The sequence below is a fragment of the Pseudomonas izuensis genome, from assembly GCF_002356535.2.
GTDB classification, from domain to species: Bacteria; Pseudomonadota; Gammaproteobacteria; order Pseudomonadales; family Pseudomonadaceae; genus Aquipseudomonas; species Aquipseudomonas izuensis.
On record NZ_AP017423.2, the window covers coordinates 344237 to 401907 of the forward strand.

52 protein-coding genes and 3 pseudogenes (2 of these 55 running past the window's edge) are annotated in these 57671 nt (G+C 60.7%); 31 read left to right on the top strand and 24 right to left on the bottom strand.

All coding sequences use genetic code 11. The features are described 5' to 3' along the window. Positions 1 to 370 carry the final stretch of a class 1 fructose-bisphosphatase gene (locus LAB08_RS01575; RefSeq protein ID WP_096513844.1) on the top strand. 641 nt of this gene lie to the left of the window's left edge, so the window shows 370 of its 1011 coding nt (coding positions 642-1011); its start codon lies off the left edge, out of view; its stop codon occupies positions 368 to 370. A gap of 3 nt (positions 371 to 373) precedes the next feature. Beyond that, positions 374 to 976: a DUF924 family protein gene (locus tag LAB08_RS01580; protein ID WP_096513843.1), complete on the top strand. Its 603-nt coding sequence runs from the start codon at positions 374 to 376 to the stop codon at positions 974 to 976. 133 nt (positions 977 to 1109) lie between these two features. Here LAB08_RS01580 and LAB08_RS30665 read toward each other — a convergent pair whose 3' ends face one another. Together LAB08_RS30665 and LAB08_RS30670 are read right to left on the bottom strand one after the other, a co-directional pair. Next, positions 1110 to 1874, bottom strand: coding sequence for a methyl-accepting chemotaxis protein (locus LAB08_RS30665; RefSeq protein ID WP_372237735.1), 765 nt, complete (start codon positions 1872 to 1874; stop codon positions 1110 to 1112). A gap of 93 nt (positions 1875 to 1967) precedes the next feature. Beyond that, positions 1968 to 3002: pseudogene (locus LAB08_RS30670) on the bottom strand (HAMP domain-containing protein); the annotation flags it as partial. 282 nt (positions 3003 to 3284) lie between these two features. Here LAB08_RS30670 and LAB08_RS01590 point away from each other — a divergent pair. Continuing rightward, positions 3285 to 3539, top strand: a complete 255-nt coding sequence (locus tag LAB08_RS01590; protein WP_096513841.1) for an outer membrane protein assembly factor BamE — start codon at positions 3285 to 3287, stop codon at positions 3537 to 3539. Between the two features lie 31 nt (positions 3540 to 3570). Next, positions 3571 to 4140, top strand: a complete 570-nt coding sequence (locus LAB08_RS01595) for a lipocalin family protein (protein ID WP_096513840.1) — start codon at positions 3571 to 3573, stop codon at positions 4138 to 4140. 107 nt (positions 4141 to 4247) lie between these two features. Here the strand turns inward: LAB08_RS01595 and LAB08_RS01600 are convergent, their stop codons facing one another. Next, entirely contained in the window at positions 4248 to 5612 is a 1365-nt protein-coding gene (locus LAB08_RS01600; RefSeq protein ID WP_096513839.1) for a formimidoylglutamate deiminase, read from the bottom strand. 146 nt (positions 5613 to 5758) lie between these two features. Between LAB08_RS01600 and hutC the strand changes: the two genes are divergently transcribed. The 21 genes and pseudogenes from hutC (at position 5759) to LAB08_RS01705 (ending at position 31752) form a co-directional block, all read left to right on the top strand. Further along, the gene (hutC, locus tag LAB08_RS01605) at positions 5759 to 6469 is read left to right on the top strand and encodes a histidine utilization transcriptional repressor HutC (protein WP_170948611.1); all 711 of its coding nucleotides are present in this window, start codon (positions 5759 to 5761) and stop codon (positions 6467 to 6469) included. Continuing rightward, on the top strand, positions 6466 to 7035 hold the full coding sequence (locus tag LAB08_RS01610) for a HutD/Ves family protein (protein ID WP_096513838.1): 570 nt from the start codon (positions 6466 to 6468) through the stop codon (positions 7033 to 7035). The genes hutC and LAB08_RS01610 overlap by 4 nt, the downstream gene beginning before the upstream one ends. A 448-nt stretch (positions 7036 to 7483) precedes the next feature. Continuing rightward, on the top strand, positions 7484 to 9166 hold the full coding sequence (gene hutU, locus LAB08_RS01615) for a urocanate hydratase (protein ID WP_096513837.1): 1683 nt from the start codon (positions 7484 to 7486) through the stop codon (positions 9164 to 9166). 86 nt (positions 9167 to 9252) lie between these two features. Beyond that, positions 9253 to 10722 carry a purine-cytosine permease family protein gene (locus LAB08_RS01620; protein ID WP_096513836.1) on the top strand — a complete coding sequence of 490 codons (1470 nt, stop codon included), beginning with the start codon at positions 9253 to 9255 and terminating at the stop codon, positions 10720 to 10722. A gap of 69 nt (positions 10723 to 10791) precedes the next feature. Next, positions 10792 to 11760 carry an ABC transporter substrate-binding protein gene (locus tag LAB08_RS01625; protein ID WP_096513835.1) on the top strand — a complete coding sequence of 323 codons (969 nt, stop codon included), beginning with the start codon at positions 10792 to 10794 and terminating at the stop codon, positions 11758 to 11760. Between the two features lie 70 nt (positions 11761 to 11830). Then, positions 11831 to 12682, top strand: coding sequence for an ABC transporter permease (locus tag LAB08_RS01630; RefSeq protein ID WP_096513834.1), 852 nt, complete (start codon positions 11831 to 11833; stop codon positions 12680 to 12682). Then, positions 12679 to 13509 (top strand): quaternary amine ABC transporter ATP-binding protein, encoded by an 831-nt coding sequence (locus LAB08_RS01635; RefSeq protein WP_096513833.1) that lies wholly within the window; start codon positions 12679 to 12681, stop codon positions 13507 to 13509. The genes LAB08_RS01630 and LAB08_RS01635 overlap by 4 nt, the downstream gene beginning before the upstream one ends. Before the next feature lie 169 nt (positions 13510 to 13678). Next, positions 13679 to 15202 carry a histidine ammonia-lyase gene (gene hutH, locus LAB08_RS01640; RefSeq protein ID WP_096513832.1) on the top strand — a complete coding sequence of 508 codons (1524 nt, stop codon included), beginning with the start codon at positions 13679 to 13681 and terminating at the stop codon, positions 15200 to 15202. A gap of 119 nt (positions 15203 to 15321) precedes the next feature. Then, positions 15322 to 16854: a histidine ammonia-lyase gene (gene hutH / locus LAB08_RS01645; protein WP_096513831.1), complete on the top strand. Its 1533-nt coding sequence runs from the start codon at positions 15322 to 15324 to the stop codon at positions 16852 to 16854. Positions 16855 to 16973: 119 nt separating this feature from the next. Then, positions 16974 to 18383, top strand: coding sequence for an amino acid permease (locus LAB08_RS01650; RefSeq protein ID WP_096513830.1), 1410 nt, complete (start codon positions 16974 to 16976; stop codon positions 18381 to 18383). 17 nt (positions 18384 to 18400) lie between these two features. Beyond that, a complete protein-coding gene (hutI, locus tag LAB08_RS01655) occupies positions 18401 to 19606 on the top strand; it encodes an imidazolonepropionase (RefSeq protein WP_096513829.1) in 1206 nt (401 codons plus the stop codon). Between the two features lie 10 nt (positions 19607 to 19616). Then, entirely contained in the window at positions 19617 to 20420 is an 804-nt protein-coding gene (gene hutG, locus LAB08_RS01660) for an N-formylglutamate deformylase (RefSeq protein ID WP_096513828.1), read from the top strand. 282 nt (positions 20421 to 20702) lie between these two features. After that, the gene (locus LAB08_RS01665; RefSeq protein ID WP_096515593.1) at positions 20703 to 21650 is read left to right on the top strand and encodes a choline ABC transporter substrate-binding protein; all 948 of its coding nucleotides are present in this window, start codon (positions 20703 to 20705) and stop codon (positions 21648 to 21650) included. Between the two features lie 148 nt (positions 21651 to 21798). Further along, positions 21799 to 22728 (top strand): alpha/beta hydrolase, encoded by a 930-nt coding sequence (locus LAB08_RS01670; protein WP_096513827.1) that lies wholly within the window; start codon positions 21799 to 21801, stop codon positions 22726 to 22728. 104 nt (positions 22729 to 22832) lie between these two features. Next, a complete protein-coding gene (gene pip / locus LAB08_RS01675; RefSeq protein ID WP_096513826.1) occupies positions 22833 to 23804 on the top strand; it encodes a prolyl aminopeptidase in 972 nt (323 codons plus the stop codon). Continuing rightward, on the top strand, positions 23801 to 24238 hold the full coding sequence (gene dtd, locus LAB08_RS01680) for a D-aminoacyl-tRNA deacylase (protein WP_034148582.1): 438 nt from the start codon (positions 23801 to 23803) through the stop codon (positions 24236 to 24238). Before pip ends, dtd begins: the two co-directional genes overlap by 4 nt. A gap of 321 nt (positions 24239 to 24559) precedes the next feature. Beyond that, positions 24560 to 26374: a glucan biosynthesis protein G gene (locus LAB08_RS01685; protein ID WP_096515591.1), complete on the top strand. Its 1815-nt coding sequence runs from the start codon at positions 24560 to 24562 to the stop codon at positions 26372 to 26374. Beyond that, positions 26367 to 29011 (top strand): annotated as a pseudogene (gene mdoH, locus LAB08_RS01690) (glucans biosynthesis glucosyltransferase MdoH). The gene LAB08_RS01685 and the pseudogene mdoH overlap by 8 nt, the downstream one beginning before the upstream one ends. A gap of 119 nt (positions 29012 to 29130) precedes the next feature. After that, positions 29131 to 29928, top strand: a complete 798-nt coding sequence (locus LAB08_RS01695; RefSeq protein ID WP_096513824.1) for a transporter substrate-binding domain-containing protein — start codon at positions 29131 to 29133, stop codon at positions 29926 to 29928. A 137-nt stretch (positions 29929 to 30065) separates the two neighbouring features. Beyond that, complete coding sequence (locus LAB08_RS01700) at positions 30066 to 31025, top strand: amino acid ABC transporter permease (RefSeq protein ID WP_096513823.1); 960 nt, start codon at positions 30066 to 30068, stop codon at positions 31023 to 31025. Then, complete coding sequence (locus LAB08_RS01705) at positions 31018 to 31752, top strand: amino acid ABC transporter ATP-binding protein (RefSeq protein ID WP_096513822.1); 735 nt, start codon at positions 31018 to 31020, stop codon at positions 31750 to 31752. Before LAB08_RS01700 ends, LAB08_RS01705 begins: the two co-directional genes overlap by 8 nt. Positions 31753 to 31889: 137 nt before the next feature. Here LAB08_RS01705 and LAB08_RS30675 read toward each other — a convergent pair whose 3' ends face one another. The 11 genes and pseudogenes from LAB08_RS30675 to ubiE all read right to left on the bottom strand — a co-directional run bounded on the left by LAB08_RS30675 (position 31890) and on the right by ubiE (position 40065). Continuing rightward, positions 31890 to 32753, bottom strand: coding sequence for a methyl-accepting chemotaxis protein (locus LAB08_RS30675; RefSeq protein ID WP_436799350.1), 864 nt, complete (start codon positions 32751 to 32753; stop codon positions 31890 to 31892). Further along, positions 32745 to 33806, bottom strand: a pseudogene (locus tag LAB08_RS30680) (methyl-accepting chemotaxis protein); the annotation flags it as partial. The pseudogene LAB08_RS30680 and the gene LAB08_RS30675, both read right to left, overlap by 9 nt. 213 nt (positions 33807 to 34019) lie before the next feature. Next, a complete protein-coding gene (locus tag LAB08_RS01715; protein WP_096513820.1) occupies positions 34020 to 34727 on the bottom strand; it encodes a 16S rRNA (uracil(1498)-N(3))-methyltransferase in 708 nt (235 codons plus the stop codon). Continuing rightward, positions 34724 to 35518, bottom strand: a complete 795-nt coding sequence (tatC, locus tag LAB08_RS01720) for a twin-arginine translocase subunit TatC (RefSeq protein ID WP_096513819.1) — start codon at positions 35516 to 35518, stop codon at positions 34724 to 34726. The genes LAB08_RS01715 and tatC overlap by 4 nt, the downstream gene beginning before the upstream one ends. Next, positions 35515 to 35943 (bottom strand): Sec-independent protein translocase protein TatB, encoded by a 429-nt coding sequence (tatB, locus tag LAB08_RS01725; protein WP_096513818.1) that lies wholly within the window; start codon positions 35941 to 35943, stop codon positions 35515 to 35517. The genes tatC and tatB overlap by 4 nt, the downstream gene beginning before the upstream one ends. A 10-nt stretch (positions 35944 to 35953) precedes the next feature. After that, positions 35954 to 36226 carry a twin-arginine translocase TatA/TatE family subunit gene (locus tag LAB08_RS01730; RefSeq protein WP_096513817.1) on the bottom strand — a complete coding sequence of 91 codons (273 nt, stop codon included), beginning with the start codon at positions 36224 to 36226 and terminating at the stop codon, positions 35954 to 35956. Between the two features lie 25 nt (positions 36227 to 36251). Then, entirely contained in the window at positions 36252 to 36584 is a 333-nt protein-coding gene (locus LAB08_RS01735; protein WP_046816939.1) for a phosphoribosyl-ATP diphosphatase, read from the bottom strand. After that, positions 36577 to 37002 (bottom strand): phosphoribosyl-AMP cyclohydrolase, encoded by a 426-nt coding sequence (gene hisI, locus LAB08_RS01740; RefSeq protein WP_495675370.1) that lies wholly within the window; start codon positions 37000 to 37002, stop codon positions 36577 to 36579. Before hisI ends, LAB08_RS01735 begins: the two co-directional genes overlap by 8 nt. A gap of 68 nt (positions 37003 to 37070) precedes the next feature. Then, positions 37071 to 38675 carry a ubiquinone biosynthesis regulatory protein kinase UbiB gene (gene ubiB, locus LAB08_RS01745; RefSeq protein ID WP_096513816.1) on the bottom strand — a complete coding sequence of 535 codons (1605 nt, stop codon included), beginning with the start codon at positions 38673 to 38675 and terminating at the stop codon, positions 37071 to 37073. Beyond that, positions 38672 to 39295, bottom strand: coding sequence for a ubiquinone biosynthesis accessory factor UbiJ (locus LAB08_RS01750; RefSeq protein WP_096513815.1), 624 nt, complete (start codon positions 39293 to 39295; stop codon positions 38672 to 38674). The genes ubiB and LAB08_RS01750 overlap by 4 nt, the downstream gene beginning before the upstream one ends. Then, complete coding sequence (gene ubiE, locus LAB08_RS01755) at positions 39295 to 40065, bottom strand: bifunctional demethylmenaquinone methyltransferase/2-methoxy-6-polyprenyl-1,4-benzoquinol methylase UbiE (RefSeq protein WP_007989286.1); 771 nt, start codon at positions 40063 to 40065, stop codon at positions 39295 to 39297. The genes LAB08_RS01750 and ubiE overlap by 1 nt, the downstream gene beginning before the upstream one ends. A gap of 167 nt (positions 40066 to 40232) precedes the next feature. On the opposite strand from ubiE, the gene LAB08_RS01760 reads away from it, so the two are divergent. The 3 genes from LAB08_RS01760 (at position 40233) to LAB08_RS01770 (ending at position 41968) form a co-directional block, all read left to right on the top strand. Further along, a complete protein-coding gene (locus tag LAB08_RS01760; protein ID WP_096513814.1) occupies positions 40233 to 40508 on the top strand; it encodes a polyhydroxyalkanoic acid system family protein in 276 nt (91 codons plus the stop codon). A 226-nt stretch (positions 40509 to 40734) separates the two neighbouring features. Beyond that, on the top strand, positions 40735 to 41157 hold the full coding sequence (locus LAB08_RS01765; RefSeq protein ID WP_096513813.1) for a phasin family protein: 423 nt from the start codon (positions 40735 to 40737) through the stop codon (positions 41155 to 41157). Positions 41158 to 41167: 10 nt separating this feature from the next. Then, positions 41168 to 41968 (top strand): phasin family protein, encoded by an 801-nt coding sequence (locus tag LAB08_RS01770; protein WP_096513812.1) that lies wholly within the window; start codon positions 41168 to 41170, stop codon positions 41966 to 41968. A gap of 193 nt (positions 41969 to 42161) precedes the next feature. On the opposite strand, the gene LAB08_RS01775 is transcribed toward LAB08_RS01770, so the two are convergent. The 10 genes from LAB08_RS01775 to LAB08_RS01820 form a co-directional block, all read right to left on the bottom strand. Beyond that, entirely contained in the window at positions 42162 to 42782 is a 621-nt protein-coding gene (locus LAB08_RS01775; protein ID WP_096513811.1) for a TetR/AcrR family transcriptional regulator, read from the bottom strand. Positions 42783 to 42952: 170 nt separating this feature from the next. Beyond that, positions 42953 to 44635 (bottom strand): class II poly(R)-hydroxyalkanoic acid synthase, encoded by a 1683-nt coding sequence (gene phaC, locus LAB08_RS01780; protein ID WP_096513809.1) that lies wholly within the window; start codon positions 44633 to 44635, stop codon positions 42953 to 42955. 127 nt (positions 44636 to 44762) lie between these two features. Beyond that, positions 44763 to 45617 (bottom strand): poly(3-hydroxyalkanoate) depolymerase, encoded by an 855-nt coding sequence (phaZ, locus tag LAB08_RS01785; protein ID WP_096513808.1) that lies wholly within the window; start codon positions 45615 to 45617, stop codon positions 44763 to 44765. Between the two features lie 148 nt (positions 45618 to 45765). Then, positions 45766 to 47445, bottom strand: coding sequence for a class II poly(R)-hydroxyalkanoic acid synthase (phaC, locus tag LAB08_RS01790; protein WP_096513807.1), 1680 nt, complete (start codon positions 47443 to 47445; stop codon positions 45766 to 45768). Between the two features lie 260 nt (positions 47446 to 47705). Further along, positions 47706 to 48083 (bottom strand): gamma-butyrobetaine hydroxylase family protein, encoded by a 378-nt coding sequence (locus LAB08_RS01795; RefSeq protein ID WP_096513806.1) that lies wholly within the window; start codon positions 48081 to 48083, stop codon positions 47706 to 47708. 135 nt (positions 48084 to 48218) lie between these two features. After that, positions 48219 to 49556 (bottom strand): ATP-dependent protease ATPase subunit HslU, encoded by a 1338-nt coding sequence (hslU, locus tag LAB08_RS01800; RefSeq protein WP_096513805.1) that lies wholly within the window; start codon positions 49554 to 49556, stop codon positions 48219 to 48221. Between the two features lie 57 nt (positions 49557 to 49613). Next, on the bottom strand, positions 49614 to 50144 hold the full coding sequence (gene hslV / locus LAB08_RS01805) for an ATP-dependent protease subunit HslV (RefSeq protein WP_096513804.1): 531 nt from the start codon (positions 50142 to 50144) through the stop codon (positions 49614 to 49616). 232 nt (positions 50145 to 50376) lie between these two features. Further along, positions 50377 to 51087 carry an SPOR domain-containing protein gene (locus tag LAB08_RS01810; RefSeq protein ID WP_096513803.1) on the bottom strand — a complete coding sequence of 237 codons (711 nt, stop codon included), beginning with the start codon at positions 51085 to 51087 and terminating at the stop codon, positions 50377 to 50379. Position 51088: 1 nt separating this feature from the next. Further along, positions 51089 to 52825 (bottom strand): arginine--tRNA ligase, encoded by a 1737-nt coding sequence (gene argS, locus LAB08_RS01815; protein ID WP_096513802.1) that lies wholly within the window; start codon positions 52823 to 52825, stop codon positions 51089 to 51091. Between the two features lie 237 nt (positions 52826 to 53062). Then, entirely contained in the window at positions 53063 to 55282 is a 2220-nt protein-coding gene (locus tag LAB08_RS01820; protein WP_096513801.1) for a primosomal protein N', read from the bottom strand. A gap of 277 nt (positions 55283 to 55559) precedes the next feature. Between LAB08_RS01820 and rpmE the strand changes: the two genes are divergently transcribed. From rpmE to LAB08_RS01835, 3 genes are all read left to right on the top strand, one after another. Then, positions 55560 to 55778, top strand: a complete 219-nt coding sequence (gene rpmE, locus LAB08_RS01825) for a 50S ribosomal protein L31 (protein WP_008047849.1) — start codon at positions 55560 to 55562, stop codon at positions 55776 to 55778. 35 nt (positions 55779 to 55813) lie between these two features. After that, complete coding sequence (locus LAB08_RS01830; protein ID WP_096513800.1) at positions 55814 to 56602, top strand: thermonuclease family protein; 789 nt, start codon at positions 55814 to 55816, stop codon at positions 56600 to 56602. 182 nt (positions 56603 to 56784) lie between these two features. Next, on the top strand, positions 56785 to 57671 hold the 5' portion of the coding sequence (locus LAB08_RS01835; protein ID WP_096513799.1) for a malic enzyme-like NAD(P)-binding protein. 382 nt of this gene lie beyond the right edge of the window; the window shows 887 of its 1269 coding nt (coding positions 1-887); its start codon is at positions 56785 to 56787; its stop codon lies off the right edge, out of view.

Genomic DNA, 57671 nt, shown 5'->3' on the forward strand with positions numbered 1-57671 from the left:
CCAGCGTCACTGGGAGGCACCGGTACAGCGTTACGTCAGCGAACTGCTGGCAGGCGACGCAGGCCCGCTGAAAAAGAACTACAACATGCGCTGGGTTGCGGCGATGGTCGCGGACGTGCACCGCATCCTGACCCGTGGTGGCCTGTTCATGTACCCACGCGACAGCCGCGAGCCGTCCAAGCCGGGCAAGCTGCGCCTGATGTACGAAGCCAACCCGATGTCGTTCCTCGTCGAACAAGCGGGCGGCGCGTCCACCGACGGCCACCAGCGCATCCTCGACATCCAGCCTGAAGGTCTGCACCAGCGCGTAGCGGTGTTCCTCGGCTCGAAAGAAGAAGTTGCACGCGTCACGGCTTACCACAAGGAGTAAACCATGAACCCGCCCTGGCAGCCGTTGCTCGAATGGTGGTTCGGAAATGCCGAATCAGCAAAAGAAGTGGCGGCGCAGAAGGGCAGGTTATGGTTCGGCAAGCGTGACAGCCAGGACCTCGAAGCGCGTGAGCGCTTCGGGGGCCAGGTCGAGCAAGCACTGGCCGGCGGTTTGACCGAGTGGGCGCAATGTCCCGAAGGTTGGCTGGCCCTGGTGCTGTTACTCGATCAACTGCCGCGCATGCTCTTTCGCGATACCCCCAAAGCCTTTTCCGGTGACACCAGGGCCCAGGCACTGGTTGCTCAAGGCATTGCCGCGGATTTCGATCGGCAACTGCAGCCGATCGAGCGGGTGTTCATCCTGCTGGTGTTCGAGCACTGCGAAAACCTCGAAGTGCAAAACGAATGCATCTCTCGCTACATCGAACTGCTGGAGCAGCAGCCGGAAAGTGACAGGGCGCTGTTTGCCGATTATCTGGACTATGCCGAGAAGCATCAGAAGGTGATCGCGCAGTTTGGGCGGTTTCCGCATCGCAATGCGGTGTTGGGGCGGGAGAGTACGGCGCAGGAGCTGGAGTTTCTTTCGAAGCCAGGGTCTCGCTTCTAGTTTTTTGTTCTTGCTGATGTCGCCTTCGCGGGCAAGCCCGCTCCCACAGTGATTGTTGTCGTACACGGATTCTATGTATGACTAAAAACCCTGTGGGAGCTGGCTTGCCAGCGAAGAGGCCGGCGACCGCGCTCTAGATTCGGAAACTACCCACCAGATGCTTCAACCGCGCCGCCTGCTGCTCAAGGTCGGCACACGCGCGCAAGGTTGATTGCAGGTTCTCCACGCCTTCCTGGTTCAGGGTGTTGATCTCGGTAATGTCGACGTTGATCGATTCCACCACGGCCGTCTGTTCTTCCGTCGCCGTCGCCACGGATTGGTTCATGCCGTCGATTTCGCTGATGCGCTGGGTCACGCTGCCCAGGCGTTCACCGGCCTGGTTGGCGATACCGACGCTGCTTTCACTGTGACGCTGGCTCTCGGTCATGGTGCCCACGGCTTCGCGGGCGCCGATTTGCAGCTCCTCAATCATCTTCTGCACTTGCTGCGCCGAATCCTGGGTGCGGTGAGCGAGGTTGCGCACTTCATCGGCAACCACCGCAAACCCGCGCCCGGCTTCACCTGCACGCGCGGCTTCGATGGCGGCGTTGAGGGCCAGCAGGTTGGTCTGCTGGGAGATGCTGGTGATCACTTCCAGAATCTGCCCGATGTTGACGGTGTTGCTGTTGAGCGTTTCGATATTGCCGCACGAGTCGCTGATCTTCGCCGATAGCTGGTGCATCGCCGAGATGGTGTTATCCACCACCTGTTGACCCTCTTCGGCCAGGGCGCGGGCATCGCTCGAATGCTGGGAGGCGAGGGCGGCGTTCTGGGCGATTTCCTGGGCGGCGGCACCGAGCTGGTTGATGGCCGCGGCGACGCTACTGGTGCGTGAGGCTTGCTGGTCGGAGTTGAACATCGACGAGTTGGACGCCGCCACTACACGCAGCGCCACTTCGTTGACCTGACCGGTGGCCGAGGACACCTCGCGAATCGAGGTGTGAATGCGTTCTACGAAACGGTTGAATGACAGCCCCAGTGCACCGAATTCGTCGTGACCGTGAATGGTCAGGCGTTTGGTCAGGTCGCCTTCGCCTTCGGCAATGTCGTGCATGGCACGACCCATGGTCAGCAATGGCTGCATCAGGAAACTGATCAGCATGCCCAGCAGGGCGATGATGATCACCACCGCAATGACCATGGCAATGATCGCCGAGGTGCGGAATTCGCTGAGCATCGAGAAGGCGGTGTCCTGGTCCAGCACCAGTGCCACATACCAATCCGCCGACGGCACGCCATTGACGTGGGTGAAGGAAATGAACTGGCGTTTGCCGTCGATCTCGACTTCCTTCATGCCCGGGCTGACTTTGGGTGCACCGTTGGGGTAGGCGTCGGTCAGGTTCTTGAGCACCAGTTTGCTGTCGGGGTGGATCAGGATCTTGCCATCGGCGCCTACAATGAAGGCATGGCCGTGACCACCGAAATTCAGCGAGTTGATGATCGCGCTGACGCTGGACAGGTCAATGTCGGCGCCGGAAACGCCGATCATCTGGCCCTGTTGCTTCACTGGCGTGGCGACAGTGATCACCAGTTTGCCGGAGGAAGCAGCGATGTACGGTTCCGTGACGATGGTCTGCTGCGCGCTGTTGGCCGCCTTGTACCAGCCACGGGCGCGCGGGTCATAGTCCGCCGCGCGGTTGCCCGCCGGGACCGAAAACATCACGCCATCGGTGCCGCCGAAGTAGCTCAGCTGGAAGTTGCCGGTATAGGCGGGCAGGTCGATGGCGCGTTTCAGGCTGGCCGGGGCGCTGCCATCCACAGCGATCTGCTGGGACAGTGATTGCAGCAACTGGATGCGGCTTTCCAGCCAGGTCTGAATGTTGCTGGTGGTCAGGCTGCCCAGTTCCTGCATCGAGGCTTCGGTGCTGCTACGCAACGTCTCGCGCTGGCGATAGTCGTTGAACAGGATGAAACAAGCGAATGCGACAACCACCACGAGGGCGGCAGCCAACAGGATTTTGTGGCTGAACTTCATGTTTCTGGTCATTAAGTGAGCTACCGCGAAAAGGCGTGTCGACAAAAGGGGGGCAATGCCACGGAATAGAGCATTGCGCTGCCTTTTATTTCGACTGAATGGCGCCAAAGATTAGGCGTTTTTGACGAAACCCGACGAAATGTCCAATAGCCTTACAAAGTGGTTGATTATTAGCGGGAAGGCAGACGAGCGGCCCTATAAATACCCTGCCATCCAGGGAACCAGAAACGGGTTTGCTCTTCTAAGGTTCTGCTTGGCAGCCATGCCAATCCCCTTCGCCCCTGGAGTTACACCATGTCGCTGCGATCCATCGCCTTGCTTTCGTTCTGCGTGTTGTTGGCTGCGTGCAGCAAGATCAATCAGGAAAACTACTCGAAACTCTCTTCCGGCATGACCAAGACCGAGGTTGAAACCTTGCTGGGCAAACCGGCCGACTGTTCGGGTGCGCTCGGCATGTCCAGTTGCACCTGGGGCGACAAGAACAGCTTTATCAGCGTGCAGTATGCCGGTGACAAAGTGCTGATGTTTTCCGGCCAAGGCCTGAAGTAAACCGGGGCCACGCGCCCACGGGAGAAAAACAATGAAGCGGTTATTGATGATGCTTTTTGCCAGCCTGGTATTGGCTGGCTGTGCCACTTCTGGCCAGGATCCGTTGGCGCCCAAAACCGTCAACAGCGTCAACCTCAAGCGCTACCAGGGTACCTGGTACGAGTTGGCCCGTATGCCAATGTACTTCCAGCGCGATTGCGCGCAATCCGAAGCTCATTACACACTCAAGCCCGATGGCAACGTGGCGGTATTGAACCGTTGCCTGACGCCGCAGTGGGAGTGGGAAGAGGTCAAGGGCACGGCTTATCCACAGGTGCCGGGTAAGTCCGATAAGTTGTGGGTGGAGTTCGACACCTGGTTCTCCCGGCTGATTCCGGGTACGGCGAAAGGCGAATACTGGGTGTTGTACGTCAGCGATGACTACAAGACTGCTATCGTCGGCGACCCGAGCCGTCGGTACCTGTGGTTGCTGTCACGCACCCCGACCGTCAACGGTGTCGTGCGTGAAGAATTGCTGAGCAAGGCGCGTCAGCAGGGCTATGACACCACGCGGCTGATCTGGCGGGCGTCGGATACGCAGATGGCCAAGACCTCGAATTGATTGCAAAAATCCCTGTAGGAGCGAGCCTGCTCGCGATGGTGTGTCAGACACATTTATGTCACTGATACTCCATCGCGAGCAGGCTCGCTCCTACAGTTGTTTTTGTGTCAGCCTAAAAGTTCGCGCAGGACCTGGGTGAAAGCCCGGTTGCTTTCTTCCTCGCCAGCATGCCGTCCGTCACGCACGACCCACTGGCCATTGACCAGAACATCGCGCACCTGACGATCACCACCGGCAAACAACCACCGGTTCAGGATCCCGTCACCGCTCGCCGTCGCCAGATACGGATCATTGCCATCCAGCACCAGCCAGTCCGCACGCTTGCCAACCTCCAGCGCACCAATCGGCTGACCCAGCGCCTGGGCTCCGCCATCCAGCGCCGCGTCGAACAAGGTACGGCCGACCATTGGCTGATCCGCACCATACAAGCGATTGCGCCGTTGATCGCGCAGACGTTGGCCGTACTCCAGCCAACGCAGTTCCTCCACCACGCTCAATGACACATGGCTGTCGGAACCGATGCCCATGCGTCCACCCTGGGCCAGGAAGTCCACCGCCGGGAAAATCCCGTCGCCGAGGTTGGCCTCGGTGGTCAGGCACAGGCCGGCGATGGCGCGACTCTTGGCCATCAGCGTGACTTCTTCCGGGTTGGCGTGGGTGGCGTGGACCAGGCACCAGCGCTGGTCGACCTCGGTGTTTTCATACAGCCATTGCAGCGGGCGGCGGCCGCTCCAGGTCAGGCAGTCGTCGACTTCCTTCTGTTGTTCGGCGATGTGAATGTGCACGGGGCATTGCTTGTCGCTGGCCGCCAGCACTTCGCTGATCTGCTGCGGTGTTACCGCGCGCAGCGAGTGGAAGCACAGGCCCAGCGACTGGGCCTTCTGCTGAGCGAGCAGGGGTTGCAGGCGCGATTGCAGCTTCAGGTAGTTCTCGGTGCTGTTGATAAAGCGACGTTGACCGTCGTTCGGGGTCTGGCCGCCGAAACCGGAGTGGCTGTAGAGCACTGGCAGCAGGGTCAGGCCGATACCAGCGGCGCTGGCGGCCTGGCTGATGCGCAAGGCCAGTTCGGCCGGGTCGGCGTAGGGTTGGCCATTACTGTCGTGGTGTACGTAATGAAATTCCGCCACCGAGGTGTAACCGGCCTTGAGCATTTCGATGTACAGCTGACGGGCGATGACGCCCAGTTGTTCCGGGCTGATTTTTCCGACGAGGCGATACATCAAGTCGCGCCAGGTCCAGAAACTGTCGTTCGGATTGCCCGCCACTTCTGCCAGCCCGGCCATGGCCCGCTGGAAGGCGTGGGAGTGCAGATTCGGCATGCCCGGCAGTAGCGGGCCGCTCAACCGCTCGGCGCCATCTGCATGGGAATCGGCCTGGATATGGGTCAATACGCCATCGGCGCTGACCTCAAGACGTACATTGTTGGCCCATCCACTAGGCAGCAGCGCGCGTTCGGCAAAGAAGGCGGACATGGTTCAGCACCCCATCGTGTGTTATTTGTATATACATATACAGACGTTTGCCTGCCCGGTAAACTCCGGCAAGCTAGCAACATCACCTAAACGACCAAGGATTAACCGTGCCGACTCCGCCTCCAGTCTCTCCGTTGGCCGCGAACATGGGCGACAGTCCGGCGCCCTTGTACGCCCGCGTCAAACAAATGATCACCCAGCAAATCGACAGTGGAAACTGGCCGCCGCACTACCGCGTTCCGTCGGAAAGCGAGCTGGTCAGCCAGTTGGGTTTCAGCCGCATGACCATCAACCGCGCCCTGCGCGAGATGACCGCCGATGGTCTGTTGGTGCGCATGCAGGGCGTCGGCACCTTCGTCGCCGAGCCGAAAAGCCAGTCAGCGCTGTTTGAAGTGCACAACATCGCCGACGAAATCGCCTCCCGTGGTCATCGCCACACGTGCAAGGTCATCACCCTCGAAGAAGAGGCCGCGGGCTCCGAGCGCGCCCTGGCCCTGGACATGCGTGAAGGACAGAAGGTGTTCCACTCGCTGATCGTGCATTTCGAAAACGATATTCCGGTGCAAATCGAAGACCGTTTCGTCAACGCCCTGGTGGCGCCGGAATACCTCAAGCAGGATTTCACCCTGCAAACCCCTTACGCCTATCTGAACCAGGTCGCGCCGTTGACCGAAGGCGAGCACGTGGTTGAGGCCATCCTGGCCGAGCCCTCCGAATGCAAGTTGCTGCAGATTGAAAAGGGCGAGCCGTGCCTGCTGATTCGCCGGCGTACCTGGTCCGGTCGCCAGCCCGTGACCGCCGCCCGTTTGATCCATCCCGGTTCCCGTCATCGTCTGGAAGGTCGGTTTCATAAATGATTGATACAAAGGTTTTACGCGCAGTTGATTACCCGCGCATGCCGTGGAAGAACGGCGGCGGCAGCACTGAAGAAATCACCCGTGACTCCGGTACCGGCCTGGATGGTTTCGGCTGGCGTCTGTCGATTGCCGACATCGGTGAGTCGGGTGGCTTTTCCACCTTCGCCGGTTACGAGCGGATCATCACCGTGCTGCAGGGCGATGGCATGACCTTGTCCGTGGATGGACAGGTTACGCGGCCATTGTTACCCATCGATCCGTTTGCCTTCAGCGGTGAAAGCCAGGTGTCCTGCACCTTGCTGGGTGGGCCGATCCGCGATTTCAACCTGATCTACGCGCCACAGCGTTACAGCGCACGGCTGCAATGGTTGAGCGGTGAGCAGCGGTTTTTCAGCGAGGCCGGGACTGTGCTGGTGTTCAGTGTCAGCGATGCGCTTGAGGTGAAGGTCGGTAACAGTGCTTCACAACTGGGTCGCCATGATTGCCTGCAACTTGTCGGTAACACTGGCCTGCTGGAAGTCACCAGCAATGCCGCCTGCTGCGTGATCGAACTGACTGCACACTGATCCAAAACTCAAACGACATTATCGCGGGCAAGCCCGCTCCCACAGGTCCTATGAAGATCCTGTGGGAGCGGGCTTGCCCGCGATGCTTTTTGTCACTGCAAATCCGTTTCCCTCCGCGCACCACTTTGTTACCGAACGCCCCAGTGTGGCGCAAAACTACGCTCAAGTAACAACCCGCCCATCCTCCAAAAAATCCCCTCGAAATAATTCATCTACGCTGGAACCCTTGATTCAGGCGCTCTGCAGCCCTTCAACGATTTTTCTTGAATGCCCATCCAACAAGTTGGCCGCTTGATTGCATATGCTTGTATGTACAAGTAAAGACGTATGCGTATGAGTCACGAGGACTCAACCATCGTCCACTGATTCGCCGGTGTGCACTGATGCCCATTGGCTTGCTCGCCCACTGCCTGGGTTGGTTTGGATTGATTGCTGAGGAGTTCTTTTCGTGACTGACAATAAACCTACTAAGTTTCGTGACGTTGAAATCCGTGCTGCCCGCGGTAACAAGCTGACCGCCAAGAGCTGGCTGACCGAAGCGCCGCTGCGCATGCTGATGAACAACCTCGACCCTGAAGTCGCCGAGAACCCAAAGGAGCTGGTGGTTTACGGTGGTATCGGTCGTGCGGCACGTAACTGGGAATGCTACGACAAGATCGTTGAAAGCCTGACCAACCTGAACGACGACGAGACCCTGCTGGTGCAATCCGGCAAGCCGGTCGGCGTGTTCAAGACCCACGCCAACGCCCCGCGCGTGCTGATCGCCAACTCCAACCTGGTACCACACTGGGCAAGCTGGGAACACTTCAACGAACTCGACGCCAAAGGCCTGGCCATGTACGGCCAGATGACCGCGGGCAGCTGGATCTACATCGGCAGCCAGGGCATCGTCCAGGGCACCTACGAAACCTTCGTCGAAGCCGGTCGCCAACACTACAACGATGACCTGAAAGGCAAGTGGGTACTGACCGCTGGCCTGGGCGGCATGGGTGGCGCCCAGCCTCTGGCTGCAACCCTGGCCGGCGCTTGCTCGCTGAACATCGAATGCCAGCAGGTCAGCATCGATTTCCGCCTGAAAAGCCGCTATGTCGATGAGCAGGCCAAAGACCTCGACGACGCTCTGGCTCGCATCGCCAAGTACACCAAAGAAGGCAAAGCGATCTCCATCGCGCTGCTGGGCAACGCGGCTGAAATCCTGCCGGAACTGGTCAAGCGCGGCGTACGCCCGGACATGGTTACCGACCAGACCAGCGCCCACGACCCGCTCAACGGCTACCTGCCTGCTGGCTGGACCTGGGACCAGTACCGCGCTCGCGCCAAGACCGAACCTGCCGCTGTAATCAAGGCCGCCAAGCAATCGATGGCCGTGCACGTTAAAGCGATGTTGGACTTCCAGAAAATGGGCGTGCCGACCTTCGACTACGGCAACAACATCCGTCAGATGGCGCAAGAAGAAGGCGTGGAAAACGCATTCGACTTCCCAGGCTTCGTACCGGCTTACATCCGTCCACTGTTCTGCCGTGGCATCGGCCCGTTCCGTTGGGCTGCACTGTCGGGTAACGCAGAAGACATCTACAAGACCGACGCCAAGGTCAAGGAACTGATCCCGGACGACGCTCACCTGCACAACTGGCTGGACATGGCGCGCGAGCGCATCAGCTTCCAGGGTCTGCCGGCACGTATCTGCTGGGTTGGCCTGGGTCTGCGCGCCAAGCTGGGCCTGGCGTTCAACGAAATGGTCCGTAGCGGCGAGCTGTCTGCACCTATCGTGATCGGTCGCGACCACCTGGACTCCGGTTCGGTATCGAGCCCGAACCGCGAAACCGAATCGATGCAGGACGGTTCCGATGCCGTGTCCGACTGGCCACTGCTCAACGCCCTGCTCAATACCGCGAGCGGCGCGACCTGGGTCTCCCTGCACCACGGCGGCGGCGTCGGCATGGGCTTCTCCCAGCACTCGGGCATGGTGATTGTCTGCGACGGTACTGACGAAGCGGCCGAGCGTATCGCTCGCGTGCTGCACAACGACCCGGCGACCGGCGTTATGCGTCACGCCGATGCGGGTTACCAGATCGCGATCGACTGCGCCAAGGAACAAGGGCTGAACCTGCCGATGATTACCGGCAAATAAAAAAACCTGTGGGAGCTGGCAAGCCCGCTCCCACAGGGACCGAGTGACCCGATAGAACAATTAAAACAATCCACAGAGGTTGAACCATGGCTGCTGACAGCGAGCGTGCAGGCAACAAACCGTTGATCGAGAAACGCTCGATCGACTACATCCCGGAAGCGGAAAGACACGGTCGTCTGTTTAGCCAGTTCACCCTGTGGATGGGTGCCAACCTGCAAATCACCGCGATTGTCACCGGGGCTTTGGCCGTGGTGCTGGGCGGTGACGTGTTCTGGTCGTTGATCGGCCTGTTGATCGGTCAACTGCTCGGCGGCGGCGTCATGGCGTTGCATGCCGCGCAAGGACCCAAACTCGGCCTGCCGCAGATGATCTCCAGCCGGGTCCAGTTCGGCGTCTATGGTGCGGCCATCCCGATCGTGCTGGTCTGCCTGATGTACCTGGGCTTCACCGCAACGGGTACCGTGCTGTCCGGCCAGGCGCTGGGCCAGTTGTTTGGCGTCAGCGACACCGTCGGCATCCTCCTTTTCGCCAGTGTCATCGTGCTGGTCACGGTGCTTGGTTATCGGGTGATCCATTGGATCGGTCGTGTTGCCAGTGTCATTGGCGTGATTGCCTTTGTTTATCTGTTCAGCCGTCTGATGAGCCAAGTTGACGTTGGCGCACTCCTGCAAATCCGTCACTTCAGCTGGAGCAGCTTCCTGCTCGCGGTGTCGCTCGCGGCATCCTGGCAGATCGCCTTCGGCCCTTATGTGGCTGACTATTCGCGTTACCTGCCGAGCAAGACGTCCTCGGTGAAAACCTTTTTCGCCGCTGGCGCGGGTTCGGTCATTGGCGCCCAGGTGGCGATGATCCTCGGCGTGTTTGCCGCCGCTTCGGCCAACGGGCAATTCGCCGGTCACGAAGTGGCCTACATCGTGGGTCTGGGCGGTACGGGTGCCACCGCGGCGCTGCTGTACTTCAGCATCGCGTTCGGCAAGGTCACCATCTCCACACTGAACTCCTACGGCAGCTTCATGTGCATTGCGACCATCATCAGCGGTTTCCGTGGTGAACTGAAGGTCACGCGCTTGCAGCGTCTGGTCTTCGTGCTGGTCATCGTCGGTGCTGCGACCCTGATGGCTTTGCTTGGCCAGCACTCGTTCCTCGGTGCGTTCAAGTCCTTCATCCTGTTCCTGCTGGCGTTCTTTACGCCATGGAGCGCGATCAACCTGGTGGACTACTACTGCATCACTCGCGAGCGTTATGACGTGCCGGCGCTGGCCGATCCGAACGGTCGCTACGGCCGCTGGAACATCCTCGGTATCAGCGTCTATGTGTTCGGTGTGCTGGTGCAGCTGCCGTTCATTTCCACCAAGTTCTATACCGGTCCGCTGGTGGCCGCTCTGGGTGATGTGGATATTTCCTGGATCATCGGCCTGGTGATTCCCGCAGCGCTTTATTACGTGTGTGCGAAAAAATGGCACGGCACAGTGCCCGATCAACTGATCCTGCCGGTCGAGCAGGACGTGGTCACCGAACAAAAGCTAAGTGTCGGTCGCGCTGCGGCGCAGGCCTGATTGGACGTGGACAGGGCAGGATGCCTCTTGACTGCCGTAAGCCAATTCATGATTAGGAGCGTCACAATAATGAAATCGAACAAGACCCTGCTGACCACATTGCTTTCCATGGGCCTGCTGGCCAGCGCCGGCGCCACTCAGGCGGCGGGTTGGTGCGAGTCGGGTAAACCGGTGAAGTTCGCCGGCCTGAACTGGGAAAGCGCCATGCTGCTGACCGACGTGCTGCAAGTCGTGTTGGAGAAAGGCTACGACTGCAAGACCGACAGCCTGCCAGGCAACTCCATCACCATGGAGAACGCCCTGAGCAGCAACGACATCCAGGTGTTTGCCGAAGAGTGGGTCGGCCGCAGCGAGGTCTGGAACAAGGCTGAGAAGGCCGGCAAGGTCGTTGGTGTCGGCGCTCCGGTGGTCGGTGCCGTCGAAGGCTGGTACGTGCCGCGCTACGTGATCGAAGGCGACGCCAAGCGTAAGCTGGAACCCAAGGCGCCTGACCTGAAAAACATTGCTGACCTGGGCAAGTACTCGGCGATTTTCAAGGACGCCGAAGAGCCTTCCAAGGGCCGTTTCTACAACTGCCCGGCGGGTTGGACCTGTGAGCTCGATAATAGCGAAATGCTGAAGAGCTACGGCCTGGAAAGCACCTACACCAACTTCCGTCCGGGCACCGGTCCGGCACTGGATGCCGCCGTCCTCTCGAGCTACAAGCGTGGCGAGCCGATCCTGTTCTACTACTGGTCGCCAACACCGCTGATGGGTCAGGTCGACGTGGTGAAACTCGAAGAGAAACCAGGCGTGGATAAGACCGTGACCATCAAGGTCGGCCTGTCCAAGACTTTCCACGAAGAGGCCCCGGAGCTGGTGGCCGTGCTGGAAAAGGTCAACCTGCCGATCGACCTGCTGAACCAGAACCTGGGCCGGATGACCAAAGAGCGGATCGAGTCGCCAAAACTGGCCAAGATCTTCCTGAAGGAACATCCTGAAGTCTGGCACGCATGGGTGAGCGACGACGCAGCCAAGAAAATCGACGCGGCCTTGTAGGTTGGGCCTCTCCGGCTGCCGGTGGCGGCAGTCGGATGCTTGATCGCAACCCCTTGATTGAGAGTCTCTTATGTTTCCCGAAAGCTTTACCTTTTCCATCGCCGACTGGGTCAACAGTTGGGTCGATTCGCTGGTCACCAACTACGGCGACGTGTTCCGGCACATCTCCGACACCCTGTTGTGGGCCATCGTCAATCTTGAAGGGCTGCTGCGCGCGGCGCCCTGGTGGCTGATGCTGGCCATCGTGGCCGGCGTGGCCTGGCACGCGACACGTAAAGTGGTGACCACGGCGGTCATCGTCGGTTTGCTGTTCCTGGTGGGTGCGGTCGGCCTCTGGGACAAGCTGATGCAGACCCTGGCGCTGATGATGGTGGCGACAGTCATCTCGGTGCTGATCGGCATTCCGCTGGGCATTCTCTCGGCGCGCAGCAATCGCTTGCGTTCGGTGCTGATGCCGCTGCTGGACATCATGCAGACCATGCCGAGCTTCGTGTACCTGATCCCGGTGCTGATGCTGTTCGGCCTGGGCAAGGTCCCGGCGATTTTCGCCACCGTGATCTACGCCGCGCCACCGCTGATCCGCCTGACCGACCTGGGTATTCGCCAGGTTGACGGTGAAGTGATGGAAGCGATCAACGCCTTCGGTGCCAACCGCTGGCAGCAACTGTTCGGCGTGCAACTGCCGCTGGCCCTGCCGAGCATCATGGCCGGGATCAACCAGACCACCATGATGGCCCTGTCGATGGTAGTGATTGCCTCGATGATCGGTGCCCGTGGCCTGGGTGAAGACGTGTTGGTGGGGATTCAGACCCTCAACGTCGGACGCGGCCTGGAAGCCGGTCTGGCGATCGTGATTCTGGCAGTGGTGATCGACCGCATTACACAAGCGTACGGTCGCGCACGGCATGAGGTGAGCAAATGAGCAACCAAGCCATCAGCAAAATCGAAGTCAAAAACGTCTTCAAGATTTTCGGTAGCCGTTCCAAAGACGCGCTGGAAATGATTCGCCAGAAAAAGACCAAGGACCAGGTGCTGGCCGAAACCGGCTGCGTGGTCGGCGTCAACGACCTGTCGTTGAGCATTGGGAGCGGTGAGATCTTCGTGATCATGGGTCTGTCGGGTTCCGGCAAGTCGACTCTGGTGCGTCACTTCAATCGCCTGATCGATCCGACCAGCGGCGCGATCCTGGTGGACGGCGTGGACATCCTGCAATACGACATGGAAGCCCTGCGCGAATTTCGTCGGCGCAAGATCAGCATGGTGTTCCAGAGCTTCGGCCTGCTGCCCCACAAGACCGTGGTGGATAACGTCGCCTACGGCTTGAAAGTGCGCGGCGAGAGCAAGCAGATGTGCACCGAGCGTGCGCTGCACTGGATCAACACCGTGGGCCTCAAGGGCTACGAAAATAAATACCCGCACCAGCTCTCCGGCGGCATGCGTCAACGTGTGGGCCTGGCCCGTGCCTTGGCGGCGGACACCGACATCATCCTGATGGACGAAGCGTTCAGTGCCCTCGACCCGCTGATCCGCGCCGAGATGCAGGACCAGTTGCTGGAGCTGCAAAAGACCCTGCACAAGACCATCGTCTTCATCACCCACGACCTCGACGAGGCCGTGCGCATCGGCAACCGCATCGCGATCCTCAAGGATGGCCGCCTGATCCAGGTCGGCACGCCGAAAGAGATCCTGCACTCGCCGGCGGATGAGTATGTCGACCGGTTCGTGCAGCGGCGGGCGGCGGTGGTTTAAGCGATTTGCGGCGTTTGTGCCGGCCCTATCGCGGGCAAGCCCGCTCCCACAGGGATTAGCGTTGTTACACAAATTGTGTGCACACCCAAAGACCACTGTGGGAGCTGGCTTGCCAGCGAAGGCGGCGGTGAAGCCGCATCAATATTCAGGATGTACGTTGAGGTTGAAGATGTCCCAGGCTGAAAAAATCGTTATCGCCGATGCCCCGTTGCGTTGGCAGGATGTGGTTGCGGTCGCCCGCCATGGCGCACAGCTGGAGCTGTCGGCGCAGACCTGGGCACGCATCGAAAATGCCCAGGCGATTGTCCAGCGCATCGTCATCAGCGGCGAACGCGCCTATGGCGTCAACACCGGCCTGGGCGGTTTGTCCAACGTCTCACTCAAAGACGAACAACTCAGCCAACTGTCGCGCAATACCCTGCTCAGTCACGCCTGCGGCGTCGGCCCGGTGTTGGCCGATGAACAGACCCGCGCCATCATGTGTGCGGCTATCCGCAATTACAGCCATGGCAAATCCGGCATTCATCGCCAAGTGGTCGACGCCTTGCTGGCGCTGCTTAACCGTGGCATCACCCCGCAAGTGCCGTCCCAGGGGTCGGTCGGTTACCTGACCCACATGGCCCACATCGGTATCGCGCTGCTGGGTGTCGGCAATGTCAGCTATCGCGGGCAGATCGTCTCGGCACAACAGGCATTGGCCGAAGAAGGCCTGCAACCGGTTCAACTCGGCGCCAAGGACGGTCTGTGCCTGGTCAACGGTACGCCGTGCATGTCCGGCCTCAGCTGCCTGGCGATTGCCGATGCCACGCGCCTGCTGCAATGGGCCGACGTGATCAGCGCCATGAGCTTCGAGGCCCAGCGTGGCCAGATCGCCGCGTTCGACGCCGAGATCATCGCGCTCAAGCCGCATCCGGGCATGCAACAGGTCGGGATCAACCTGCGGGCGCTGCTCGATGGCAGTGAAGTGATCGCGCAGAGCAAAGGCATTCGTACTCAGGATGCGCTGAGTATCCGTTCGATTCCCCAGGTGCACGGCGCGGCTCGCGATCAGCTCGATCATGCGATCAAGCAGATTGAAACCGAACTCAACGGCTGCACCGACAACCCGCTGCTGCTGGGCACGCCGGACAACTTCCGCGTCATGTCCCAGGCCAATCCGCACGGTCAGTCGGTAGCACTGGCGGCGGACCTGCTGGCCATCGCCATGGCGGAAATCGGCTCCATCGCCGAACGACGCCTGGACCGATTGATCAACCCGCACGTCAGCGGTCTGCCGGCGTTCCTGGTGGCCAACCCCGGGGTGAACTCCGGGATGATGATCGTGCAGTACGTCGCCGCTTCGTTGTGTGCGGAAAACCGCCAGTTGGCGCAACCGGCGGTGCTCGATAACTACGTCACCTCGGGTCTGCAGGAAGACCACCTGAGCATGGGCACCAACGCCGCGTTGAAGCTGCATCGCGCGCTGGAAAACTGCACGCAGATCCTCGCTATCGAGTACCTGTTGGCGGCCCAGGCGTTTGAATTCTTGAAAGAGCAGCGCTTCGGCGCCGGCACGGATGCCGCCTGGCGTCTGCTGCGTGAACGTGTACCGGCCTACGATCAGGATCGCTGGCTGGCACCGGACATCGCCGCGGCCGCGGGCGTTTTGAAAGACCGGGCCTTGCTGCAAAAAACCTTACCGAATCTGAACTGATTTCCATACAAAACCAGCGTGCCAAGGCGCCAGCCCTTTCAACAGAGAGGGAAGCGACGGACAACGGATATTTCCGGAGCGTCTGGTAGTTACCAACACACTCTCAAAAGGAGCATGAAATGACTGCGCTTAACCTGATTCCCGGCCAACTGACCCTTGCCCAACTGCGTGATGTCTATCAGCAGCCGGTGAAACTGACCCTCGACCACAGTGCTTCGGCCCAGATCGAAGCCAGCGTCGCGTGCGTAGAACAGATTCTCGTCGAAAACCGCACTGCTTATGGCATCAACACCGGTTTCGGTCTGCTGGCCTCGACCCGCATCGCCAGCGAAGACCTGGAAAACCTGCAGCGCTCGCTGGTGCTGTCCCACGCCGCCGGTGTCGGCCAGCCGATCAGCGACGAGCTGGTGCGGTTGATCATGGTGCTCAAGGTCAACAGCCTGAGCCGTGGTTTCTCCGGTATTCGCCGCGTAGTGATCGACGCGCTGATCGCCCTGATCAATGCCGAGGTTTACCCGCACATTCCACTGAAAGGCTCGGTGGGTGCTTCCGGTGACCTGGCGCCTTTGGCGCACATGTCGCTGGTGCTGCTGGGCGAAGGCAAGGCTCGCTACAAAGGCGAGTGGATGGAAGCCACCGAAGCGCTGAAAGTCGCTGGCCTGAAGCCGTTGACCCTGGCCGCGAAAGAAGGCCTGGCACTGCTCAACGGCACACAGGTGTCTACCGCTTTCGCCCTGCGCGGTCTGTTCGAAGGTGAAGACCTGTTCGCCGGCGCCCTGGCCCTGGGTGGCCTGACCGTTGAAGCCGTGCTGGGCTCGCGCTCGCCGTTCGACGCCCGTATCCACGCGGCTCGTGGCCAGAAAGGCCAGATCGACGCCGCCGCCGCTTACCGCGATCTGCTGGGTGAGCGCAGTGAAGTCTCCGACTCCCACGAGAACTGCGAAAAGGTCCAGGACCCGTACTCCCTGCGCTGCCAGCCGCAAGTCATGGGCGCCTGCCTGACCCAGTTCCGCCAGGCTGCCGAAGTGCTGGCCATCGAAGCCAACGCCGTCTCCGACAACCCGCTGGTATTCGCCGCTGAAGGCGACGTGATTTCCGGCGGCAACTTCCACGCTGAACCCGTGGCCATGGCGGCTGACAACATGGCGCTGGCCATCGCTGAAATCGGCTCCCTGAGCGAGCGCCGCATCTCGCTGATGATGGACAAGCACATGTCGCAACTGCCGCCGTTCCTGGTGGCCAACGGTGGCGTGAACTCCGGTTTCATGATCGCCCAGGTGACCGCGGCCGCTCTGGCCAGCGAAAACAAGGCGCTGTCTCATCCGCATTCGGTGGACAGTCTGCCAACGTCGGCGAACCAGGAAGACCACGTGTCCATGGCGCCGGCTGCCGGCAAGCGTCTGTGGGAAATGGCCGAGAACACCCGTGGCATTCTCGCGGTGGAATGGCTGGCGGCGGCCCAGGGCCTGGATCTGCGTGACGGTCTGAAGACCTCGCCGAAGCTGGAAAAGGCTCGGGCGATCCTGCGTAACGAAGTGCCTTTCTATGAGAAAGACCGTTTCTTTGCGCCGGACATCAACGCAGCGAGCGAGTTGTTGGCTTCGCGTTGCCTGAATGAGCTGGTGACGGCGAAGTTGCTGCCTAGCCTGTAAGGGCCCCTTCGCGAGCAGGCTCGCTCCCACATTGGATCTTCAGTATTCATCCAATCCCTGTGGGAGCGAGCCTGCTCGCGAATCGATTTCGCGTCGATAAGAATAATTAAGGACGAGCAATGCAAGCGCAAACAAAAGGGCTCAAACGCGGGCTTTCTGCCCGACATATTCGCTTCATGGCACTGGGGTCGGCGATCGGCACCGGGCTGTTTTACGGTTCTGCCTCGGCCATTCAAATGGCCGGTCCTGCGGTCCTGCTCGCTTACCTGATCGGCGGTGCAGCGGTGTTCATGGTCATGCGCGCCCTCGGCGAGATGGCTGTGCATAACCCGGTGGCCGGCTCATTCGGCCAATACGCCAGCACTTATCTGGGACCGATGGCAGGCTTTATCCTCGGCTGGACCTATGCGTTTGAAATGGTCATCGTCGGTATGGCCGATGTGACCGCGTTCGGCATTTACATGGGCTTCTGGTTTCCGGAGGTCTCCCGCTGGATCTGGGTGCTGGGCATCGTTTCCGTGGTGGGTGGCTTGAACCTGTGCAACGTCAAGGTTTTCGGTGAAATGGAGTTCTGGTTGTCGCTGCTCAAGGTCGGGGCCATCGTGGCGATGATTCTTGGCGGCTTCGGCATCATGTTGTTTGGTATCAGCACCGCCCCCGGCGCCCAGGCCACCGATATCAGCAACCTCTGGTCCCAGGGCGGCTTCATGCCCAATGGCGTGGGCGGCTTGATCGCTTCGTTTGCGGTGGTGATGTTCGCCTTTGGCGGCATTGAAATCATCGGCGTTACGGCCGGTGAAGCCAAGGATCCGCAGCATGTGCTGCCCCGGGCGATCAACGCCGTACCGATGCGTATCCTGCTGTTCTACGTGCTGACGATGCTGGTGCTGATGTCGATCTTCCCGTGGCAGCAGATCGGCAGCCAAGGCAGCCCGTTCGTGCAGATTTTTGACAATCTGGGGATCAGTTCGGCGGCAACCATCCTCAATATCGTGGTGATCTCGGCGGCAGTGTCGGCCATCAACAGTGACATCTTCGGCGCGGGCCGCATGATGTATGGCCTGGCTCAGCAGGGACACGCACCCAAAGGCTTCGCCCGCTTGTCGCGCAACGGCGTGCCGTGGCTGACCGTCGTGGTGATGAGCGGTGCACTGCTGCTGGGCGTGTTGCTCAACTACCTGATTCCGGAAAACGTCTTTTTGCTGATCGCCTCCATCGCAACCTTCGCCACGGTGTGGGTCTGGCTGATGATTCTGGTGACCCAGGTGGCCATGCGTCGCTCCATGAGTGCCGAGCAGGTCAAACAATTGAAATTCCCGGTGCCGTTCTGGCCCTATGCGCCGATGGCGGCGATTGCCTTCATGCTGTTCATCTTCGGCGTGCTGGGTTATTTCCCGGACACCCAGGCGGCTCTGATCGTTGGCGTGGTCTGGATTGCATTGCTGGTGCTGGCCTACCTGACGTGGGTGAAACCGGCGGCAGGCAAGGCGGTGCCGGTAGAGCAGGAACCTTCTTTTTCTCATCGATAACCTAACGGAGGCCACGGATGAAAACGCTCTGGCAACACTGTCACGTCGCAACCATGGCGCAAGGCGTCTACTCGGTCATCGAGGATGCGGCCATCGTGACGTCCGGTGCGCACATTGAGTGGGTCGGCCCGCGCAGTGAGCTGCCGTCCGGCGAATACCCGGCAGTCAATGATTTGAACGGGGCCTGGGTCACACCGGGCCTGATCGACTGCCACACCCACACAGTGTTTGGCGGCAACCGCAGCGGTGAGTTCGAGCAGCGCCTGCAAGGTGTCAGCTACGCCGAAATTGCCGCCAGCGGCGGCGGCATTGCCAGTACCGTGCGCGCCACCCGCTCCGCGACCGAAGACGAATTGTTCGCCAGCGCCGCCAAGCGTCTGAAAAGCCTGATGCGTGACGGTGTCACCAGCATCGAAATCAAGTCCGGCTACGGTCTCGACCTGGCCAACGAACGCAAGATGCTGCGGGTTGCCCGTCGCCTCGGCGCGGAACTGCCGATCAGCGTGCGCAGCACCTGCCTGGCCGCTCATGCCCTGCCGCCGGAATACAAGGATCGCGCCGACGACTACATCGATCACATCTGCGCCGAAATGCTTCCGGCCCTGGCCGCCGAGGGGCTGGTGGATGCGGTTGATGCGTTCTGCGAATACCTGGCGTTTTCCCCGGCGCAAGTCGAGCGAGTGTTTATCACCGCACAGAAACTTGGCTTGCCGGTGAAGCTGCACGCCGAGCAGTTGTCGTCCCTGCACGGTTCCAGCCTCGCGGCGCGTTACCATGCGCTGTCCGCCGATCATCTGGAATTCATGACCGAAGAAGACGCCATTGCCATGGCCGCGTCCGGCACCGTCGCCGTGTTGCTGCCTGGCGCCTTTTATTTCCTGCGTGAAACCCAATTGCCGCCGATGGAAGCCCTGCGCAAGCACGGCGTGAAAATCGCCATCGCCAGCGACCTCAACCCCGGCACCTCGCCGGGGCTGTCGCTGCGCCTGATGCTGAACATGGCCTGCACCTGTTTCCGCATGACCCCGGAAGAAGCCCTGGCGGGCGCGACGATTCATGCGGCTACGGCGCTGGGCATGGCCGACACCCACGGTTCGATCGAGGCAGGCAAGGTCGCGGATTTCGTCGCCTGGCAAATCGATCGTCCGGCCGACCTGTCGTACTGGCTGGGCGGTGATCTGGAAAAACGCGTCGTGCGTCACGGCGTTGAAACGAGCCTGTAGGAGAGCAGTTGTGGATAAGGTTCTGAACTTCAAACAAGGCCGCGTGCCGCTGCTGATCAGCATGCCCCACGCCGGTGTGCGCCTGACCCCGGCGGTCGAAGCCGGATTGATCCCCCAGGCGAAGAGCCTGCCGGATACCGACTGGCACATCCCGCAGCTTTACGACTTCGCCGCCGAGCTGGGGGCCAGCACCCTGGCCGCCGAGTATTCGCGGTTCGTCATTGACCTGAACCGTCCGTCTGACGACAAACCTTTGTACGTGGGCGCCACCACGGGCCTGTATCCGGCGACGCTGTTCGACGGCGTGCCGTTGTTCCGCGAAGGGCTGGAGCCTTCGAAAGAAGAACGCGCGACGTATCTGGAGCAGATCTGGACGCCGTACCACAGCACCCTGCAGCAGGAACTGGCGCGACTCAAGGCCGAGTTCGGCTATGCGCTGCTGTTCGACGCGCATTCGATTCGCTCGCTGATCCCGCACCTGTTCGACGGCAAACTGCCGGACTTCAACCTCGGCACCTTCAACGGTGCCAGTTGCGATCCGCAGCTGGCTTCGCAGCTGGAAGCGATCTGCGCCGGGCACCCGGACTACAGCCATGTGCTGAACGGGCGCTTCAAGGGCGGGCACATCACCCGTCATTACGGCAATCCGGCGCAAAACATTCATGCGGTGCAACTGGAGCTGGGCCAGTGCACGTACATGGAAGAGTTCGAGCCGTTCCGCTATCGGGCGGATCTGGCGGAGCCGACGCGGGTGGTCTTGAAGGAGCTGCTGCAAGGCTTGCTGGCCTGGGGCAAAAAGCACTACAACCGCTAGAACCTGGCGAATAACCCTGTGGGAGCGAGCCTGCTCGCGAAAGCTATGTATCGGTCAACATCTCAGTTGGCTGATATTGCGCCTTCGCGAGCAGGCTCGCTCCGACAGGTATTTTGTCTCGCCACAGATTCGTGTGCGTGCTGACAGTCGCCACCGTGCAAAACACGGTCGCCACAGGTCGCTTTTACCGCTCGTCTGCTGCGTAATGTTGCGCTCACGGTGCACAAAGACACCGGTCCGACAATAATCCGCTGCCGCACGAGAATGCTCCCTATGACAAGCATCAAAGGTTTGTTCATCCGCTGTCTCTCAATCCTCTGCGGTTCTGCTCTTCTGAGCACCAGTGTCCTGGCCGCTGACGACCCCTCCTGTAAAACCGTGCGCATGGGCGTGGTCAACTGGACCGACGTGATCGCCACCAGTGGCATGGCCGACGTACTGCTCAATGGCCTCGGTTACCAAAGCAAGCAAACCAGCGCCGTGCAGCAAATCATTTTCGCCGGCATTCGCGACAAGCGCCTGGACATCTTCCTCGGTTACTGGAAACCGGCGATGGACAAGAACATCGCACCGTTCCTGGCGGCCAATCAGGTCAAGGTCATGGACCAGCCAAGCCTGGCCGATGCCCAGGCGACCCTGGCGGTGCCTGATTACGTGGCGGCTGCCGGCCTGAAAACCTTCGCCGACATCGCCAGATTCAAGGATCAGCTCGGCGGCAAAATCTACGGCATCGAACCGGGCAGCGGCGCCAACACCACGATCAAGACCATGATCGAAACCAATCACTTCGGCCTGAAGGACTTCAAGCTGATCGAGTCCGGCGAGGCCGGCATGCTGGCGGCGGTGCAACGGGCCGTGAACCGCAAGGAGTTCGTGGTGTTCGTCGGCTGGACCCCGCACCCGATGAACATCAACATGAACATCGCCTACCTGACCGGCAGTGAAGACGTCTACGGGCCGAACGAAGGGGCGGCAACCGTTTCCTCCGTGACCGCGCCCGATTACGCCGAACGTTGCCCGAACGTTTATCGCCTGCTGGAAAACCTGACGTTCACCGCCGCCCAGGAAAGCCAGTTGATGGTGCCGATCATGGAGCGCCAGACGCCTCAGGATGTCGCCAGGAAATGGCTGCGCGAGCATCCGCAGGACTTGCAACGCTGGCTGGCGGGCGTGAGCAGTGTTGACGGCAAGGATGGCGTGGCCACGGTTCAGGCCAGTCTGAAAAACTGATGGCAACCGCAATACCTGTGGGAGCGAGCCTGCTCGCGAAGACGGTGTGTCAGGCAATATCAATCTTGGCTGATACGCCCTTTTCGCGAGCAGGCTCGCTCCCACAGGGTTAGGCCCAATATATCTTCCCTAAACGGGCACCAGGCTCATGGCTCCTTACCCTCTGTCTGTACAGATGCAGGCTTTTGTCGAGAAAACCGTCAGCTTCAACAGCACCGAAAGCAGCCTGGACGGATTGCGCCAGGCTTACAGCGAGATGTGCCGGGCATTTACCCCGCCACGACCCGTAGGGCTGTACGTGGTCGATTTCGAGTTGGCGGGGGTCCCCGTTCGCTCGTACCAGCCACCGGTTTTGCCCTCTGCCACAGGTGTGCCGTGCATCGTTTATATGCACGGCGGTGGTTGGGTGGTGGGAAACCTGGACTCGCACGACTTCATTTGCGCCGAACTGGCTTCGACACTCGGAGTGTTGGTGGTCGCGGTCGATTACCGCCTGGCGCCGGAGCATCCGTTTCCGGCCGCGCTCGATGACTGCCTGACTGTCTGGAGGGCATTGCGCACCGGACCGTTTCGGTTGGACCCCGAGCGCACGCTGGTGGTCGGTGACAGCGCCGGCGGCAATCTTGCCGCCGCCTTATGTCTGGCGCTGCGCGATTCCGGTGAGCCGGTGCCTGGCGCGCAGGTTCTGATTTATCCGGGGCTTGGTGGGGATCACCGGTTACCGTCGCGCAGCGAATGCGCTGACGCCCCGTTGCTCAGCAGCAGTGACCTGGACTGTTATCAGGCGTTGTATTTGCGCGCGACGGCAAAACCGGGCGCTTATGCGATGCCGTTGCTGGCCGGGAATTTCCGCGGATTGCCGCCGGCATGGATTGCCGTGGCGCAGTTCGACCCGCTGCGCGATGACGGCGTGCAGTATGCCGAGCGACTCAACGCCGCTGGCGTGGCATCGACACTGTATTACGGCGAAGGCTTGGTTCACGGTTGTTTACGGGCGCGGGGGCAGGCTGTCGAGGTCGATGCACTGTATGAAACCCTGCTCGGCTATCTGGCTGAAAAACTGGCGGCAAAACTCTGACTCTGCAAGGGCATGCTCATTCGCGTAATTCGGGTTTATGATGCCGGACGGCAGAATAATAGAAGTCCCCCCAGGGATGACCTCGACCCCTTACGGAGCGCGCAATGCAGACTTTGTACCCGCAGATCAAACCCCACGCCCGGCACGATCTGGCCGTCGACGAGACCCACACGCTGTATGTCGACGAAAGCGGTTCACCGGAAGGATTGCCGGTGGTGTTCATTCACGGCGGTCCCGGCGCCGGGTGCGATGCGGCGAGTCGCTGCTATTTCGATCCAAATCTGTACCGCATCGTGACCTTCGACCAGCGTGGTTGCGGTCGCTCCACCCCCCACGCCAGCCTGGAAAACAACACCACCTGGGATCTGGTCGCCGACCTCGAGCGAATCCGTGAGCACCTGGGCATCGACAAGTGGGTGTTGTTCGGTGGCTCCTGGGGCTCGACCCTGGCGCTCGCCTACGCGCAAACCCACCCCGAACGTGTGCACGGTCTGATCCTGCGTGGCATATTTCTCTGCCGCCCGCAGGAAATCGAGTGGTTCTACCAGGCCGGTGCCAGCCGTCTGTTTCCCGATTACTGGCAGGACTACATCGCGCCGATCCCGCAGGACGAGCGTGGCGATTTGCTCAGCGCATTCCACAAACGCCTGACCGGCAACGATCAGATCGCCCAGATGCACGCGGCCAAGGCCTGGTCCACCTGGGAAGGCCGGACCGCAACCCTGCGTCCGAACCCGCTGGTGGTCGATCGTTTCTCCGAGCCTCAGCGCGCGCTGTCCATCGCTCGCATCGAATGCCACTACTTCACCAACAACGCCTTCCTTGAACCTGACCAGTTGATCCGCGACATGGGCAAAATCGCCCATTTGCCCGGCGTGATCATCCATGGTCGCTATGACGTGATCTGCCCGCTGGATAACGCCTGGGAACTGCACCAGGCCTGGCCGAACAGCGAACTGCAAATAATCCGTGACGCGGGTCATGCCGCCGCCGAACCCGGGATTACCGATGCGTTGGTGCGTGCTGCCGATCGGATGGCACGACGTCTGCTCGACCTGGCCCCCGAAGAAGCATGAAGGGCCTGCTGCAACGGGTGCGTGGCGCGCGAGTCGAGGTAGCGGGGGAGGTCGTTGGCGCGGTCGACCAGGGGTTGCTGGTGCTGGTTGCCGTCGAGCCCGAGGACACTCGTGCCAGTGCCGACAAACTTCTCAATAAGCTGCTTAACTATCGAGTGTTCAGCGACGCTGAGGGCAAGATGAATTTGTCCCTGGCGGATGTGGGCGGCGGGTTGCTGCTGGTCTCGCAGTTCACCCTGGCCGCCGACACCAAGAGCGGGTTGCGCCCGAGTTTCTCGACCGCGGCCCCTCCGGCCCTGGGCGAAGAGCTTTTCGACTATCTATTAGGCAAAGCGAAACAGGTGCATGGCACTGTGGCATCAGGTAGATTCGGCGCGGATATGCAGGTGCACCTGGTCAATGATGGCCCGGTAACCTTCCTGTTACAGACCTGAAAGCGCTTGAAACATCTTTTTAAGCGCTTTTCGACTGAAAACAGGCGTTTTTCCCGATAAATACTTTGTTACCCCTGATGCGTTGTAACGCGGCCTACTAGATAATCGCGCGCTACGGGGATCAGCGTTCGTTGGTCCATTTTGACTTAGGTAGAGACTTGTCCTGGACCGTTTGGGGAATCATTTAGCCCCATCGGAGTCGGAACAATGCTCGCCAACTTGGCAAGAGTGGTCTGCAAGGCCGGTTTTTTCGCACCGGATACCGTACAGACCCTTCAACTGGCCGTTGGTTTTTTGATCTGTTTTCGGCGAGGGTTGCTCGTGATTGTTAGTCCCTGTAACGCACCAAAATTGTCTGCCAAACGGTTACGTAGCGCTCTTGTAGCGGGTTCGGCACTGCTCTGCCTGCTCAGCGCCGGCCAGCTTTGGGCATTCAATCTGGATGATGTATCGGCCAAGGCAAAAGAGCTGGCCGGTCAGAAGTACGAAGCGCCGCGCAGTAACCTGCCGACTGAATTCCGCGAAATGAAATTCGCCGACTATCAGAAAATTCGTTTCCTGACGGAAAAAGCCGAATGGGCGGACCAGAAGACCCCATTCAAGCTGTCGTTCTATCACCAGGGCATGCACTTCGATACGCCGGTGAAAATCAACGAAATCACCGCGAACACCGTCGAAGAGATCAAATACGACCCGAGTCGTTTCGATTTCGGCGACGTCAAGTTCGACCCGAAGGCCACTGAGCAACTGGGCTACGCCGGTTTCCGCGTGCTGTACCCGGTCAACAAGGCCGACAAGCAAGACGAAATCATGACCATGCTCGGCGCGAGCTACTTCCGCGTTGTCGGCAAGGGCCATGTCTACGGCTTGTCCGCTCGCGGCATGGCGATCGATACCGCCTTGCCGTCCGGCGAAGAATTCCCGCGTTTTCGCGAGTTCTGGATTCAACAGCCGAAACCGGGCGACAAGCACCTGGTGATCTTCGCGCTGCTGGATTCGCCACGGGCGACCGGTGCCTATCGCCTGACCCTGCGTCCGGGCAGCGATACCATTGTCGACGTCAAGGCGCAGATGTTCCTGCGTGACAAGGTCGGCAAACTGGGCATCGCGCCACTGACCAGCATGTACCTGTTCGGCGCCAACCAGCCGTCGAAAGTCCTCAACTACCGTCGTGAGCTGCACGATTCCAGCGGCCTGGCGATCCATGCCGGCAACGGCGAGTGGATCTGGCGTCCGCTGAACAACCCGAAACACCTGGCGGTGAGCAACTTCTCGGTCGAGAACCCGCGTGGCTTCGGCTTGCTGCAGCGTGGCCGCGACTTCAGCCACTACGAAGACCTCGACGACCGCTACGACAAGCGTCCAAGCGCCTGGATCGAACCGAAAGGCGACTGGGGCAAGGGCACCGTCGATCTGGTCGAGATTCCGACCGCCGACGAAACCAACGACAATATCGTGGCTTTCTGGAGCCCGGAAAAGATGCCGGAGCCGGGCCAGCCGCTGGACTTTGCCTATCGCATGCACTGGACCATGGACGAGGCGGCGCTGCACGCGCCGGACAGCGCCTGGGTCAGTCAGACCCTGAAATCCACCGGTGACGTCAAACAGTCCAACCTGATTCGTCAGCCGGACGGAAGCGTCGCCTATCTGGTGGACTTCGAAGGCCCATCCCTGGCGGCACTGCCACCGGAAGCGGACGTGCGCAGTCAGGTCAGCGTCGGCGAAAACGCCGAACTGGTCGAGAACAGCGTGCGCTACAACCCTGAAACCAAGGGCTGGCGCCTGACCCTGCGCATGAAGATCAAGGACGCGAGCAAGTCCACCGAGATGCGTGCTGCACTGGTGCAGAACATCGTGCCTGCCGATCTGGCCAAGACTTCGATCCCGGCGTCCACTTCTTCCGTTGCCAAGGCTGACAAGGTTGCCGCCAAGCAAGCCGAGAAAGCGGACAAGGAAGCGAAAGCCGCTGAAGCCAAGCAGGCTGAAGCCAAGCCAGTCGCAGATGCCAAGGACAAGGCGAACAACGACGCCAAGCAGCCTGCCGCTGCCAACGCCGCCCCAGCCACACCAGAATCGGCACCGACTGAAGAAGTCCTGACCGAGACCTGGAGCTATCAGTTGCCTGCCGATGAGTAATTCTCAAGTACAGCCAGAGACGCTTTCCGAGTATCTGGCACATCTGCCGATGACCGACCAGCAGCGCGCGGAACTCGCGGGCTGCAAGTCCTTCAGCGAATTGCATGAGCGTCTGTCGTCGAAGGCGTTCGACGCACCGACCGAAGCCGCCCAGGCTTCGGTCGGCAAGCGCCTGACCCTGAGCACCGCCGAAGAACTGCAGGACGCCGAAATGCTGGTGCTCGACGCCAGCGGTCGGGTCTGCCTGAAGGCGACCCCACCGATTCGTCGGACCAAAGTCGTGCCTGAACCGTGGCGCACCAACATCCTGGTGCGTGGCTGGCGGCGTCTGACCGGTCGCACCAATCCGCCGCAGCCGCCGAAAGACGAGAACGTGCTGCCGGCGGCGCGCTGGCGTACCGTTGGTTCGATCCGACGCTACATTCTGCTGGTGCTGATGCTCGGCCAGACCATCGTCGCCGGCTGGTACATGAAAGGCATCATGCCGTACCAGGGCTGGTCGTTCGTCGACCTCGAAGAAGTCCTGCATCAGCCGCTGCTGCAAACCGCCACCCAAGTGCTGCCGTATGCGCTGCAGACCAGCATCCTGATCCTGTTCGGGATTCTGTTCTGCTGGGTTTCGGCCGGTTTCTGGACCGCGCTGATGGGCTTCCTCGAGTTGCTCACCGGTCACGACAAATACCGCATTTCCGGTGCCAGCGCCGGCAACGAGCCGATTCCGAAAGACGCGCGCACCGCACTGGTGATGCCGATCTGCAACGAAGACGTGCCTCGGGTATTCGCCGGTCTGCGCGCGACGTTCGAGTCTGTTGCGGCCACGGGAGACCTGGACCGTTTCGACTTCTTCGTCCTCAGCGACAGTAACGATGCCGATATCTGTGTCGCCGAGCAGCAGGCCTGGCTGGATGTCTGCCGCGAAGCCGGTGGCTTCGGCAAGATCTTCTATCGCCGCCGCCGCCGTCGCGTAAAACGCAAGAGCGGCAACCTCGACGACTTCTGCCGTCGCTGGGGCGGTGACTACAAGTACATGGTCGTACTCGACGCCGACTCCGTGATGAGCGGCGAGTGCCTGACCAGCCTGGTGCGCCTGATGGAAGCCACGCCGGACGCCGGGATCATCCAGACCGCGCCACGTGCGTCGGGCATGGACACCCTGTATGCGCGCATGCAGCAGTTTGCGACCCGTGTATACGGTCCTCTGTTCACCGCCGGCCTGCACTTCTGGCAGTTGGGCGAATCGCACTACTGGGGCCACAACGCAATCATCCGCATGAAGCCGTTCATCGAGCACTGCGCCCTGGCGCCGTTGCCCGGTAAAGGCGCCTTCGCCGGTGCGATCCTGTCCCACGACTTCGTTGAAGCCGCATTGATGCGTCGTGCCGGTTGGGGCGTGTGGATTGCCTACGACTTGCCGGGCAGTTATGAAGAACTGCCGCCGAACCTGCTGGACGAACTCAAGCGTGACCGTCGCTGGTGCCACGGTAACCTGATGAACTTCCGCCTGTTCCTGGTCAAGGGCATGCACCCGGTGCACCGCGCGGTATTCCTGACCGGCGTGATGTCCTACCTGTCGGCGCCGCTGTGGTTCTTCTTCCTCGTGCTGTCGACGGCGCTTCTGGCGGTCAACACCTTGATGGAGCCGCAATACTTCCTCGAGCCGCGCCAGCTCTATCCGCTGTGGCCACAATGGCATCCGGACAAGGCGATTGCGCTGTTCTCGACCACCATCGTGCTGCTGTTCCTGCCGAAGCTGTTGAGCATCATCCTGATCTGGGCCAAGGGCGCGAAAGAGTTCGGTGGCAAGTTCAAGGTGACGTTGTCGATGCTGCTGGAGATGTTGTTCTCCATGCTGCTGGCGCCGGTGCGGATGATTTTCCACACCCGTTTCGTGCTCGCCGCGTTCCTCGGCTGGGCGGCGACCTGGAATTCGCCGCAGCGTGACGACGATTCCACGCCGTGGAGCGAGGCGGTCAAGCGCCATGGTCCGCAAACCGTGCTGGGCTTCTTCTGGGCCTTGCTGGTGATCTGGCTGAACCCGAGCTTCCTGTGGTGGCTGGTGCCGATCGTCGGTTCGTTGATGCTGTCGATTCCGGTGTCGGTGATTTCCAGCCGTGTCGGCCTGGGCCTCAAGTCCCGTGACGAGAGCCTGTTCCTGATTCCCGAGGAATACAATCCGCCACAGGCGTTGCTGGCGACCGACCAGTACACCCACGAAAACCGTTATCACGCGCTGAACGACGGCTTCGTCCGTTCGGTGGTCGATCCACAGCAGAATGCCCTGGCATGCTCGCTGGCGACCTCCCGTCACCGTCAGGCCGAGCCGATCGAATGGCTGCGGGTCGAGCGGGTACGGCACGCGATGAAAGTCGGACCGGAAGGCTTGAGCAACAACGAGCGCGTGCAACTGTTGAGCGACCCGGTCGCCTTGGCCCGCCTGCATGAGCAGGTCTGGAGCGAAGGCCACGCCGAGTGGCTGGGCGCATGGCGCAAGTCGGTCAAGGCCGACCCCCATGCACCGCTGCTGCCGCTCAAACCGTTGAGCGTCCAGGCGCAACTGGCCTGATGAAGAGCCCCGCTAGCCAGCGGGGCTTTTTTTTGCCTGATCGTTCCCAAACCCTTGTGCAAACGGGCGAGTAGTTTAGGATCCGTCCCCGAATTGGTGTGCCCGGATAATTTTTGTCCGTATTGGTGCGTTTCCTCCTGGGGAGCCGCCATTTTTGCGCGCCTCACAACGCAATGGTTTTGGGGACTTGAAGATGAAGAAGTATCTGTCGATGCTGCTGGTCGGCGTCACGGCATTGGTTGCAGTCGGCGCGGTGCAGGCCGGTGCCATCGATGACGCGGTCAAGCGCGGCACGTTGAAGGTCGGCATGGATCCGACCTACATGCCGTTCGAAATGACCAACAAGCGCGGCGAGATCATCGGTTTCGAAGTCGACATCCTCAAAGCCATGACCAAGGCCATGGGCGTCAAGCTGGAGCTGGTGTCCACCGGTTACGACGGCATCATCCCGGCCCTGCTGACCGACAAGTTCGACATGATCGGCAGCGGCATGACCCTGACCCAGGAGCGCAACCTGCGCCTGAACTTCAGCGAACCCTTCATCGTGGTCGGCCAGACCCTGCTGATCCGCAAGGATCTGGAAGGCACCATCAAGTCCTATAAAGACCTGAACACCGCCGACTACCGCATTACCTCCAAGCTCGGCACCACTGGCGAAATGGTCGCCAAAAAGTTGATCTCCAAAGCCAAGTACCACGGCTACGACAATGAGCAGGAAGCAGTGCTCGACGTGGTCAACGGCAAGGCTGACGCCTTCATCTACGACGCGCCCTACAACGTCGTGGCGCTGAATAAGGTCGGCAACGGCAAACTGGTATTCCTCGACAAGCCGTTCACCTACGAGCCGCTGGCCTTCGGTTTGAAGAAGGGTGACTACGACAGCATCAACTTCATCAACAACTTCCTGCACCAGATCCACGAAGACGGCACCTACGATCGCATCCATGACAAGTGGTTCAAGAGCTCCGAGTGGCTCAAGGACATGGAATAAGGCCCGGTCAGATAGACCGCGTCGCCCCATTCGCGAGCAGGCTCGCTCCCACAGTTGACCGCTTATCTCCTGTGGGAGCGAGCCTGCTCGCGAAGACGGCCTCCTTCGCGACACAGAATTCGGAACCCTCAGAGCAAATGAAACAGAAAAAAGCCCAATGGCCCTGGCACGTGCTGACTGTGCTGGTGCTGATCGGCCTGGCCGGCGCGTTGTATTACGCCACCTCGCTGATGTCCTACGAATGGCGCTGGAATCGTGTGCCGCAGTACTTCGCCTACCATGCCGAAGAGACCCAGCGCGCCGCTGACATCTCCACCGTCAGCGAACTGGTGCGCAAGGGCGACAAAGCTGAAGTCACCCTGCGCAACGACGCCGGTGATGAGCAACACCTGAGCGTCGACGACAATAGCCTGCAAGTCGCCCAGGGCGATGATGTGGCCGAAGGCGATGTCATCGGCGTGACCCGTCACTGGGCCGCCGGACCGCTGATGTGGGGGCTCTGGACCACCTTGTGGCTGTCCGTGGTATCCGGCGTTCTCGGGTTGCTGATCGGCCTCGCGACAGGCCTGTGCCGGCTGTCGAACAACCCGACCTTGCGCGACCTCTCGACCATTTACGTCGAACTGGTGCGCGGCACGCCGCTGCTGGTACAGATCTTCATTTTCTACTTCTTCATCGGTACGGTGATGAACCTGTCCCGGGAGTTCGCCGGGATCGCCGCGCTGTCGCTGTTCACCGGCGCCTACGTGGCGGAAATCATTCGTTCCGGCGTGCAGTCGATTGCCCGTGGCCAGAACGAAGCCGCGCGCTCACTGGGTTTGAGCGCCGGCCAGTCGATGCGTCACGTGGTCCTGCCGCAAGCGTTCAAGCGTGTGCTGCCGCCGTTGGCCGGTCAGTTCATCAGCCTGGTGAAAGACACGTCGCTGGTATCGGTCATCGCGATTACCGAATTGCTAAAAAGCGGTCGTGAAGTCATCACCACATCCTTTTCGCCGTTCGAAATCCTGTTCTGCGTGGCAGGCCTTTATTTGTTGATCAACCTGCCGCTGTCGAAAATCGCCGGCCGGCTTGAGCGGAGGCTCGCGCAAAGTGATTGAAGTCCGCGATCTGGTAAAAGTCTTCGACACCCGTGGCCAAGTGGTGCGTGCGGTGGATAACGTTTCCACTAACGTCGCCAAGGGCGAAGTACTGGTGGTGATCGGCCCGTCCGGCTCCGGTAAGTCGACCTTCCTGCGCTGCCTCAATGGCCTGGAAGAATTCGACTCCGGCTCGGTGAGCATCGACGGCCTGCAACTGGCCGACCCGAAAACCGACGTGAACGCCTATCGCCGCGAAGTCGGCATGGTGTTCCAGCATTTCAACCTGTTCCCGCACATGACCGTGCTGGAAAACCTGTGTCTGGCGCAGAAAGTCGTGCGCAAGCGCGGCAAGAAAGAGCGTGAAGCCAAGGCCATGGCGCTATTGGAAAAAGTCGGGATTGCGCAGAAGGCCCACGAGTTTCCGTCGCGCCTGTCTGGTGGCCAGCAACAGCGCGTGGCGATTGCCCGGGCGCTGGCGATGGAGCCGAAAGTCATGCTGTTCGACGAACCGACCTCGGCACTCGACCCGGAAATGGTCGGCGAGGTGCTGGACGTCATGAAAAACCTGGCCGTGGAAGGCATGACCATGGTCTGCGTGACCCATGAAATGGGCTTTGCGCGGGAAGTGGCGGATCGGGTGCTGTTCTTCGATCACGGCAAGTTGCTGGAGGATGCTTCGCCGGCGGAGTTCTTCGATGCGCCGAAAGATCCGCGGGCGCAGGCGTTTTTGCGCCAGGTTTTGTAGCTACAGCGTCTGTTGAACCGCCATCGCGAGCAGGCTCGCTCCCACAGTGGATCTGTGTACGACAGAACCCTGTGGGAGCGAGCCTGCTCGCGAAGGCATCACCTCGGTCCCGTGTGAACCGAGGCGCATAAATCACCTCAAACCTTGAACCTGCCCACCAGCATCTGCAAATGCGTCCCCAACCGCGCCAACTCAACACTGGACGCCGCGGTCTCTTCGCTCGCTGCCGACGTCTGATCCGACACATCCCGCACATTCAGTACGCTACGGTTGATCTCTTCGGCCACGGCGGTTTGCTGCTCGGCAGCGGCGGCGATTTGCTGGTTCATCGCCTGGATCGCTGACACCGTGCGAGTGATGCTTTCCAGTGAGCTGCCGGCGCGGCGGGTCAGTTCGACGCTGCTGTCGGTCAGGCTGCGGCTGTTGTCCATGATGGTCGCCACTTGTTGCGTGCCGTTTTGCAGGCCAACGATCAGTTCTTCAATCTCTTCGGTGGATTTCTGGGTGCGCTGGGCCAGGCTGCGGACTTCATCGGCGACCACGGCAAAACCGCGCCCGGCTTCACCGGCACGGGCGGCTTCGATGGCGGCGTTGAGCGCCAGCAGGTTGGTTTGCTGGGCCACGGACTTGATGACGTCGAGCACGCTGCCGATCTTGTCGCTTTCGCGCTTGAGCTCGCCCATGGCTTCGGTGGAGTTGCCGACTTCCCTGGCCAGGCGCTCGATCTGCGCGATGGCTTCGCCGACCACCTTATCGCCTTCGCGGGCCTGCTGGTCGGCGGCGACCGCGGCTTCGGAGGCTTCTTCGGCGTTGCGCGCGACTTCCTGCACGGTGGCGGTCATTTCGTTCATGGCGGTGGCCACCTGGTCGGTTTCGACCTTCTGGCTGTTGACCCCGGCGCTGGTCTGCTCGGTGACCGCGGACAACTCTTCGGCGGCGCTGGCGATCTGGGTAACGCCATCGCTGATACCGCCAATCAATGCGCGCAGGCCCTGGGTCATACCTTGAATAGCCCGTTGCAGCTGGCCCAACTCGTCCTGGCGCTTGGAGGTCAGGTCGTGGGTCAGGTCGCCGGCAGCGATGCGTTCGGCCACTTTGAGGGTCTGGTTCAGCGGGACCACGATCTGCCGGGTAATGGCCCATGCGGCGAACAGGCCGAAGACCAGCGCCAGGGCAGTTGCCAGCAGCAGCATGTTCCGGGCGTGCGCCACATCGGTGTCACGCACGAGGGTTTGCGACAGGGTGAGCTTGTTGCTCACATCGAGCAGGATTTCGCCCTGGGTGCCCATGCGTTTGAGCGCTTCGGCACTGGCGACCTGGGAATCACGGTACTGACTGACCGCCGCGCGGTAGGCCTTGAGCGAGTCGGTCGCTTGCTGCAAGTTGGCGATGTGCTGTTCCGGCAGTTTCGACGGCAGGCTTTCCAGGTATTTCAGGGCATTGTCGATGGCGTCCAGTGCGGGCTGCTCGGCTTCGGTCTTGCCGCTGTAGGTGTAGCCGCGTACCTGAAAGCGTGCCTGCTGGATCAGTTTGCTCAGGTCGATCACGCTGTTGAACTGCACAACGCTGTCGCCTTGCAGCATGGATTTTTCGACTTCGGCAACCTTGGCCACGGCATTGTCGGCGGTCGCGCCCAGTTTGCTGCGGGCGTCTTCGCGGTTGGCGCCGGCCTGGGTCATGGCGGCGAAGGCTTGTTTGTACTGACTGACGGCGGCCAGTTGCTGGTCGATCATGGCCACGTCGGCGGGTTGCTCGATCATCCGGCGAGCGGCTTGCAGGCTGCTGTCGAGCTTGCCAAGCAGGTCGTTGACGGCGCCCGGGCCTTGTTCGCCGCGGCGCATTTCGTAGTCCAGACGGGCAATACGCAGGTCTTTGGTCAGGCCGTTGATATCGGAAATGAACCCCAGCTTATCGCCGCGACTGGTCACATCGCCCAGGCCGCTCCAGCCGGTGACGGTGATCAGCAAAGTCAGCAGCAACACAAGACCGAAGCCGATGCCCAGTTTGCGATTGACGCTTACGTTCCCCAGTTTATCGGCCAGCCATTGGTACATGCTGCAACTCCCCCGGACCACACATTGGTTTTATGGAGGTTGTATCGGCAGGGGAGTGGGGTTCTGTAGGAAGCGTCCGATGTACGGGCGGAGAGCAAACGATGGCCTGTGGGAGCGAGCCTGCTCGCGAAAGCGGTAGGTCAGCCACTTCAATGTCGACTGATCGTCCCTATTCGCGAGCAGGCTCGCTCCCACAATGGATGGTGTTGGAAGTTAGAAGAGTCGTGCCAGCAGCGCTGTGACAGCGGTTTCAACCCGCAGGATGCGCTCGCCCAGCTGCACCGGTTGCAGGCCGGACTTGCCGAGCAAATCGATTTCGTAAGGAATCCAGCCGCCCTCCGGGCCGATGGCCAATGTCACCGGTTCATTCAGCGCGCGCGGGCAGGGTGGGTAGTTTCCTGGATGGCCAACCAGGCCGAGGGTGCCGTCGGTGATGGCAGGCAGGCGGTCTTCGACGAACGGCTTGAAGCGCTTCTCGATGGTGACCTGTGGCAGCACGCTGTCCCGGGCCTGTTCGAGGCCGAGGATCAATTGCTCGCGAATCGCTTCCGGCTCCAGGAACGGGGTCTGCCAGAAGCTCTTCTCGACACGATAGCTGTTCACCAGCACGACGCGTGGCACACCCATGGCGGCCACGGTCTGGAACACCCTGCGCAGCATTTTGGGGCGTGGCAGGGCCAGTACCAGGGTCAATGGCAGCTTGGCCGGTGGCGGCTGGTCGAGGGTGACGCGCAATTCCGCTTCCGCGGCGTCCAGGCGCAGTACTTCGGCCGAACCCATCAGCCCGCCAAGACGCCCGACGCGCATGCTGTCACCGACTTCGCAGCGATGGACTTCCTGCATGTGGGTCAGGCGGCGATCGCGCAGGATCACCCGGTCGGCCGCAATGAAGTCGGCGTCTTCGAGGAGCAGCAGGTTCACGGCTGGGTCGCTGGCGGTTGGTCGTTGTGATCGTCAGCCGGTTGGTCGTCAGGATGTTCGCCGCGTTTGCTGATCAGGCCGCCGAACAGCACGCCAATTTCAAACAACAGCCACATCGGGACAGCCAGAAGCGTCTGCGAGAAGATGTCCGGCGGCGTCAGGATCATGCCGACCACGAAGCAGCCGATGACGACGTATGGACGGATTTTCTTGAGGTATTTGACGTCGACCACGCCGATCCACACCAGCAGCACCACGGCCACCGGAATTTCGAACGCCACGCCGAAGGCGAAGAACAGCGTCATGACGAAATCGAGGTAGCTGGTGATGTCGGTCATCATTTCCACACCGGCCGGGGTGGCGGCGGCAAAGAACTTGAAGATCAGCGGGAACACCAGGAAGTAGGCGAACGCCATGCCGGCGTAGAACAGCAGGATGCTCGATACCAGCAAGGGCACGGCGATGCGTTTCTCATGCTTGTACAGGCCGGGCGCGATGAAGCCCCAGATCTGGTGCAGGATCACCGGGATGGCGAGGAACAGCGAGACCATCATCGTCAGCTTCAGTGGCGTCAGGAACGGCGACGACACATCGGTGGCGATCATCGTCGCGCCCACTGGCAGGTACTGGCGCAGCGGCGTGGAGACGAAGGTGTAGATCTGCTGGGTGAAGGCGAACAACCCGGCGAAAATGATGAAGATCGCCGCTACACAGCGCAGCAGACGGGTACGCAACTCGGTGAGGTGCGAAACCAGCGGCATGTGCTGGTCGTTTTCAGGAAGATCGCTCATGGGGCTCGCGGCGGCAATGTTGGGTCTTGAGGGGCCGGCACGACAGGCGCAGCCGCAGGTGTAACGGGTTCAACCGGTGTCGCTGCAACAACGGGCGTCGGTTCAGCGGGTGCAGGTTCGACGGCAGGCGCCTGAGTCGTCGGCGTCGCCTCAGGCGTAACCGGCGTCGGCTCCTGCTGGGTCGGCGTGAAGATCTTCCGCGCCTCCTGCTCCAGGGACAGAATGTGCTCGTTGTGCAGTTGCCGACGAATTTCGTCGGCACCGATTTCACGTTCAACTTCCTGTTTGATCGCGTTGAAGCTGCGCTTCAGGCGTCCGACCCACAGGCCGGCGGTGCGCGCAGCGCCCGGCAGACGCTCGGGGCCCAGGACCAGCAGGGCAACGAGGCCGACGAGCAGCAGTTCAGAGAAGCTGATACCAAACATAAGTCAGTGCTCACACGTCTTTGCGGATCGGCTCTTCGACTTTTTGTGCCTGCACGTCGATGGTGTGCGGCTGGTTCACCGAGGCCTGCGGCTGAACAGGCGGCACCGGTTGGGCTGGGTTCGCTGTCGGGTCGGCCGGTTTTTCGTCGTCGTTCATGGCTTTCTTGAAGCCCTTGATCGATTCGCCGACGTCAGTGCCGAGGTTTTTCAGTTTCTTGGTGCCGAAAACCAGCACGACAACAACCAGGATGACGATCCAGTGTTTCCAGTCAAAAATGCCCATGTTGCTGCTCCTCTCTAATAGTTATTCATGCGGACGGACGCGAGGCTTTCTCGGCGTGTCCGGACAGACCGAAGCGACGGTCCAGTTCATCGAGTACAGCCTGTGGATGCTGCCCCAATTGGGCGAGCATGACCATGCTGTGGAACCACAAATCGGCGGTTTCGTAGATCACATCGCTGCAGTCGCCGCTGACGGCGGCATCCTTGGCGGCAATGATGGTTTCGACCGACTCTTCGCCGACTTTTTCCAGAATCTTGTTCAAGCCCTTGTGGTACAGGCTGGCGACATACGAGCTGTCGGCGGCGGCGCCTTTGCGCTCTTCCAGTACCTGTGCCAGACGGGTCAGAGTGTCACTCATGTTTGTGTCCTGCGGAATAGATGGCATGCGGATCCTTGAGGACCGGGTCGACGGTTGTCCAGTCGCCGTTTTCGTAGACGCGGTAGAAGCAGCTCTGGCGACCGGTATGGCAGGCAATATCACCGATCTGCTCGACCATCAGGATGATGACATCGGCATCACAGTCCAGGCGCATCTCGTGCAAGGTCTGCACATGGCCGGATTCTTCGCCCTTGCGCCACAGCTTGCCACGGGAGCGCGACCAGTAGATCGCACGGTTCTCGGCAGCGGTCAGTTCCAGTGCCTCACGGTTCATCCAGGCCATCATCAGGACGCGCCCGGTCTTGTGATCCTGGGCAATGGCGGGCACCAGGCCGTCAGCGTCCCACTTGATCTCGTCCAGCCAGTTTTTCATCTTCGACTCCGATGCGGCCCGCACTTCTTTAGCCGTGGCCTAAATTACAAATCAGGGCGTTCAAACAGTGTGCCAGCGTGCGACGCGACTGGCTATCGGCGAACGACCAGATACAAGCCGACGGCCATCATGATGCCAGCTGGCCAATAGGCCAACTGATTCAGCGGGCCTCCGGCGGCGAGGATGGCGCCGCCGGCCAGGTGGGCGGTGCCCAGCAGGCGAAGGAACCAGTCGTCCCGGCGTCGGTGCCATGATGGCGGCGGATCGCTGGCGTGGGGCTGGGACAGGCGTTCGAGCAAGTCGCGGGTCATGTTGGCCAGGTGCGGGATCTGCTCGATCTGGCTCTGCACGTTGCCGAACAAGGCCTTTGGGCTGACACGTTCGCGCATCCAGCGCTCGAGGAACGGCTGCGCGGTGTTCCACAGGTCGAGTTCCGGGTACAGCTGGCGGCCCAGGCCTTCGATGTTCAACAGGGTTTTTTGCAGCAGCACGAGTTGCGGCTGCACTTCCATGTTGAAGCGCCGCGCCGTCTGGAACAGGCGCATCAGCACCTGACCGAAGGAAATATCCTTTAACGGTTTTTCGAAGATCGGCTCGCACACCGTACGGATCGCCGCTTCGAATTCGTTGAGTTTGGTCTCGGCCGGCACCCAGCCTGAGTCGATGTGCAACTGCGCCACGCGCCGATAATCACGCTTGAAGAAGGCGAACAGGTTGCGCGCCAGGTAATCCTGGTCCTCGGGGGTCAGGCTGCCGACGATGCCGCAGTCGATCGCAATGTACTGCGGACTCCACGGGTTCACGGTGCTGACGAAAATGTTGCCGGGGTGCATGTCGGCATGGAAGAAGCTATCGCGGAACACCTGGGTGAAGAAAATTTCCACACCACGTTCGGCGAGCATTTTCATGTCGGTGCGCTGGTCGGCCAGGGTGGCCAGGTCAGTGACCTGAATGCCGTAGATGCGCTCCATCACCAGCACTTTCGGCCGGCACCAGTCCCAGTAGACTTGCGGCACGTACAGCAGCGGCGAGCCGTCGAAGTTGCGCTTCAACTGGCTGGCGTTGGCCGCCTCGCGCAGCAGGTCGAGTTCATCGTAGATGGTTTTTTCGTAGTCGCTGACCACGTCCACCGGGTGCAGCAGGCGCGCATCGGCAGAGACTTTTTCGGCGGCGCGGGCGAGGATGAACAGCCACGCCAGATCCTGCTTGATCACCGGCTTGAGGCCCGGGCGGATCACCTTGACGACGACTTCTTCACCGGTTTTCAGTTGCGCGGCATGCACCTGCGCCACCGAGGCCGAGGCCAGGGGTTCGACGTCGAAACGGCTGAACACTTCGCTGATCTTCTTGCCGAGCTGGTCTTCGATCAGCTTGACCGACACTTGCGAATCGAACGGCGGCACGCGGTCCTGCAACATCATCAGCTCATCGGCGATGTCTTCGGGCAGCAGGTCGCGCCGGGTGGACAAAATCTGCCCGAACTTGATGAATATCGGCCCAAGGTCCTGCAACGCCAGGCGCAATCGCGCGCCACGGCTCAGGTCGAGGGTCTTGCGCGGGAACCAGCGCCACGGCAAGGCATAGCGCAGCGCCCGCAAGAACCAGGGCAGCGGCAGGGCGAACAGCAGGTCATCGAGGCGGTAGCGGATTACGACGCGCTGGATGCGCAACAGTCGGCGGACGGCAAGCAGCTTCATGCGTTATCGCTTGGGTCGAGGGATCGGGAAAGGCGCTCGAAACGCGCCTCGAGACGTTCCAGATCAAGTTTGATCTGGTCCAGTTCACTGAATCGGGCTTCGGCTTCGCGTTGACCGACGAGGGTGCGTGATTCTTCTGCCAGGTATTCGCCCAGATTCTGGCCCAGGCTGGCGAAACCTTGCTGATACCAGCGAGCACGGCTGCGCAGGTGACCGCCGACCAGTTGCGTGGCAACGGGGCCGAGCCAACGCGAGAGTTCGTACTCCCAGTCCAGCTCAAGGTCCTGCAGGATGGCCGCCAGTTCCAGCAGCACCCCGCTATCGCCGTCGAGCTCGACTTGCGGCGCATGCAGCACCGACGTCTTGTCCTTGCTCATCGCCAGTTTCAACAGGCTGGAGGCCGGCGCGCGCAAAGTGCAGTCGGCGCCGGTTTCCCATTGAGAGGCGAGCATCAGGCCTTCATCGCTGGGAAGGATGAACATTTTCAGTGCCGGGCTGCGGCAATCGACGGCAATCACCTTGCCGCTCAAGTGCGCCAGCCGCGGCAGCGCCGTGCTGTCGAGACGCAACACCCGGTTCAGGCCGAGTTCAACGCTGGCGAGCAGGCCGGCGAGCAGCATCAGGGCTTGATGCCGCGGTGCAGGGCGACGATGCCTGCGGTCATGTTGTGATAGGTCACGCGGTCGAAACCGGCCTCGACCATCATCGACTTCAGGGTTTCCTGGTTCGGGTGCATGCGGATCGACTCGGCCAGGTAGCGATAGCTTTCCGAGTCATTGGTGATCAGCTTGCCCATCAACGGCATGAAGGCGAACGAGTAGGCGTCGTAGGCCTTGGACATCAGCGCATTGGTCGGCTTGGAGAACTCCAGCACCAGCAGGCGGCCGCCCGGCTTGAGTACACGCAGCATGGAGCGCAGGGCGTCTTCCTTGTGCGTGACGTTGCGCAGGCCGAACGCGATGGTCACGCAGTCGAAATGGTTGTCCGGGAACGGCAGTTTTTCCGCGTCGGCCTGGACGAATTCGACATTGCCGGCCACACCGAGGTCCAGCAGGCGGTCACGACCGACCTTGAGCATGGATTCGTTGATGTCGGCCAGCACTACCTGACCGGTCGGGCCTACGAGATGCGAGAACTTGCGGGTCAGGTCGCCAGTGCCGCCGGCGATGTCCAGCACGCGGTTGCCGGTGCGAACACCTGACAGCTCGATCGCGAAACGCTTCCATAGACGGTGCATGCCACCCGACAGAAGGTCGTTCATCAGGTCGTACTTGGCGGCTACCGAATGGAAAACCTCAGCGACTTTTTCCGCTTTCTGGCTTTCCGGAACGTTTTTGAAGCCGAAGTGAGTGGTGGGTTCGGCATCGCTGCCTTTGCGCTGATCAGTCATATCGCTGTCACCAAAAGAGAATGCGCGACATTCTAATCCCCAAGGGATGCTTTGTCTTGGCAAGGCTGAAGGTAAGATGGATCAACCTCGGGACGTTTTGCCGCAGCAGCGGTCAGGAATCACCGAACAAGCATTCATGGCTGTATTCAAAAAGCAGGAGTCAATCAATGGCCCGTATTAGTGTTGAGCGTGTCCACGGCCTGGGTAAGGAAGCGGCGCGCGAGAAGGCCGACAAGCTGGCGCAGAAACTCTGCGACCAATATGGCCTGGAGCCGCAATGGTCCGGTGACACCCTGAACCTCAAGCGTCCGGGTGTGAAAGGTGCAGTGCATGTGAGCGAAGATTCGATCAGGGTCGATGTGGAGTTGGGCCTGATGATGTCGGCCATGAGCAGCATGATCAAGGCGGAAATCGAAAAGGGGCTGGATAAAGCGTTGGTGTAGCTCGCGCTTTTCTGTAGGAGCAAAGCTTGCTCGCGATGCAGGCACCTCGGTTTTTCAGTTACACCGGGTTGATGCCATCGCGAGCAAGCTTTGCTCCTACAGGTTTGCGGCACCTGCTGTTTATGTCAGTTGTTAGGGTGCCGTTTCTAATTTTTCTCCCTACTTTGTGCCGGAGCCCGACACTTTCGCGGGCAGTTCCTCAAACCTTCTGCGCGTGAGGTGCACCATGGCCAAAGTTATTTTGAAGAAAAAAATCGACGCTTCGACCGCCGCTCTCAGCGACGTCAAATCCTATGCCCGCAAGATCTGGCTGGCAGGCCTGGGGGCCTACGCCAAGGTTGGCCAAGAGGGCAGCGAGTACTTTCAAGAGCTGATCAAGGCTGGTCAAACTGTTGAAAACAAAAGCAAAAAGGCAGTCGCCGAGAAACTCGAGGCAGCCAATGCCGAGATCGACGAAGCCAAGACTGAAGTGAGCACTTTCAAAGGCCGGGTCGAACTGCAACTCGACAAGGTCGAGAAGGCGTTCGACTCGCGTGTCGCAAGTGCCTTGAATCGTATCGGCATTCCGTCTAAACATGACGTTGAGACACTCTCTGTCAAGCTCGATGAGCTGACGGCACTGCTCGAACGCGTCGCGCGTAAATCTTAAGGAGAACGGGATGGCTGTTAAAAAGAACACCGAAAAAGAAAGCAGCTCGTGGATCGGGAAAGTCGAAGACTACTCCCGAAAAATCTGGCTGGCTGGTTTAGGCGTGTACTCGAAGATCGACACTGACGGCAGCAAAATCTTCGATGCATTGGTTAAAGACGGCGAGAAGGCCGAGAAGGCGATTGGCAAGAAAGTCGACACTGCCAAGGATACCGCGAAGGACTCCGCTTCTTCGGCCAAGTCGCGCATCAGCGGCGTGAAAGACCGCGCACTGGGCAAGTGGGATGAGCTGGAAGGGGCTTTCGACAAGCGCCTGAACAGCGCCATTTCGCGTCTGGGCGTACCGAGCCGCAATGAGGTCAAGGCACTGCACAGCAAGGTCGATACCCTGACCAAGCAAATCGAAAAACTGACTGGTGCCAAGGTTGCGCCTGTTGCGGCAAAAACCGCGGCAGCCAAACCGGCCGCCAAGACCGCAGCCAAACCGCTGGCCAAAGCGGCGGCTAAACCTGCTGCCAAAACTGCCGCTGCAAAACCTGCCGCTGCCAAGCCGGCGGCCAAACCGGTCGCAGCGAAAGCTGCGGCTAAACCTGCAGCAAAAACCGCAGCAGCCAAACCAGCTGCCGCGAAGAAGCCCGCAGTGAAAAAACCGGCCGCTCCTAAAGCCGCCGCAGCCAAACCAGCAGTGGCAGCCGCCAAGCCGGCAACCCCGGCTGCTCCGGTCAGCGCATCGAACTCCGCTGCCGCACCGACCCCTGCTGTAACCCCGACTGTCGCGCCAGCTCCATCGACGCCAACCAGTCAGTCCTGATTCTTCAGGGCTCAAGAAAACGCCCGGCCTGCCAAGGTCGGGCGTTTTTGTTTGTGCACAATCCCAAGAGCACCGCATTCCCCCTGTGGGAGCGAGCCTGCTCGCGAATGCGATATGCCATTCAGCATTCCTGGCGACTGTCACACCGCTTTCGCGAGCAGGCTCGCTCCCACAGGGAATGTTGTGGTCAGGATTATTCGTGTTCTTCCAGGTATTGAAGCGCCAATCGCTCCGTCGCTATTTTGATCGGCGGCAACAGATGCGGGGCCACCAGCATCATGATCTGGTAAACCACCAATCGCACTTCACCTTCACGGTCGAGAATCCGCTGATAGTCCAGCGAGAACAGCAGGGTCATGGTGATCTGTTCCACCAGTTGCCCCAGGGCCTGGGTTTCGCTGACCAGTTGCCCCTGGGCCTTCAATTGCGCCAGCAATGAGGCCAGCGTGCGCTTCAGGCCGTTGAGCAGGTTTCGAATGCCCTTTGCCAGTTTCGGCAAGCGCCCGGCCAGGTTCGACAGGTCCTGGAACAGAAAACGATAGTGGGCCAGGCGTTCGACGATCAGGTGCAGGAACAGCCAGTAATCCTCGGGGCCCAGTTCGACGTCGGCGGGTGGATCGAGCAAGGGCGCCAGCTCGGCCTGAAAGCGTTCGAACAGCCCGAGTATCAACGGCTCCTTACCGTGGAAGTGGTAGTAGAGGTTGCCGGGGCTGATGCCCATTTCGTTGGCAACTTCCATGGTGGAGACGTTCGGTTCGCCCTTCTGATTGAACAACTGCAGGGCACATTCGAGGATGCGGTCGCGGGTTTTCATCCAGTCTTCTTAATGATCATGTCAAGCGAACCCCAACTCTGTAGGAGCGAGCTTGCTCGCGATGGACGTTAACGATAACGCGTGCTGTCTGGATAAACGCGTTGCCCAAACGTTTTTCGCGAGCAAGCTCGCTCCTACAGGGATGGGTGCCGGCTGTGGAGTGTTGAGTTTCAGCGCACGCGCACGTAAGTCCCGGGCGCTGCCTCCATCGGTGGATAGTTCTGGTTACCGAGGGTCATGAGGGTTTCCTTTTGTGCGCCCGAGCGCTCCTGAATCCAGCCCAGCCATTGCGTCCACCAGCTGCCGTCGACTTGCTTGGCGTCGTAATACCAGGCCCGTGGGTCGCTGCTCAGTTTTGCACCCTCGACGTAGTTGGCTTTCGGGTTGCTCGGCGGGTTGAGAATGCTCTGCACATGGCCGCTGTTGGACAGTACGAAGCGGCGCTCGCCCCCCAGCAGCAGCGTCGAGCGATACACCGCATCCCACGGCGTGATGTGGTCGTTGATGCCGGCAACGCTGAAGCTGTCGACGGTGACCTTCTGCAAGTCGATCGGCGTGCCGCACACTTCGAGGCCGCCCGGATGGCTCAGCGGGTTGTGCTTGAAGAAATCCAGCAAATCGCCATGCAGCGCTGCCGGCAGACGCGTGTTGTCGTTGTTCCAGTAGAGGATGTCGAACGCCGGTGGCTCCTTGCCCAGCAAGTAGTTATTGACGAAGTAACTCCAGATCAGATCGTTGGGGCGCATCCAGGCGAAGACCTTGGCCATGTCCCGTCCGTCGAGCACGCCCTTTTGATAGGAGCGGCGCTTGGCGGCTTCCAGGGTCTGCTCGTCGGCGAAGAGGGTTGCCGGCGAATCCAGCTGGCTATCGAGCAGGCTGACCAGGTACGTCGCACTGGACACCCGCCGCAACTGCCGTTTGGCTTGCAAGTGACCCTGCAGCGCGGCAATGGTCAAGCCGCCGGCGCAGGCGCCCATCAGGTTGACTTCGCGCGCGCCGGTGATCGCCCGGCAGACATTCATGGCTTCTTCCACCGCTTCAACGTAGCTCGACAGACCCCATTCGCGATGGCGCACATCGGGGTTGCGCCAACTGATCACGAAGGTTTGCAGGCCATTCTTGAGCGCGAACTGGACGAAGCTGTTGTGGGGGCTCAGGTCGAAAATGTAGTACTTGTTGATCTGTGGCGGTACCACCAGCAGCGGTTTGGAATACTGCTTTTCGCTCATCGGCTTGTACTGGATCAGTTCCAGCAGTTCATTGCGGAACACCACGGCGCCGGTGGTGGTCGCCACGGTCTTGCCGACTTCGAAAGCCTGCTTGGTGACCTGCCGGGGCAGACCATCATTGTGCAGGAAATCGTCTACCAGGTGACTGATCCCGCGGATCAGGCTATTGCCACCGGAGTTGAATATTTCCTTGATCGCCAGCGGATTGAGCAGGCTGTTGGACGGCGACACGGCATCATTGAGCAGGGCGAACGCGAAGTGCGCGCGGGCACGATCGTCCGGGCTCATGTTGCTCTCGTCGATCCAGCTTTTGACCTGCTTCTGCCAACTCAGGTAGGCCTGCAGGCTACGACGATAAAACGGGTTGAGGCTCCAGGCCGGGTCGGTGAAACGGCTGTCTTGCGGGTTGGTCGGGTGCAGGGTTTCGCCCAGCAGCACCCGACCCAATTGACCGCCCAGTTTCAGGGCGTGCCGGGCGCTGTGCACCGGGTTGCGCAAACCATGTGCGGCAACGCTGCGCAGGGTTGAAAACAGATCCCGACCCCTCAGGCCGGTAATCGCACTCTGTGCATTGATGAACGCGGCGGGAGTCGGTAGAGATTCCCTCGCTGGTTTGTCGCGCATGACTCAACACTCCTTCGTCTTCAGGCCAAATACAAACACACCGAACCAGAACACCATAGACGCTGTAACGGGTTGTTGCGCGGCGCGGCATCCTGCCGTCCACTTTTCTTGAGAAAAGCGCGGCGGATTAACCGCCCAGTGGCGACGGGTGCGGGTGCATCACCGCACGCTGCCGCTCCTCCTCGAGAAACTTCATGATGATCGGCGCCACGGCTTCGGCCCGGGTAATCAGGAACAGATGCCCGTCATCGATGATGTGCAACTGGGCGTTGGGAATCCGCCAGGCCAGCAAACGCATGTTGACCAACGGGATCAATGGATCGTCGTCGCCGGCCAGTACCAGCGTCGGCTGGTTGATCTTGTGCAGCCAGTGAATGCTGGTCCAGCCGAGACCGGCGAACAACTGCCAGTAGTAACCCAGCTTGCCCGCCGAACGCACCTTGGCCGCATGGCTTGCGGCCAGCGTCGGGTCGCGGCGGAACGAGCCGCCGTAGATCATCGGCGCGATGCGGATCACGTGCGACGGCTGGATGTAACGTCGTGGGCTGGCCATCATCCACAGCACTTTCGGCTTGCCTGGCACCATTACCGCGCCCGCCGCCGTGGCGGCCAGCACCAGCTTCTTGCAGCGCTCCGGATAGTCATAAGCGAACTGCTGCGCCAGGGCGCCACCCCAGGACACGCCGATCACATTGACCTGTCCGTAATCGAGGTAATCGAGCATGCGTGCCGTGAGTTTCGCCAGGCTGGGAAAGCGGTACGGAAGATTTGGCGTCGACGAACCGCCGACACCGGGAACGTCGAAGGCGATGACTTCCAGGTCCGGGTCCAGTGCGGCGACGAACGGAAACACCAGCTCCAGGTTGGCGCCGATGCCGTTGAAAATCAGCAAGGGCGTCAAGTGAGGCTTGCCGGGACGTACTGCCGTGCGGAGGGTCTGGCCATCCAGGTCGACGGTACGGAATATGAACGGTTGCGGCATGCTTCAGCCCTGTTTATGAATTCATCCCCGAATCCTTTGTGGGAGCGAGCCTGCTCGCGAATGCGTCGGGTCAGTCAACTTCAATGTTGAATGTTTGACCGCTTTCGCGAGCAGGCTCGCTCCCACAGGAGGAGGCGGGGTGTGTCAGTTACCGCTCATGTACGTATGTACCCGGCGACGCTTCGCCCGCCGGATAAGCCTTGTTGCCCAGTTTCAACGGTGCTTTTTTCAGCTCGCCCGAGCGCTCGGCCTGCCAGGCCTGCCAGTGCAGCCACCAGGAATCGGTGTGCTTGCTGGCGTTTTCCTGCCACTCATCAGCACTGTCCGCCATCTCGGTGCTGGTCATGTAACGGGATTTGGGGTTGCCCGGCGGGTTCAGGATGCTCTGGATGTGGCCACTGCTGGACAACACGAATTCAACATTGCCGCCGAACAGCTGCGCCGATTTGTAGCAGGACTTCCACGGGGTGATGTGGTCGTTGGTGCCGGCCAGGGAAAAGATGTCGGCCGTTACCTGCTTGAGGTCGATGGCGGTACCGCACACTTCCAGTGCATTGGGGCGAATCAGTGGGTTGTTTTTGAACAACTCGATCAGGTCGCCATGGAATGCGGCCGGCAACCGCGTGGTGTCGTTGTTCCAGAACAGGATGTCGAAAACCGGTGGCTCGTTGCCCAGCAGGTAGTTGTTGACCCAGTAGTTCCAGATCAGGTCGTTGGGGCGCATCCAGGCGAAGACCTTGGCCATGTCGCGACCTTCCAGCACGCCGGCCTGGTACGAGTGGCGCTTGGCGGCTTCGAGGGTTTGCTCGTTGACGAACAGGGCGACGTCGCTGTCCAGGGTGGTGTCGAGCACGCTCACCAGCAGGGTGAGGGCGTTGACCTTGTTTTCACCGATTGCGGCGTAGTGGCCCAGCAGCGCGGTGCAGGTGATGCCGCCGGAGCAGGCACCGAGCATGTTCACGTCTTTGCTGCCGGTGATGGCGGTGACCACATCGACCGCTTCCTTGAGCGCCTCGATGTAGGTCGACAGGCCCCACTCGCGCTGTTCCTTGGTCGGGTTGCGCCAGCTGACGATGAAGGTCTGCACGTTGTTGCGCAGGCAGAATCGCGCCAGGCTCTTGTCCGGGCTGAGGTCGAAAACGTAGAACTTGTTGATCTGCGGCGGCACTACCAGCAACGGGCGCTCATGGACCTGCTCGGTGGTCGGCTTGTACTGGATCAGCTCCAGCACGTCGTTGCGGAACACCACCGCGCCTTCAGTCACGCCCAGGGTCTTGCCGACCTCGAACGCACCCATGTTGACCTGGCTCGGCATGCCGCCGTTGTGCACCATGTCCTTGGCCAGATGCGAGAGACCGTCGAGCAGGCTTTTGCCGCCGGTTTCGAAGAAGCGTTTGACCGCTGCCGGGTTGGCCGCCGTATTGGTCGGGGCCATGGCTTCGGTCATGAGGTTGATCACGAAGTGCCCGCGAGCCACGTCCTTGGCCGGGAGGTTGCTGTCGTCGATCCAGTCGTGGAGTTCCTTGCGCCACGCCAGGTAGGTTTGCAGATAACGTTTGTAGAGCGGGTTCTGGCTCCAGGCCGGATCGGCGAAACGGCGATCGTCGCTGGTCGGTTGCAGCCCGGACTTGCCGAACAGCACGTTCTTGAGTTCAAGGCCGAAATGCGCGACATGTTTGGCGCTGTGCACAGGTTGTTTGATGGCCTGCCTGAGCACCATTCGAGCAGAAGCCAGTAGATCCTTTCCACGCAGCCCAACGACAGGATTCAGTCCCAAGGTGTTTTCCGAGGCCTGATACTTCAAGTCATCGTTATTCTTGTTACTCATCTACGACGCTCCATTGTCCTGACACGAGTACCCGGGGTCCTGCTGTGCAGTCACACAGCCAATACCAGGTACTTCTGCCCAGGTGACCGTTAATACTGCATCGCTGCTTTGTGTTCGCAGAGAGCACTGCAGGGAACTTGCCAGTTCCATTGGTTACCCGAGTTTAATTTTTTTCGCAAGCGGGCCAATCACCGACTCTGAAGCCGAGCATTCAAACAGATGGAATTAGAAAATGCCCTCTAATGAGCGAGAGGCTTGGGCTAGAGCATCAGCTTGACGATGGATTCGTTCGGATCGCGGGTTTTACCGGCGGCTTTGAGCTCGGCCAGATAATCCTCCCAGAGTGCGTCATAACGTCGCCCCAGCTCATAGAGGTATTCCCAAGTGAACAGGCCGCTGTCGTGGCCGTCGTCGAAGGTCAATTTCAGTGCGTACTGACCGGCCGGTTCTACCTTGGTCAGGCCTACGTTGATCTTGCCAAATTGCAGGATGGGTTTGCCGTGGCCCTGGACCTCGGCGGAAGGAGAGTGCACGCGCAGGAACTCGGCGGGCAGGGTGTATTCCTCGCCGGACGCGTATTTGAGTGTCAGGGTTTTCGAGGCTTTGTGCAGCTTGATGTCGGTGGGGAGCTGGGTCATGGCCAAAGTTCCTTATGGATGGAACCCTGTAGGAGCGAGCTTGCTCGCGATGAAGTGTCAGGCGCCGCGAGCATTCAGACAGCCCGCGTCATCGTTTACCTCCATCGCGAGCAAGCTCGCTCCTACAGGTATGGCTTACAGGATATAACGGGACAGGTCTTCGTTCTGCGCCAATTCGCCCAAGTGGTTGTTGACGTAGTCGGCGTCGATCTGGATCGCCTTGTCATCGTGGGTGCTGGCCAGGTCGCCGGCGCTGAACGACACCTCTTCAAGCAGACGCTCAAGCAGGGTGTGCAGGCGACGGGCACCGATGTTCTCGGTTTTCTCGTTGACCTGCCAGGCGATTTCCGCAATGCGCTTGATGCCGTCCGGCTGGAACTCGATGGTCAGACCCTCGGTTTTCAGCAGTGCGCAATATTGCTCGGTGAGCGATGCGTGCGGTTCGCTCAGAATGCGCTCGAAGTCTTGCGGCGACAGCGCCTTGAGTTCAACGCGGATCGGCAGGCGACCCTGTAGCTCGGGCACCAGATCACTCGGCTTGCTCAGGTGGAACGCACCGGAAGCGATGAACAGGATGTGGTCGGTCTTGACCATGCCCAGTTTGGTGTTGACGGTGCAGCCTTCGATCAGCGGCAGCAGGTCACGCTGTACGCCTTCACGGGATACATCGGCGCCGCCGACGTTGCCGCGCTTGGCGACCTTGTCGATTTCGTCGATGAACACGATCCCATGCTGCTCGACCGCTTCCAGCGCCTTGGCCTTCAACTCTTCATCATTGACCAGGCGGCTGGCCTCTTCGTCACGCACCAGTTTCAGCGCTTCCTTGACCTTGAGCTTGCGGCTCTTGCGTTTGCCTTTGCCCATGTTGGCGAACAGGCTCTGCAACTGGTTGGTCATTTCTTCCATGCCCGGTGGCGCGGAGATATCGACGCCGGACATTTCGGCGACTTCGATTTCGATCTCCTTGTCATCCAGCTGGCCTTCGCGCAGGCGCTTGCGGAACAGCTGACGGGTATTGGAATCGGACGTCGGCGCGTCATCGTTGCTGAAACCCATGCGTGCCGGCGGCAGCAGCGCATCCAGGATGCGCTCTTCGGCGGCGTCTTCGGCGCGGTGGCGAACCTTGGTGATTTCCTGTTCGCGCAACAGCTTGATCGCGGCATCGGCCAGATCACGAATGATCGATTCGACGTCACGTCCGACATAGCCGACTTCGGTGAACTTGGTCGCTTCGACCTTGATGAACGGTGCGTTGGCCAGTTTGGCCAGGCGACGGGCGATTTCGGTTTTACCGACGCCGGTCGGGCCGATCATCAGGATGTTTTTCGGGGTGACTTCAACGCGCAGCTCTTCGGGCAGCTGCATCCGGCGCCAGCGATTGCGCAGGGCAATGGCGACGGCGCGCTTGGCATCGTCCTGGCCGATGATATGGCGATTGAGTTCGTGGACGATTTCACGGGGAGTCATGGACATAGTATTTGGCGGACCTCAAGCAAGAATGAGCCGTGGCGCGATAGCGCCTGCACGGGCTTACTCGGCGCAGTCCTGCTCCTCAATGGTCTGGGTGTGGTTGGTGAATACGCAGATATCGCCGGCGATGCCAAGGGCGGTCTCGACGATTTCCCGGGCCGACAGGTCGGTTTTTTTCAGCAGTGCGCTGGCGGCAGCCTGGGCATAGGCGCCACCGGAGCCCATGGCGATCAGGCCGTTTTCAGGCTCTACCACATCGCCGTTGCCGGTGATGATCAGGGAGGCGTCCTTGTTGGCGACCGCGAGCATGGCTTCGAGGCGGCTCAGGGAGCGGTCGGTGCGCCATTCCTTGGCGAGTTCGACAGCGGCGCGAACCAAATGGCCCTGGTGTTTCTCCAGCTGACCCTCGAAACGCTCGAAAAGGGTAAAGGCGTCAGCCGTGGCACCGGCAAAACCGGCGAGGACTTCACCGTGGTACAGGCGACGAACTTTTTTTGCGTTGCCTTTCATCACGGTATTGCCGAGAGATACCTGGCCGTCGCCGCCCATGACGACTTTGCCTTGGCGGCGAACTGAAACGATGGTGGTCAAGGGAAGAGTCTCCACGCAGCGGGGCGAAAATGCCTTATGGCGATACATATGGGGGTGGTGGAGAGGATTTCAACTGCGGGGAGGGAGAGGGGACGAGCGGTGTTGGACGGGGAATGCTGTGTTGTCTGTTCTGGCGCCATCGCGGGCAAGCCTTGCTCCTACAGGATTTGCGTGATCCCTGTGGGAGCAAGGCTTGCCCGCGATGAACGATGACGCGGACTTTCTGGTGGAGTCAGCGGCTCTGGCGTTGTTGTAACAACAGATTGCTGAACCCGGCGCCAGACAGTTGTTTCTGCGCGGTGGTCAGTTGTTCGCGGTTGCTGAAAGGCCCCACCAGGACCCGATACCAGGTCTCATCCTTGACCGTGCCGGACTCAACCGCCACAGCCTGGCCAAGCAGAATGATCTGTGCCCGAACCTTGTCCGCGTCAGTTTGCTTGCGGAACGAACCGGCCTGCAGGAAGAACTTGGTCACCGGCGCGGCCTTGGAAACGGGCGGTGCTGGGGGCGGCGTGATCCCGGCGAGGGCGGCCTGGGCGCGGGCAGTGTCGATCTTCGCTGCTTCCGCCGGGGTGACCGGCGTGGTCGGTATGGCCGGCACCTGTGGTGTCGGCAGGGTTTTTTCCGGTACGGCATCCGGCGGCACGATGACTTCCGACTCCGGCAGCAGGGTGTAGAAGTCGTACTTCGGCTTCACCGGTTGCGTAGGGCTCGGCGGGGTCTTGTTGGCCTCGGCGATCTTGGTGGCTTTCTGTTGCTGCTCGACCTTCTCGCGCTTGACCGTATCGCTGCCTTTGCCCGGCTCCAGCTTCATCAGGAACACGATGAAGGCACCGACCGTCAGGCCGATGGCCATCCATAGCCAGCCCGGGATCGGTTGCTTCGCTGGGGCTTGGTAACGGCTGGCGCCACGCTTGGGTGCAGGTTTTTTCTTGGCAGCCAACTTACATGCGCTCCAGAGTTTCCAGACCCAAGAGTTCCAGGCCTTGCTTGAGGGTGCGACCGGTCAGCGCGGCGAGGCGCAGGCGGCTCTGCATTTGTTCCGGGGTGTCGGCGGCGAGGATCGGGCAGTTCTCGTAGAAACTGGAGAACAGACCGGCGACGTCGTACAGGTAGGTGCAGAGGATATGCGGTGTGCCCTTCTCGGATACGTTGTTCAGCACTTCGCCGAACTGTGCGAGTTTTGCGGCCAGTTCGTGCTCGTGCGGTGCTTCCAGAACGATTTGGCCTTCGACTTCGCTGAAATCCTTGCCCAGTTTGCGGAACACACCGGCCACACGGGTGTAGGCGTACAGCAGGTACGGTGCGGTGTTGCCTTCGAAATTCAGCATCAGGTCGAAGTTGAAGTTGTAGTCGCTGGTGCGGTGCTTGGACAGGTCGGCGTATTTCACCGCGCCGATGCCCACGACCTTGGCGATGTTGCGCAGGTCTGCCTCGGCCAGTTCCGGGTTCTTGTCCTTCACCAGGGTGTAGGCGCGTTCCCGGGCTTCGGTCAGCAGGTCGATCAGCTTCACGGTGCCGCCGTCACGGGTCTTGAACGGACGGCCGTCAGCGCCGTTCATGGTGCCGAAGCCCATGTGTTCCATTTCCATCGGGTGCGTCACGAAGCCGGCTTTGCGGGCCACGGCGAACACTTGCTGGAAGTGCAGGGCCTGACGCTGGTCGACGAAGTACAGCGCGCGATCGGCCTTGAGCTTGCCGCTGCGGTAGCGCACGGCGGCCAGGTCGGTGGTGGCGTAGAGGTAGCCGCCGTCAGCCTTGACGATGATCACTGGCAGCGGGTCGCCGTCGGCGTTTTTGAATTCATCGAGGAACACGCACTGGGCGCCGTTGCTTTCGACCAGCATGCCGGCGGCCTTGAGGTCGTTGACCACGTTGATCAGGTCGTCGTTGTAGGCGCTTTCGCCCATCACGTCGGCCATGGTCAGCTTGACGTTCAGCAGTTCGTAGATTTTCTGGCAGTGGGACAGCGAGATGTCCTTGAACTTGGTCCACAGCGCCAGGCAATCGGCATCGCCGGCCTGCAGCTTGACCACCAGGCCACGGGCGCGGTCGGCGAATTCTTCGGATTCGTCGAAGCGTTGCTTGGCGGCGCGGTAGAAGTTTTCCAGGTCCGACAGCTCGTCGCTGGTGATCGGGTTTTCCTGCAGGTAAGCCATCAGCATGCCGAACTGGGTGCCCCAGTCGCCGACGTGGTTCTGGCGGATCACTTCGTCGCCGAGGAACTCGAGTACGCGAGCGACGCCGTCGCCGATGATGGTCGAGCGCAAGTGGCCGACGTGCATCTCCTTGGCCAGGTTAGGCGCCGAAAGGTCAACCACGGTGCGCTGCACTGGGCCGGCCTTGCGTACGCCGATGTTGGCATCGGCCAGGGCGGCGTCCAGGCGTGTGGCCAGGGCCTGGGTGTTCTGGAAGAAGTTCAGGAAGCCTGGGCCTGCGATTTCGGCCTTGGAGACGTTCTCGTCAGCCGGCAGCGCGGCGATGATTTTCTCGGCCAGGTCGCGTGGCTTCATGCCCGCAGGCTTGGCCAGCATCATGGCGATGTTGCTGGCGAAGTCGCCGTTCTTCTTGTCGCGGGAGTTTTCCACCTGGATCGCCGGCGACAGGCCTTCAGGCAACACACCTTCGTTGACGAGTTGGGTGATGGCTTGTTGGATCAGCTGGCGAATGGTGTCTTTCATGGTCTTCTCTTTCAACCGCAGGCGCGGCGGCGCTTCGATGCGCTGGTGGAAAAACTGGGCATTATCCGTGGCGAAGGCGGGCTTGCCAACTATAGCGGGCAGGTTATGGATATGTGGTGACAAATAGATCGCCTTCGCTGGCAAGCCAGCTCCCACAGGTTTAGTGGCAGGACGCCGAATATGTGTACGCCTCGATCCCTGTGGGAGCCGGGCTTGCCCGCGATGGCGGTTTCAAAATCAATACAAATCGACGGGATCGACATCCAAAGACCAGCGCACCGCCCGCCCACTCGGCATCTGCTCCAGCACCAGCAACCAACTGGCAAGCAACCGATGCAAAGGCGCCCGGGCTGTAGCCTGCAACAATAGCTGTGCACGATAGCGTCCTGCCCGGCGCTCCATCGGCGCCGGCACCGGGCCCAGGAGTTCAATGCCGGTCAGATGCTGTTCGGCCAGCAAACGCTCGGCCTCGCTGCACGCCTCATCGAGGAAGCCTTCGGCCTGACCCGGTTTGTGCGCTTCGGCCCGCAACAGCGCCAGGTGCGCGAACGGCGGCAAACCCGCTGCGCGACGTTCGCTCAAGGCTTGCTCGGCAAAGGCGAAATAGCCTTGTTCGGTCAATTGCACCAGCAGCGGATGGTCGGCCAGGTGCGTCTGGATGATCACTTTGCCCGGTTCTTCCGCCCGGCCGGCGCGTCCGGCGACCTGCACGATCAGTTGCGCCATGCGCTCGCTGGCGCGGAAATCACCGGAGAACAGGCCGCCATCGGCATCGAGAATCGACACCAGAGTCACCCTTGGAAAGTGGTGGCCCTTGGCGAGCATTTGCGTGCCCACCAGGATGCATGGCTGGCCCTTCTGAATGGTCGCGAACAATTGATTCATCGCGTCCTTGCGTGACGTACTGTCGCGATCGACCCGCAATACCGGGTAGTCCGGGAACAGAATGCCCAAGCGCTCCTCGGCCCGTTCGGTGCCGGCCCCCACAGGACGCAAATCGACCTTGTTGCACTTCGGGCACTGGCGTGGCACGCGCTCGACATAGCCGCAATGGTGGCAACGCAGTTCGCCATGGCGCTGATGCACGGTCATGCGCGCGTCGCAGCGCTGGCATTCAGACATCCAGCCGCAGTCATGGCAGAGCAGGGTCGGGGCGAAACCACGGCGGTTAAGGAATACCAATACTTGCTGGCCAGCCGCCAGGGTCTGGCCGATGGCTTGTTGCATCGGCCCGGAAATGCCGCTGTCCAGCGGGCGGCTTTTCACGTCAAGGCGTAGGAAACGCGGTTGTTTGGCGCCGCCGGCGCGCTCATTCAGGCGTAGCAGGCCGTAACGGCCGGTGTAGGCATTGTGCAGGCTTTCCAGAGAGGGTGTGGCCGAACCGAGCACAATCGGAATGTTTTCCTGTCGGGCGCGCACCAGTGCGAGATCGCGAGCGTGATAGCGCAGGCCTTCCTGCTGCTTATATGAGCCGTCGTGCTCTTCATCGATGATGATCAGTCCCGGATTTCTCATCGGCGTGAACAGCGCCGAGCGGGTGCCGATAATGATGTCGGCCTCACCGTCGCGGGCGGCGAGCCAGGCATCGAGACGTTCGCGATCATTGACTGCCGAGTGAATCAGCGCGATGCGCGCATTGAAGCGTTGTTCGAAGCGCGCCAGGGTTTGCGGGCCCAGGTTGATTTCCGGGATCAGCACCAGCGCCTGTTTGCCGGCTTCAAGGGTTTCGCGGATCAATTGCAAATACACTTCGGTCTTGCCGCTGCCGGTGACACCGGCCAGCAGGAACGCGTGATAGCTGTCGAAGCCGGCGCGAATGGCCTCATAAGCTGCACGCTGCTCCGGGTTGAGCGGCAACTCCGGTTGGGCCAGCCAGTGTTCATGGCGCGCGCCGGGAGCGTGCTTGCGGACTTCGACTTGCACCAGTTCCTTGGCCAGCAACAGATCAAGGCTGTCTTTGCTCAGCATCAATTTGCTCAGCAACTGATGGGCGACACCGTGGGGATGCTGGGCCAGTGTCGCCAGGGCTTCTCGCTGGCGCGGGGCGCGGGCGATACGCGGATCATCGAGGCTGGCGCCGGGGGCGGCGGACCAGAAACGTTCCTGGCGCGCTTCGGCCAGTTCGCCCTGGCGCAGCAACACCGGCAGTGCCCAGCTCAGGGTGTCACCGAGGCTGTGCTGGTAATACTGGGAGGTCCACAGGCACAGCTTGAACAACGCCGGTGGCAGCGGTGGCGTGGCGTCGAGCAATGCCAGGGCCCGCTTGAGTTTTTCCGCCGGGACTTCGCTGGTATCGGCGACTTCCACCAGAATCCCGATCATCTCCCGCCGGCCAAAAGGTACCCGCAGGCGCATGCCGGGGTGCAGTCGGGCGCGCACTACACCGGCCGGCGCACGGTAGTCGAACAGGCGGCGCAGGGGCGAAGGCAGGGCGAGGCGCAGAATGGCGTCGGGCACGCGGGGGATTCTCGATTAGCGGCAACAGAAGACGGGGTGAATCACATTCCCTGTGGGAGCGAGCCTGCTCGCGAAGAGGGAGTATCAGCAGCATTGACGTCGTCTGACACAGCGCATTCGCGAGCAGGCTCGCTCCCACAGGGTCGGGAGCCTAGCAGACGGTCGGTCTCAGTGACAGCTTGCGTGATCAGGATTGTCTGGTAGAATCCGCGGCCTAATTACGTGCGGTATTCAACAATAGTGTTGGGTGGCGGCACGCTAGCCCGAGGAAGACACCATGAAAGCTGATATCCATCCAGAATACCCAGCAGTTGCTGTTACCTGCAGCTGCGGCAACAAGTTCGAAACCCGTTCGACCTTCGGCAAAGCCCTGGCGATCGACGTTTGCAACGAATGCCACCCGTTCTACACCGGTAAGCAAAAGACTCTGGACACTGGCGGCCGCGTTCAGCGCTTCGCCGACCGTTTCGGTGCTTTCGGCGCGAAAAAGGCCTAAGGCCGATCAACTTGGGAAGCCGCTACGGTTTTTCCATGCTGATGAAAAAGGCGTCCCTTGTGGGCGCCTTTTTTGTGTCCGCGATTTGGCTATCCGCTGCCCAGGCCTTCTGCCCGGCGCCGGGCGCTCTGACTTCCGTCGCGGTGCAGCGGGTGGTGGACGGCGACACACTGCGCCTGGTCGATGGCCGCAGCGTACGCATGATCGGCTTGAATACCCCGGAGTTGGGCAAGAAAGGTCGTTCCGACGAGCCGTTCGCCGTGGCTGCGCGCAAACGCCTCGAAGCCTTGGTGGCGGCGAGCGACGGGCGGGTTGGTTTGCTGCCTGGTAAAGAAAGCCAGGACCACTACGGCCGGACCCTCGCCCACGTCTACAGCGCTGATGGCAACAACCTCGAAGCGCAGATGCTCGCCGAGGGCCTCGGATTTCTGGTGGCGGTCCCACCGAATGTCGATCTGGTTGATTGTCAGCAAGCCGCCGAACGCAGTGCCCGCCAGGCCGGGCTTGGCGTGTGGCGCCAGTCACCTGTACTGAAAGCGGATCAGATCAGTGCGTCCGGTTTCGCCGTGCTCAGCGGCCGTGTGAGCAAGGTTCAGCGCAATCGTGGCGGGGTTTGGATCGAGTTGCAGGATTCGGTTGTATTGCGTGTTGCACCCAATGTGCTCGCCCGCTTCGATGCGGCTTCGCTCGAAAGGCTCAAGGGCAAGCAGATCGAGGCGCGTGGCTGGGTACTGGATCGTTCGCGTCGCGGCGGACTCAAGGACGGTCAGGCGCGCTGGATGTTGCCGCTGACGGATCCGGCAATGCTGGAAGTGGCGCGCTGATAAAAAATTGTAGACATTTTTTCTGTGGATTGTGAACAGTCTATCCCTTGTGTTCCGCGGCTCTTGGCCAAAAGTCGTAGGGCAGGGCGGTTGACAGGGGTGACCGGTCAGTCTTGTGGGGATTTTACGAGGCGCGTATCCTCGCTGACCAGTCTGTCCAACAGTAAAAGCGGAATGCCAAAATGTCTGATCTGAAAACTGCCGCTCTCGAATATCATGCCAATCCTCGTCCAGGGAAGCTGAGCGTCGAGCTCACCAAGGCCACCGCTACCGCCCGCGACCTGTCGCTGGCCTACAGCCCCGGCGTAGCCGAACCAGTTCGCGAAATCGCCCGCGATCCTGAACTGGCCTACAAATACACCGGTAAAGGCAACCTGGTTGCAGTCATTTCCGATGGCACCGCGATTCTGGGCCTGGGTAACCTCGGCCCATTGGCTTCCAAGCCAGTAATGGAAGGTAAAGGCGTGCTGTTCAAGCGCTTCGCCGGCATCGACGTTTTCGACATCGAAGTCGATTCCGAAAGCCCGCAAGCCTTCATCGACACCGTCAAACGCATCTCCATCACTTTCGGTGGCATCAACCTGGAAGATATCAAGGCGCCAGAGTGCTTTGAGATCGAACGCGCCCTGATCGAACAGTGCGACATTCCGGTGTTCCACGATGACCAGCACGGTACCGCCATCGTGACCGCGGCCGGCATGATCAACGCCCTGGAAATCGCCGGCAAAACCCTGCCGGAAGCCAAGATTGTCTGCCTGGGTGCCGGTGCTGCCGCCATCTCCTGCATGAAATTGCTGGTGAGCATGGGTGCCAAGGTCGAGAACATCTTCATGATCGACCGTACCGGTGTGATCCATGCTGGCCGTGACGACCTGAACCAGTACAAGGCCGTATTCGCCCACGCCACCGAGAAGCGCACGCTGGATGACGCCATCGAAGGCGCCGACGTGTTCGTAGGCCTGTCGGGCCCTAACCTGCTGAGCGCCGAGCAACTCAAGCGCATGGCGGCCAACCCGATCGTCTTCGCATGCTCGAACCCGGATCCGGAGATCTCCCCGGAACTGGCACA

Coding starts and splice junctions, on each gene's coding strand:
- LAB08_RS01750 (WP_096513815.1), bottom strand. CDS start 39,295: ATGCTGCTCGCCGGCCTGCTCGCCAGCGTTGAACTCGGCCTGAACCGG.
- tatB (WP_096513818.1), bottom strand. CDS start 35,943: ATGTTTGGTATCAGCTTCTCTGAACTGCTGCTCGTCGGCCTCGTTGCC.
- argS (WP_096513802.1), bottom strand. CDS start 52,825: ATGAAAGACACCATTCGCCAGCTGATCCAACAAGCCATCACCCAACTC.
- hslU (WP_096513805.1), bottom strand. CDS start 49,556: ATGTCCATGACTCCCCGTGAAATCGTCCACGAACTCAATCGCCATATC.
- LAB08_RS01795 (WP_096513806.1), bottom strand. CDS start 48,083: ATGACCCAGCTCCCCACCGACATCAAGCTGCACAAAGCCTCGAAAACC.
- ubiE (WP_007989286.1), bottom strand. CDS start 40,065: ATGACTGATCAGCGCAAAGGCAGCGATGCCGAACCCACCACTCACTTC.
- LAB08_RS01770 (WP_096513812.1), top strand. CDS start 41,168: ATGGCTGTTAAAAAGAACACCGAAAAAGAAAGCAGCTCGTGGATCGGG.
- LAB08_RS01830 (WP_096513800.1), top strand. CDS start 55,814: ATGCTGATGAAAAAGGCGTCCCTTGTGGGCGCCTTTTTTGTGTCCGCG.
- hutH (WP_096513832.1), top strand. CDS start 13,679: ATGTCCCAGGCTGAAAAAATCGTTATCGCCGATGCCCCGTTGCGTTGG.
- rpmE (WP_008047849.1), top strand. CDS start 55,560: ATGAAAGCTGATATCCATCCAGAATACCCAGCAGTTGCTGTTACCTGC.
- LAB08_RS01600 (WP_096513839.1), bottom strand. CDS start 5,612: ATGTCCGCCTTCTTTGCCGAACGCGCGCTGCTGCCTAGTGGATGGGCC.
- LAB08_RS01590 (WP_096513841.1), top strand. CDS start 3,285: ATGTCGCTGCGATCCATCGCCTTGCTTTCGTTCTGCGTGTTGTTGGCT.
- LAB08_RS01620 (WP_096513836.1), top strand. CDS start 9,253: ATGGCTGCTGACAGCGAGCGTGCAGGCAACAAACCGTTGATCGAGAAA.
- LAB08_RS01595 (WP_096513840.1), top strand. CDS start 3,571: ATGAAGCGGTTATTGATGATGCTTTTTGCCAGCCTGGTATTGGCTGGC.
- hutI (WP_096513829.1), top strand. CDS start 18,401: ATGAAAACGCTCTGGCAACACTGTCACGTCGCAACCATGGCGCAAGGC.
- LAB08_RS30675 (WP_436799350.1), bottom strand. CDS start 32,753: ATGACCCAGGGCCTGCGCGCATTGATTGGCGGTATCAGCGATGGCGTT.
- LAB08_RS01650 (WP_096513830.1), top strand. CDS start 16,974: ATGCAAGCGCAAACAAAAGGGCTCAAACGCGGGCTTTCTGCCCGACAT.
- LAB08_RS30665 (WP_372237735.1), bottom strand. CDS start 1,874: ATGTTCAACTCCGACCAGCAAGCCTCACGCACCAGTAGCGTCGCCGCG.
- phaZ (WP_096513808.1), bottom strand. CDS start 45,617: ATGCCGCAACCGTTCATATTCCGTACCGTCGACCTGGATGGCCAGACC.
- dtd (WP_034148582.1), top strand. CDS start 23,801: ATGAAGGGCCTGCTGCAACGGGTGCGTGGCGCGCGAGTCGAGGTAGCG.
- LAB08_RS01760 (WP_096513814.1), top strand. CDS start 40,233: ATGGCCCGTATTAGTGTTGAGCGTGTCCACGGCCTGGGTAAGGAAGCG.
- LAB08_RS01625 (WP_096513835.1), top strand. CDS start 10,792: ATGAAATCGAACAAGACCCTGCTGACCACATTGCTTTCCATGGGCCTG.
- ubiB (WP_096513816.1), bottom strand. CDS start 38,675: ATGAAGCTGCTTGCCGTCCGCCGACTGTTGCGCATCCAGCGCGTCGTA.
- LAB08_RS01670 (WP_096513827.1), top strand. CDS start 21,799: ATGGCTCCTTACCCTCTGTCTGTACAGATGCAGGCTTTTGTCGAGAAA.
- LAB08_RS01735 (WP_046816939.1), bottom strand. CDS start 36,584: ATGAGTGACACTCTGACCCGTCTGGCACAGGTACTGGAAGAGCGCAAA.
- LAB08_RS01635 (WP_096513833.1), top strand. CDS start 12,679: ATGAGCAACCAAGCCATCAGCAAAATCGAAGTCAAAAACGTCTTCAAG.
- LAB08_RS01730 (WP_096513817.1), bottom strand. CDS start 36,226: ATGGGCATTTTTGACTGGAAACACTGGATCGTCATCCTGGTTGTTGTC.
- LAB08_RS01695 (WP_096513824.1), top strand. CDS start 29,131: ATGAAGAAGTATCTGTCGATGCTGCTGGTCGGCGTCACGGCATTGGTT.
- LAB08_RS01580 (WP_096513843.1), top strand. CDS start 374: ATGAACCCGCCCTGGCAGCCGTTGCTCGAATGGTGGTTCGGAAATGCC.
- LAB08_RS01765 (WP_096513813.1), top strand. CDS start 40,735: ATGGCCAAAGTTATTTTGAAGAAAAAAATCGACGCTTCGACCGCCGCT.
- pip (WP_096513826.1), top strand. CDS start 22,833: ATGCAGACTTTGTACCCGCAGATCAAACCCCACGCCCGGCACGATCTG.
- LAB08_RS01775 (WP_096513811.1), bottom strand. CDS start 42,782: ATGAAAACCCGCGACCGCATCCTCGAATGTGCCCTGCAGTTGTTCAAT.
- hutC (WP_170948611.1), top strand. CDS start 5,759: ATGGGCGACAGTCCGGCGCCCTTGTACGCCCGCGTCAAACAAATGATC.
- phaC (WP_096513809.1), bottom strand. CDS start 44,635: ATGCGCGACAAACCAGCGAGGGAATCTCTACCGACTCCCGCCGCGTTC.
- LAB08_RS01610 (WP_096513838.1), top strand. CDS start 6,466: ATGATTGATACAAAGGTTTTACGCGCAGTTGATTACCCGCGCATGCCG.
- LAB08_RS01700 (WP_096513823.1), top strand. CDS start 30,066: ATGAAACAGAAAAAAGCCCAATGGCCCTGGCACGTGCTGACTGTGCTG.
- tatC (WP_096513819.1), bottom strand. CDS start 35,518: ATGAGCGATCTTCCTGAAAACGACCAGCACATGCCGCTGGTTTCGCAC.
- phaC (WP_096513807.1), bottom strand. CDS start 47,445: ATGAGTAACAAGAATAACGATGACTTGAAGTATCAGGCCTCGGAAAAC.
- hutH (WP_096513831.1), top strand. CDS start 15,322: ATGACTGCGCTTAACCTGATTCCCGGCCAACTGACCCTTGCCCAACTG.
- LAB08_RS01630 (WP_096513834.1), top strand. CDS start 11,831: ATGTTTCCCGAAAGCTTTACCTTTTCCATCGCCGACTGGGTCAACAGT.